Genomic DNA, 57,671 nt, shown 5'->3' on the forward strand with positions numbered 1-57,671 from the left:
TCTTCGTAATTGGCAGGATCACATTTATTCCTACAGAGGTTTCCATCCATTCCACAAGCCAAAAAGTCCGTTGCGGGTATGGTATTATCAGGTGCTCCTGGATCGGTACTGAATAATTGCAAACAGGTGATGAAGGCATCAGGGGTGGATAGTTGCACTTTAAACTCCATATCAATACCTGAGTCACCTTCACAGATAACGCCATTTTGCTCACTCACTTTGGGCTCACTGATTTGGGAGGTGTCAAACACGTTTACAGACACATTCCTGATTTCGTGATTATTATCTCTGAAACCTGTTGCCCCGGCAAATCCAATTTTCAGCCTGTCAGGTGCCGCAAATGGATAAGGAAATGGAGGAAAAGTAACTACCTGTTGACCATTAGTGGTCGTATTCACCAGCATGGTGATTTTCACACTATAACCGGGTCCCGGAATAAGAGGATCTAGCTCAATAAAAACCTTCCTGTAGCCTGGTAGCAAACAATCCGTCACTCTACTTGGAACATCTGATTCTATAGTAAAGTATTGGGAAGGGGGAAAAGGAGGGTTTTGGGTTAGCCAAGGCTGAGAAAACGGGATAGTAACTTCCCTGTTCAAAAGGTCATAGTTTTGCGACTCCGGTGCCCTAATAGACACACTATTGCCTACTCTTCCTTCCCAATTTGCAATGGGCTGCCCTACTGTACCATTACCGAAATTCCCATTTTCGTCAAACCCAATTCCAATGTAACCTCCTGATATTCCTGGCGCAATTACGCTACCATCTACTGGGTTTACATAAGGAGCATAACCTAGTGATCCGCCCAAATAGCCCAAATTAAAAGGCACATCGGCGTCAAACATAAAAAAGCTAATTCCATCAGCCCCATTCCCTCCGTACGTGAAATATTCAAAGGAAGTCCTAATTCCAAATTGAGAAGAAAATGGAATTTCAACAATTGCATATCCGCTATGCCAGAAATCTTTGGGAGTAAGTGTCAATGACTGACCGTTCGGTTGGGCTTCCCATCCATTGGGATCGAAAAATCCAGAAATATTATCCCGAATTTCCCCACCAAAAGAGGTGTTTTCAAATGGCCCCATTCCTGTGAAAGGTTCACAATAAGGAAATCCCACTCTAGGAATTTCAATGACTTGCGCCTGAAGCGTGCTTTTTTGCAGTAAAAAAGAAAATAGAATACATGAGAAAAGTAAAAATCTTCTCATCACAGCATAGGACGGTATGTTTTGGTTGACTAGCAAAAGCCGGTTTTTGTGGTTTTTTTAATTAGCAAAAAGGGTGCGGGATATAAATTTTTCATTTGATGATCCACCCCTATTCGATAGCAGAGAATTTCCAACTGCGATTTGCTGCACGTTTGCCGATTAGGTGAATGAACGGGTTGAATTACCCCGAATTCTGGAATACTTCGAACTTCAGTCATAAGTCTTCCAATCAGGAGATCATTGGGGATTTGGCTAGTGGCGAACTTGTGGGTAATCATGTTCAAGAATAAGATGTCCAACTCTTGGATGCAATTTTATCATTTTAAATTTAAGTCATGTACAAAACACCAATTTCTTACTGGTCCACATCGAATGGATTACTTCGATGAGCTACTCAATAAAATCTTAGTGGAAAGCTTCAACCCAAATCTCTGAAATCTTACCCAATCCCACAGGGAATAAATTCTTTTCAACAAGAGAAGCCTAGCGTTTCGGCTAGCCTTATCATAGGCCTTTCCATCATACTTTGAAAACTTAAAGTACAGTCTCCTCTGGATTGTAAAAAGTTCTTCCTTAGTAATCTTACCTTCTAAAAAAACATCTTCAGCTACCCTAGAAAGGCTAATAGCTAGATTCTTATAGTTCTCTTTGGAGCCTGATATATTCCCACCATGTACCCGGTACTGCACAAGTGGTTTATCAATAAACCAGAATTTGGTCAAAGCAGCTATTCTGGTAAAAAATTCAATATCCTCTGTAGCTCGCCTGATGATTGGGTTAAACCCCTTTGACTCCCTCACCACCCTAGTTCGGATAAGTGGCGTAGGCATCATCACGGTCCAATTACCTATCATTTTCACAAAGCAATCGCCATGTTTGATTTCAGGACTTCCAGGCCTACCCGTGATGGCACCCGTGGAGACACCTTGCTCATCAATACATTCACAATAGCCATGAACTAAACCAAAGTCAGGCTGTGAATCCAAAACAGCTACCTGTTCTGCTAGCTTAGATGGTAGCCAAAGATCATCGTCATCTACAAAAGCGATGTATTCCCCGCGTGCCAATTCGATCCCCCTATTTCTAGGCGTAGCCGGACCACCTGAATTAGGTATCCAGAGGTAGTTACAAAAATCAAACTTTGTGCAGACTTCCTGTGCTTCCCTTCTCTCGCTTCCATCATCGACTACTATCACCTCAAAATCTGTAAACGTTTGCTTCGAAATACTTTCCAGAGTTAACAGTAGATAATCTGCACGATTATAGGTCGGGATAATTACAGAGACTTTTGGATTCATTTGCTTTTCCACCTTTCCAAAACTTTATTCTACCTAAGAAGTGCTTTTAACAGTTGCATACTTGTATTTCAACTTCAAAAACCACTTTTCAAAATAATTAAATGAGAGGTAGGAGATCAAAAAAGTTAAAAACAGAGATAAGAAGAATAATACCCCTACTTTCATCCCATTTGGGATGGATATGGGATTGATATAATAGATGAGTAGCAAAACGATCAATTTATGATAAACATAAATTCCATAGGATAGCTTTCCGATAAAATTGAAAAAGGCATTTTCTAAGTTTAGAAGTGGCTTCCTCAAAGAAATATTAGATAGAATCAATGAAAGTGTGACCAAAGAAACCAACTGATGATCCAGCAAAAGGGAAAACCGAAATTTTTCTACCAACATCAAGACTAAGCAACCCAAAACAAGCCATTGAGCGGGATTAGAAGTAAAAAAATCAATCACCCTACTTTTATAATGGTAGAGCACAGCTCCAATTCCGCCAATTCCCATGCAATCGAAGCGGTTGACTTTTAGTATTGAATAGAAAATGTCATAATCTGTAAACTTGAATGCTAAAAAAGCAATCACCTTGAGAAGGTAAAATATGGAAACAAAGAAAATCAGTTTCTTCAGGATGTTTTTGGTGTTGAAAAAAAACCATGGCCAAAAGACATAAAACTGCTCTTCTACTCCAATAGACCAGAGGTGACTAATAGCCATAGTACCTGCACCTAGCATAAAAGGCACATTGGCGAAAAAAGTCAGGTAGTACAGTATATCAACGTTTACGATATTAATATCCATCAAAAAGTATAGAGAAGCGATGGAAATAAATATGTAGAGATAATAGATCGGCCATATCCGAAGAATCCTCCTGATGTAAAAATCCTTAAGCTTCACCATCCCCGTGCGGTCCTGCTCTATGAGCAAAAGACTTGAGATCAAGAACCCACTCAAGGTGAAAAACATGGTGACACCATAATTAGCCATGTCAAGCGAATGAATCTTCAGTTCTGGATAGAGTTGATTTGCGCCATTAATGATATGCGAAAAAAGAACAGATAGAGCGGCTATTGCTCTTATTCCATTTAATCCCTTATAATATAAGACACTACCTGATTGATTCATTTTTGGAAAAACCTAAAAACACTCCCTGTCTATGCTGTGGCAAAAAATATTGGGATTTAGTAAGATACCTAACTGGTCAATTTCCTGACTTCTTGAGCTGGACTTCCTTTCACTAGCGTATAAGGTGGTACATCCTTTGTCACCAGAGATCCTGCGGCAACCATGGCTTTTTCGCCAATCGTAATTCCGCCCAAAATAATCGCTCCAGCTCCTATTGAGGCTCCTTTTTTTATCAGAGTTTTCTGGAATTCTCCAGGGTATTGTTTCGATCGCGGAAATTTGTCATTGGTAAAAGTGACGTTTGGCCCAATGAATACATCATCCTCGATTCGAATACCATCCCAGAGGTAAACACCGGATTTGACAGTGACATTATCTCCTATCACCACGTCATTTTCGATAAAATTATGGCTATTGATATTACAATTCTCACCGATTTGGGCGTTTTCTAGAATGACCACAAATTGCCATACCGTTGTAGTCTGGCCAATTTTAGTGGAATATACTTCTGCTAGGGGGCTAATCATTTTAGCTTTTGGGAAAAGGTAAGAAACTCATTATAATCCCGGATGTAATCCTTTTCATTGTAGGCATGAGAAGCCAAAACCAGGCAAACTGAACCTGAGGAGAAGTTCACTTCTGAAGCCCAGATTCCAGGAGGTATATATAGCCCACAGTCAGGTCTATTGAGCAGGATTTGTCGCTTGGACTTCCCATCATCTACCAACACCTCAAATGCCCCACTCACGGCAACCAAAAATTGGTGGCATTCATAGTGCGCATGTGCTCCCCGAGATTCTCCACCGGGAATATCATAGAGATAAAACACTCTCTTAATATCAAATGGTACTTCCTCTGAATTGGTCACGGGAGTAATATGACCATCTCTATCCCCAAGTTTAGAAAGATAAATCAAATAACAATCCAGAACAGACTTAGCTCTTTGCATGGCATAGTTCTTTATATTCTTCAAAATCTCTCAGGTAATCCTCAGCATCGAAGCACTGATCTGAGAGATGTAAACAGATGGCGTTGGTTGAGAAGTTTTCTAGGTTTCTCCACGTCAAAGCAGGTAAATACAACCCGTGATAAGATCGGTTCAAAGATACCACCTGCGTAGTACCATCAGGAAGCGTATGGATCACATCAAAGCTTCCGCTAAGAGCCACTACCAACTCATTTTGAGACCTATAGGCGTGACCACCTCTACTACTCCCACCGGGCACATCGTAGGTCCAAAATACTCGTTTGATCTCAAAGGGAAGTTGCTGCGGGTATTGAATAAACGTAAGATTCCCTCTAGGATCAAAGATTTTCGGTAGATTAATTAGTTGATTTTGACTCATAAGCAATTCTAAATTTTCATATTCAACTTGACACAGCAGTTTTTTCTTCAAAATTGACTTTAAACCAAAGTGCGGTAAAAAATACTTGCCTAATAATAGGGTAAAACTTGATAGGTTCTTTCTTAAATCCCGCTACAATTCCACTGATGTCCAAATAACAGTAAGGTTTGAGTTGAAATAATCCAGATTTGGGAAGATTTTCGAGTGCTTCTCTTAGTATGGGTTGATTGAGAATCAGCTGCTCCCAGGGCACAGAAAGACCTACTTTACGATGGCTGGTGATATAATTAGGCAGTTTTTTTCCGATGGAATTCAGCAGAAGATGCTTGCCTTTCCCTTTACTTGTGAAGCAATCATCAGGTAAGCTTCCTGTTCCTATCAATAACTTAGGATCTAGAAAAGGATCTCTACATTCGATAGAAGCCCCCATGGTAGTTCGGTCATTCCTATCATTCAATGTGTACAAATGCGTATGCTGCTCCAAATACAATAATTGCCGATAGCGATTCTTAGGATAGACTTTTTTTGCCTCCTCCAAGATTCCAATACGGTAATCTTCTACAATCCGAGCGGCATTTATCCCCAAATCCTGCAGGTCTTTGGGGTAAATTTCATTTGCATTCATGAGTATCTCTGCCTCCCTATTATTCATGTAGAGGTAGCGCTTCATTTTTCTTAGTCGCTCACTTTTGAGCCATTTGTCAGGAATATAGCGAATCAGAGAGAGTAACCTATACCTCATTTCATTGTCATGCACCTTGTAACGAACATAACCACCGAGCATCTCATCTGCTCCTTCCCCACTTAATAAAACACTGACAGACTCTTTGGCTTTTTTGGAAATCCCCAGAATATGACCATCAGAAAAATGCATGATGGGTTCATCATGATTTCGAATAGATTCCAGGGTAAGATCTACCAATTCTTTATCTTGGAATTCAAACGAGTGGAAAGATGCACCAAGATGTGCAGATAGCATTTTTGCCAGATGTGACTCATCGTGTCTTTTGTCTGAAAAAGCAACATTCCAAGCGCTAAGCTCTTGAAACCCTTGAGTAGATTGACTATACAAGGTGCTGCTGGAGTCCAATCCCCCACTGAGGAGCGTACCCACCTTCACATCTGCAATCATCCGCAAGTTGATGCTCTCATGGAAAGTTTGCTCAAACCACTCCAGAGGATTTGAAATGTGGGGATGCGCCAAAATCTCATTGCCCAGATGAAACCAGCGTCCAATCTCAGTTTGCCTACCTGAATGCGTAACTTTCATCCAATGTCCTGGAAGCAATCTGAATACATTTTTATAAACGGTAGAGACCCCGGCATTGAAGCGGTATAAAAACAATTCATCCAAATTCTCCTCGGCGATAGCCTTCTCCTGGCCTGCCGCAAAGATCGCTTTGATCTCACTTGCAAAATATAATCCTTCACTAGCCGAAAAATGAAAAAGAGGCTTCACTCCAAACCTATCTCGTGCTAGCAGTAACTCATCTGCACGGTGGTCATAAAATGCAAAAGCAAAAAATCCGTTCAAACGATGTAATGCCTCAAGGCCATACTCCATCAATAGATAGAGAAGTACTTCGGTGTCGGATGAAGTTTGAAAAACATAGCCAGATGCCTTCAATTCTCCATGAAAAGATTGAAAATTAAAAATCTCTCCATTAAAGACTAAAGTGTAATTGCCGCAGGGGGAATGAAAGGGCTGATTGGCTGCGTCACTTAAATCCAGAATTGACAATCTTCGATGTCCCAGCGCCAAGGCTCCCTTTATCCAATCCGACCCTGCATCTGGACCTCTATGATGGAGGCTTTCCCTCATTCTGAAGATTGTTTCCTGCGAAGCAGGCTTTTCATCATAATTCCAAAATCCTGCTATTCCGCACATTCTACAGCCATTTTTTCGCTCAACGTCTTCCTATACTGAGAATATATTCGACTCATATTTTTATTAAAATCAACATTATTTTCTATAAATGCCCTGTTTGTAGCTACGGCTTGCGCTACGAGCGCTGGGTTATTAATTGCAAATTCTATAGAATCAGCCAAGGCAACTACATCATCCACAGGAACCAACATGCCATTTTTTCGGCTGGAGAGGAAGGCCTGGTTGGCCGGTAAATCAGAAACTATAGGGAAACAACCCATCGCCATAGCCTCAAATAAAGAACTGGAAACACCCTCTGTAGTCGGAAATGCGACATAAAAGGAAGCCTTACTTAGCAGCTCGGGCAACTGATCATTAGAAATCCTACCGGTGAAAATCACGAGATCTTCTATCTTCAATTCTTTGCTCAAGCTTTGCAAATTGCTCATTTCAGGACCATCACCCACCAGAGTGGCTTTGACGAGATATCCTCTTTCTTTTAGAATTGCAATGCTTCTTATAATCTCCGCATGTTGATAAAGCTGATACAAGGACCTGGTCACAATTATACTTCGATTCAACTGGTCAATCTGAACATTAGCGTCCATCCTGTAGATACTTAGATCTATACCTTTGGGTAAAATCATAATCTTGTGGGGAGCAGCTCCGGAATAAAGCATAGCATAGGTCATGACATTTCCCCAAGCATGGATTATATCAGCGTTTGTATAGACCAATCGCTGGATTTTCCTCTTATAGAAACCCGAAAAGCCATGTTCAGGATAGGCATCAGTGATTCCCTGCTGTGCTACCACTTTAACCTTTGCTTTGACTAGCATTGCAAAAAGACCATAACTGGTAGCCCGCTCTGCCAAAACGATATCATAGGCTGCTTGCCGACGACTTTGGAGAACTTGGAAGAAAAAAATAAATGCAAAATAAAGCCTCTTCAACCTGGAATCTGATTTTTCGATTTCCATGGTATGAAGCTTGACCTTCGCCTCCATTTCAATTCCCTTGATCCAACTTTTCGCATCGGCCCGATACGTTTCTCCCAGAAATAAAATTTTGGTCATATACTAAATGGATAACCAGGTTAAGACTGATCGGGGGTTCCATCGGAGATGCTCCACGGCTTTGGTAGTATCAAAAGTCAATTCACCAGTTAACTTTTCAAGTCTATAACTATTGATCGGGAAAAATTTCACCCTATCTCCTATCCTAGCCAATATTTTCACAAGGCTTAATGGAATTACCTTAACACTTTTCCCATATTTCTTACTCAGAGCTATATCAAGCTCACTTAGCTTCGGATCTACCCTATCAGTAAGATTAAAAATCCCAGCTTCGAAAGTGGGCAAGTGAGGAATAAGATTCGCTATATCCTCTGCCAAAACCATTGATTTTCTGGATTCCCCTTTTCCAATTCTAAAATAATATCCTTTTCTGATTGCCTGCTGCATTGCTCCTAAATTACCTGGTGCATGATCACCCACGATCAGCGGTAATCGAAGAATAAAAACTTTAACTCCGTGTTGTTTGCCCCACTCATCAATTAGCTGCTCTGCCTGCAGCTTACTCACAGCATAGGGGGTCTTTCCTTCAGTAGGTGAATTCTCACTGATCCACCTTCCTGTTTCTTGCCCATATACCGCAACTGAACTGATAAAGACAAGTACGGATGGGAGATTTTTATTTTCTGCCAACCGGTCAAGAAGTCTTTTAGTCCCTTGGACATTTACATCAAAAAATTTATTGATCTCCTCCTGTGTAGTTGGCAGAAAGTGCGCTGATCCTGCTGCATGTACCACCATATCTACTTCAGGAATGGAAGGGAGGTTTTGTTGAAAATCTGCCTGAATATCATTACCTGCTGACCTTCCAATCGTTAGTACGCTTCCCCTAGCCTTTAAGCTTTCCAACAGGTATTTACCTAAAAAACCAGAAGCCCCAGTCAGGAGGTAGTTCATTTGCTAATCTCTTCTATGGCGGTGATCATCTTATTTGCCAGTTTAGTTTTGTCAAATTCCAGCTTCGAAATACGCAGTGCTTTAGTCTGCATCTCAGCCTGTAGTGCAGGGTTTGAGGCTAAGGATTCTATTAGCTCGGCCAACGCCTCAGGATCAGAAGGTGGAAGTGTAAATCCTACTTGGTGAGTTATCAAAAAATCCTTCATCCAGCCTTGAGTATTCTGAATCACCGGAACTCCTGCAGATAAGGATTCGAAAAACTTATTGGGAGAGGAAGTATCCAGGATGGGGGTTCCTTTCAAAGGTACCAGAGACACCAAGGCATTTTGAACTAATGGAACAAGCTGATTTTTAGGCATCAAAGGCCATCTTTCTAAAGTTCCCAGTCCTAATTCTTGGATCGTTTCGTCGATAATTTCTCGCTGTTGACCTTCACCTACAAGTATGATTTTCAGGTTGGATCCTCTTTTTTGCATTACCTTCGCCGCTTCTAGGAGCCAAAGGGAATTGTTGACTTCGCCTATGTTTCCAGTGTAGATTGCGTAGGTTTTGGGTTGCAGTGGGCAGCTAGCAGGTAAGGATCTAAAATTTGAGAATAAAGGGATATTTGCTGCATTGGTGACGGTGATCACGTTACTATCAGGAGATTTGGCTCGGATTTCACTTTCCATCCCTACGGATAATCCTACGATTAAATCTGCAGAACTGTAGCAAAACCGCTCAAACCATCTGGCAATTTTAATAAGATAAGAGTTCTTGATAATTCCCAATTCTATCGCGCCATCAGGCCATAGATCTCTACATTCAAAAACAAATTTTTTGTTTCTGACCCACCGGCACAACAGTCCCGGAACGCCCACCGTGATTGGACCGCTAGAAGCAATCACTACATCTGTAGCATAGGTAAGCGCATACCAGCAAGAAAAAAAAGAATAGGTTAGAAAGGAGAAAATCCGTTTCAGGAAGGATTGCCTATTATCAATACGCACGTTGATAATGATTACTTTCACGCCATCGAATTCTTGAATCTCAATAAACTTGTCACTGGAAATATCAGATTTAGAATAGACACTAGTGACCACAGTTACTTGATGCCCTTTTTTGACCCATTCACTGGCAAATTCGTGCACACGAGTTCCCCAACTTCCATTGGAGGTCGAGAAATACTGATAGAAATATAGGATTCTCATTTTGCTGCTCCCGAGTTGATATGGGAGATAAAATGTTTTAGTTTTCCGGATTTCTCCCGGTCGATTGCATTTACTTTTTGAATTGCCACCTCCAGTCCGGGTTCAAGATACTTATCAAATGCTTCCTGAATCAGGGTAGTCACAGACTTATCAATCTCACGATCCGTGACTATTGAAAAAATAAACTTGCTGGAGCTTAGCTGCTGTACTTGATACTCACTCACATGGCCAAAAGTCCCCATCAGATGCTTGGAAATATAATAGATGGTAAAGCCAGCGGCAATTTTGCCGGAGGGCAAAATCACCTGTTCATTGAGCCTACCTTTCAGATCTAGAAGTTTGTCCTGTACCTGATGCGGATCTTCTTCTATCACCCCCAAATCACCCACTTCGTACCGAATGAACGGCATGGCAGTATTAAATAAATTCGTAAAAATCAATCTACCCGGCTTACCATTTGACACCAGTAATTCGTCATCACTAATAACCTCGGTGATCACTGTCTCATTGGATAGCCTGCTCACTCCTTGCGGATCAGACATAGCCAGAAATGCTACCTCAGCAGCACCATACTCAACGTAAACCGGAACTTGAAATACTGATTCCAAAAATGCTTTGTCCTCTGGGTTGCATTGCTCACTAGTCACTATCGCGCAGGTGACAGTAGGACAGATTTCTGTTAACTTCAAGCCTTTTGACTGAAGGTAATGAGCGAATCTAATCTGTGAATTGGTGTAGCCATACAGGTATCGAAAAGGACTGGCTCGGAACTTATCTATAAACTTCTGCAAGGAGTTTTCTGAAATATCAAAAATCACAAATCGATACCGATTCATGAAGTAATCTTTGATTCGCTCCTTGTAGTAGGCAGATCTGGCAAGTGGAATGCCATAAAACCTAGCTTGATAGTCAGTAGATTTCAAACCTACCCTACTATACCTGTCCAGAATCAAAGCCCAGGTCATGCTATGGCTGAACTTATCTCTAGCAAACTTCAATGGAATACCAGAAGATCCTGAAGTACTACCGAAATGAAGGTCTTTGGACTTGAGTCCATTAGATATCAAATTAGAAGAGTTTACCTGAAGGTCGTTCTTCCGGAGAATCGGAATATCCTCCCATCGATCGGGTAATGTAGCTCCTACAAATTTTCTATAAAATGGGTTGTGCTGATGATGGAATCTCACCAGCTCCCACTTTTTGTTTTCTTGCCAAGCATAATATTCATCCTTGGAAAAGGATTGAATCCTGAGCATCTCCTGTTGAGCTTTTTCTAAAGGATAGCCTTGAAAATTCAATAAACTTTCAATAGAAATCATTTGAATAGGGGTTCTAGCCGCTTGACTTGAGGAGCCTGAGTGCCTTTTTTAGCAGGCTTTTTAGTAGTGGAGGAAAGCTGTAGATTAAGTAAGCTTAAACCTATAAACAAAGGCGTCAGGTAAGTTCTCATAGCCGCGTGAAATGTGGTGTAGAGGGCGATAATAAAGAATGCCAAGAGAATTCCTTTTTCCATAGGGGGCTTTTTAGAAAAGGTCAGCTTAATAAGAAAATACAGTAAAATCAGAAAATAAACCAACCCTAAAACGCCATGTTCGGAGAGCAATCGACTCAGTTCTACGTGCGTGAGGTAGAATTGACTTCCTTCTCTTAAATAGGACGAGGCTCCCGCACCTACGCCGAAAACAAAATTATCATACCATAGCTCCAAATCGTCTGTAAATATGGTTACCCGTCCCGTAGTGAATGAGTCCAGTGTCTTCTCTTTGGTACCAGCTAATGTTCCCTCTGTCTCTCCAAGGTATCTAAGCATCAATAATCCTCCGGACAGGTTATTAGCGACTTGAAAAGTAAACAGCATAAGTATTACTGCCATCACAAAAATCTTGGCCAATCTCGGCAAATTATACCTTCTTTTTACAGCAGAATTACTTACCAGGATGAAGAAAATAACTATCAGAATTCCTAAAATCCCGCCGATCATACCGCCTCTGGAAAAAGTGAGCAAGCCCTGAAATGCGAAAAGGAAGAACAGTAGAAAATCTAAATATCTTTTACCGGTAAGATTCCATCTATTTATGAGGAATATAAAAGACAAAAACATCCCTACTCCTAGTAAGGTAGAGATTTGATTTGAACCACCGCCTCCACTTACAGCTGAGTTTGCTCCAAGGGTAAACTCCAAGTCGGTGTAGGAGGGTGTTTTGAAAATAGTGGAAGCAAGAACCGAAACTAAGGGTAAGATACTGATTCTTAGTAATTTGATAAATTTTGACCTTTCTAACTTCCTCCCATAAAAAAAACAAACCACCAAACCTACATTCAATGGTCCTAATAGATTAAATACAATTGCACCTTTATCGACTTCCCCCGATAGATCAAAAAATACAGATGGCAAAAGCAAGAGGACCAATACAAAGCCCAGCTTATTCCTAACACCAAATTTGATTATCCCGACTAGAAGCATGAAAAACAGCAAATATTTTCCTAGTTCATACGGAATAAAAGGTGATGTCTGGGACATCCTAGCGAGAAGCTCAAAGGATATCAAGTAGCTGATAAGGACCAGAAAAGGAAAGTAGCTCTTCAATCTGAGTACTACAAAAAATGAACTTATCACGACTAGATAAAACCAGATGATAAGTGCATAAGGAGAGATAGATGATGCTGCTCCTAGTAGCACATGGAAAAGAGTCCAGAATAGGAAATTTGAAGAAAGTATAAGCTTTTTGATCATCTTATTTCCGAGATTGAAGAGTTTGAAATTTCGGAAACAATTTTGAGATATTGATCCATAAAATTTTTAACCCCATAGTTCTCTACCACATTCGATTTAAGCAGCTCGCCTAGTTTCTTTGCTTTGCTAGGGTTTTCGATAATTTCCCGCATGGCATGTGCCATTTCTACAGGAGATTTGACAGGAACCAACCAACCAAATTCACCAAACCCCATCACAGCTTCGCATTGTCCAACCCGTGTGGCTACCGTGGGAAGAGCAGCCATTCCATACTCAAGAAGGGCAACTGGAAGGCCCTCTGATTCAGAACTCAATATGCCCATGGTGGCAGATTTGAGGTAAGGAACCACATTATTTACCGGGCCTACTACCTCTACTTCCGCTGCCATGTCATGTTTCAAAATCATAGCCTTGATCTCTTCCAACCAATCCTCATCCACTACCTCACCAATCAAATAGGCTTTAAATTGAAATCCGAATGATTTCAAGTGCTTGAGCGATTCTATCAACGTAAGCTGATCCTTCTGTCTTCTAATATTAGCTACATTCACTAGGGTAATCTTAGCACTATCCTGATGTGCTCTTTCAATCTCCTGTAACTGGGGGAAATTTCGAAGAAAATAAATTCTAGCTGCTTTGGATGGTATTTTCTCAACCCAAAAATCCTTGATTTTGGTATTCACGGTAATCACTGCACTAAGGAAAGGAATGATAAAATTCATTTCTTTTCTGGGGTATTGATCTAACATTTCGCTTTGCCCGAAATGGTCATGCCAAATCAATCGGGTACCTGAAAGAAAGGGTTTTAACAAAATTGCCCAGAAAATAGAAGTTTGATGTACATGTAAAATGTCCGGTTTAACGTTTCTAAGATTTTTAAGCAAATCAAAAAATGTAAGTAAATCAAACGTGCTTTTTTTGCCAAAAGCCTTCAGATTAACAGCTGGAGACACAAAATCCACCAGTCCTCCCAAATTCCGAGTCACAAATAAATGGCTCTCCACACCATAATCTGCTAAAGAATTGGCGATGTTCACTGACATTCGTTCGGTACCTCCCAAATCCAATGAATCTACTAACTGTACTATCTTCAAAACTCTATAGGTTAAAAATTTCCCTGAATATTCACAATGATATGGGCATTAGTCAGGATCATCAGTCTTTGAATCGCTCATTTACTGCCACTACCACAATACTTCCCCCAAAAATACGAGTCATTAGCCATGGACTGATCCAAGAAACCAACCTTTTGAGGGGAGATGAAATTTTCTGGAGGAAAGTTTCATTGTTTGAAGGTGCAGCAAGTGTTTCAGTCGAATAATCAAAATCAAGAATCTGCAGACCAGAATAGGTGATTAGATTAAGTGCAGAATTGATGTTGAAAAAAGTGAGGTGTCCCGGAGATTGAATTTTTCTTCTCTGCATATTCCTGAAATTGACCGCTAAACAATCATCTAGTGGAATATGGAATACAACTACTTTAGCTTTTTCAGCAATTCTCGCAATAAATTCAACGGGGTTTGTGACATGTTCGATCACATCCGTCAAAGTCACAAGATCTGTAGGTTGACCTATTTCAGAAAACTCACCTACCTTAAATTCTATCCCTTGCTCCTGAAGCTGAGATAAGTGTGGAGACACATCAAATCCCTCCACTCGTTCCAAGTTAAAACCCTGATGTTCCAAGGCATTTTTCATTGCTTTGGTGACCCCTCCGGATCCACAGCCGATGTCTGCATAAGAACGAATTGGATAATTTTTCAACCTTACTACTGGAATCAAAATTCGGGATATAGCACGAACTTTATAAATGCAATCTTCCTGATGTCTCGTGATATCAGAAAAGTAAGTGCCATCTCTATACATAAACTAATTTTTTAATCTCCTTCTCAAAAAGCTCCAACGTAAATTTATTCGACCATTTCATCGCTTCTTGAGACTTTTGCTCAAACAATTTTGGGTCTTGCAAATAGGTGTTAATTACCCCTACTACCTCAGTAGGATCCTTCCCTATCAAGTCTCCACGTTCGCCATGATTGAGCATTTCGGCAACACACGATACAGGGGTAGTAATCGGTACACAACCGAAAAACATCGCCTCAGCAACAACCTTTGGCCAGCCTTCACTCTCCGATAGAAATACCAAAAAATCAGCCTGCTTATAGAATTCCTTCAGTTCAGCAGCCGCGACATTTCCCCTGAGCGTTACATTACCTTCCAACTTATGGCGCTGGATATAGTCAAGCAAAATACCGTACTGGTCCCCATCTCCACAAAAATCCAGGTGAGCACTAATATTTTTCGCTAGCAGGTGATGAAGTGATTTCAGCGCTAGTAGCGGATTTTTATCCTTTATCAAACTTCCTACAAATAACAGTTTCAACGGTTCTGTAGGACTGTTTAATTTCTTTTCAATAGGCACTATATCCTTTTTGAAATAGGATGCAGTAAAGAATGCAAGGATATGATCTGCTGAATCTGGCCAATGCCCATAGACAAGAACCCTGGTGTTTTTAAATACAGCTGGGTTATTGAGCATTTTTCGCTGAAGACGGTAAGTAAAAGGCTGACTACTCTGAGGATCCCAATTTCCAGCATATTTAACAGTCTTAGTTGTCTTTGGGAAAAACCGTTGAACCCAACATCCCAGTAAACCCATGTTTCCCGGGCATCTTAAATGAATATGGTCTGAAGCTCGCATAGCCATCCACATCTTAAAAATTATTCCTGGCAAACTCACAAAACTCTTGATGCTTTTTCCCAATCCAGTGAAATCCAATAAAGGAACGGCTATCACCTTCAAGTTGGGGTGCTCATAAGGAATTTCTATGGGCGAAATGTTGGAATTCTTTTCCACGGGTGCCAATAACACCACCAGATCAAAGTTCGCTATCCAAAGATTCATCTCTTTGACATACGGCGCGTATCCGTACACCTTTCCCTCAGTGGATTTGTGATAAACGTGCGATACGATAAGAAAGCTAGAATTCATTAAGAGTAGTAGAAAAAGAGCTGGATTAGCTTACTTTTTTAGTATGAAAAAAATAAGTATTCACGGTATTGGCAAAATAGACATAGCCAAGGCCATTTAAGTAGGTATAAATCTCTGATTCCAAGAAGACTTGAATAGACTGTCCGAAGAACTCTATTATCACCACTTCTGGACGAAAACGAGCCCAATCATTAGACTTAAGAACCTCAAGATCAAATCCCTCGACATCAATTGATAGGAAGTCAATTGGCATGTCTTTCGGCAGATAGGTGCTAAATACATATTCCAAACTCTGAATATCAACGAAAACTTCTCCTATTTTCTCAACGTTCTCCACAGCCTCTGAGCTGAAGGAATTATACACAGGATTGGCGTACATCTTATAGACTAACTGTCCACCTGGCTGGTCTGCTATCCCCAGCTCAAGATTAATATCGTCTGGCCTTACTTGATCGAAAATCTTCTTGGAGCCAGGTCGAGGATCTATATTGATACCTCGCCAACCCCTCTGGTAAAAAAGATAGGTGTTGGAATACTGTTTAGGGTGAAAAGAACCAACATCACAAAAAAAGCCTTCTGGCTTATTTTTGAAATAGCGATTGAGAAGTAAATCTTCTCCCTCTTGTGAATAGGAGCGATTTAGCTTCTCGAAATAAAAATACCTATTTACTAAAATATTGATAAGCTTAGTAGGTAAAAATGAATATAACGTGTCAATGATTTTTAATTTCGAATTAGTGGAGGAAAACATTACGAAGGGTTTAAAATTCTAATGCTTAAATGAGATCACCTATTTCAGTTTTTTTTTGCAACTAGGTATGCATTTAAACTATAGGGCATATTAAGCTTAAGAATAGAGGTAGCTTCGTTCACTGGTGTACAGCACAGGTGAACAAAGATGTTTTGATTAAGGACAAGCTTGTGGCTTGTCATATAATTTATAGAATCTCCCCATAAAACGGTTAATGATAGAAGCATTTCTCCTAAACTTCACCGGGGACATCACTTCATTCCGATACGCTTTAAAAAGTTCATATTCCAAAGCCAAAGCAGGGTCATTCGAATTATTCGTGCGCTTTTTAAAAGACCGTAATTGCTTTGATGTATAGATCATCAGTCTTAAAATTTCCCTTTCCAGTTCTATAAAAGTTAATTCACGACCTTTTTTGTAGATATTCTTATACAAGATAAAATAGGGCTTGGTGCTGCCAAAACCTTGATAGTAAGAGGTAGCCACTGTCCATTTCATTCTTTTTTCTGGCATGAAATGCTTCAATAGTAAGCGGTCATCATAGTAGAACCTATATCCCAAATACTTCGTGAGTAGAGAAAGTTCTGAGTCCTCTCCTACCGCTTTTCCGATATTTTTACCGATCACGAAGGAGTAATCAATCGCTCTCAATTTATCCCAAACTTCCATGTTCAGGATCATTCCTGCACCCCAGACAAAGTCAGTGAATTGATCAAAAAAGCCTGCTTCTTTAGCTTGCTCTCCTACCACATACGCATCCTTCACCAGGTCAAACCAGTCTGGCACATCCGCTTCGAACACTGCCTCTACTTTTCCCCCGATAATTCCTAGATTCTTATGTTCATCAATGAGGTGCTTGGCAACCATCAAATAGTTTGAATCAAGCCAATTATCATCATCACAGGTGAGGGTATGCGAATAGGAAACTTGATTAAATGCCTTTTCAAGAGCATATGGTTTTCCAGGTTTAGCTTCAGTTAGGATCTTTATCTCAATCTGGGAATCCTTGCTTTCGAAGTAATCACGTATATAAGCCGCGGTGCCGTCCGTAGATCTATTATCAACCACCACTAATTCTACTTGAGTGTTCGCGGGTATAGTAAGACGCTGGATATGTTCAAAAGTCCGCTGCAAACGCTCTTTCCCATTGTAGGTACAGATAACAATCGAAAAACCTGGAATTCTAGCTTTCGGGCTCATTACTGGTGTGCAGGGGATTTTTTAAGGCTCTGGTAAAATTTAATATTTTGCTCTACCAAAACTTTTATATCAAAGCGTTTCAATACATCTTCTCGGGCCTTTTGGCCAAACTTCCTGGACTCTTCAGGGTTGGCAAGCATCTGAATCGCCTTCTGGGCAATATCTTCTGGCGAGTAAGGGTCGCACAGTCTCCCGGTAACTCCGTCGGTGACTACCTCAGGCCCTGGCCCTACATTACTAGCAAGAAAAGATTTGCCCATGCTCAAGACCTCTATCCAAGCGAGAGGCATTGCTTCCATATGCGAGGGATAAATGCAAAGTTCTGCCTCCTCTATATATGCTGGAAGCTTTTGATTATCTACAGGGCCCAGAAAAGTGATGTATGGACTTAATTCATCTGGGACAAAATTACTTTTCAGGTAATCGATATAGGACGATCCATCAGGAAAGAACCAATCTCTTCCTGCTACAAGTAAATGAGCATCAGGAAATTCCTTTCGGATAAGTGGCAATGCCTGAATCAATTGTCTAATTCCTTTCTTCTCACAAACAGTACCTGCAAAAAACAACCTTCCCGGAATTATCTTTTCCGGATCGGCTTCATAGAAATTAGCAAGATTAGCTGGATTATAGAGTACCGGCCCCTTCTTCTTAGCAAAATCAAGGTAAGTAAGTGTGTGATTTACTACATAATTACTCACTCCGATCACCACATCCGCTTGGGCAAAAGAACGTTTTTCCTGAAAGCCTTTCCATGGATCTATTCCTCGATTCTCTGACTCTGAAAAAAAATGATGTCCTCCATTCATTCTTATGATATAAGAGATTGAAGGAATTTTCTTAATAAATGCAAGTCCAAGCTCCGTTGCTTCCACTACATCTATGGGTTGCTTACGGTTGATTTTGTTAATCTGTTGATTGATAGATCTAAAAGTCAGGTACCAAGTGATAGGTTTCATTCGCTTAGGCTTCAGTCTGTAAACTTTCACCCCCATATCCTCCTCTTCCTCGTGCTTGTCGCTATAGTTGAGCCCAACGATAGATACCTGAAACTTATTCTTTACCAGATTACGAGCCAGCGTTTGGATGAAAGTACCAACCCCTCCATGGTGAAAACCTATTTTGGGATACTCACTGGTGATAAAACAAATGTGCATGCTATTAATAATTGGTACTGGAATTTTTATCCAATCCCTTGTAGGTAAGAAACTTCCTTAGAAAAAATGGTCTGCGCAAAATTTTCGAAAAAAGTGAATTCGCAATACCTATTGAAAAACTGCTGGAGTATTGCAAGGGATCAAACTGGACAGCAGGAATAGGTCCATTCTGAGGGTCTTGACTTTCCAAAATATCCCTCATCCAAGGTTCTACCTTGTTGCCCATATGGCGTGTGTAACTTTTGGTAGTGGCCAATCTCCAGCATCCCTTCTTAGAAGCCAACTCGTCTAGCTTCCCCTCGGTGTCTCCACCCATTTTGAAAGCAGTGTATTTCACCGGGAAATCATCAAATATTTCTTTGCGATAAGAAACTACAAAGTGCCCTGCACCGAGAACTCCAGATTTATTTCCCATCGTAAGCGTTAGATTTTTCTTCAGATGCACTTCTGAGAAAAGGTCAGGATTCCCTATGCTTTCAGCAAATTCCTTAAATCCAGCGCCTTCTTCTACTTCAGTAAAGCGCAATTTCTTCGAAAAAATAAACTCCTTAATAATATTCCAGGTATGGAATTTATACAATTTGGAGTTGGGCGAGGTACTTAATGCGGCAAGTTTTGGGAAAGCCTGAAACATGGAATACGACTCTTGCTGCCAGCCTGAGAGGAAAAGTACATCAGAGTCTGTGACTGTAATGATCTGAAAGTCATGACCATTTATCCCTTTCAAGATGGAGTTGATTTTTCCAATGTTTGTGGTGTGGATGACTTCATGAATCTTGCCTTCTGCGAGCAATTGGTTGAGGTAATCTTTCACAAAATCACCGCTTCCATTATTTATACAAGTAAAGTAGGTCTTATCGTGGGAGGTTTGAAATAGGGATTCCAGACAAATCTTCAGAACCTCAAAACTCTCACTGTAATACCCTTCCAAACTAGGAATGTAAATAGGCACAATAACCTGATGCCAGTACGTCTCAGGTAGAATCGGAAGGTCCTTATTGGGATTATAGTGAATTCTCATCTGGAGTTGATTTTTGAGGCAAAACCACTTTTTCACAAAGCTCGAGCAGTTTATCAGATGCGGATGGGCTTGGGTCATTGACCCTATTTAACCAGGCCAACCTATCTTTTGCTACAGTTTCTGGCTGTTCGATGACTTGAAGGATCTTCTCTGCCAGTTCCTCTTTTCCTTTCACGAACACCACGGCGTCCAACCCATCCATACTTCTAAAGTGCTGGAATTGATAGATTATCTGAGTGGACCAGTTCGGATCTAATTTAGTATCGTAATGAAGGTAGATGCCAGGTTTATTGAAATAAGCAAAGTCCAATGCCATGGTTGAGCCTATATTGACCACAGTTTCGCAATGAAAGCAGAGGTTTTTCAAAAGCTGAATATCTTCTATAAGCGGGAAAAAACTCATCCATGTTTCGCCCTTATTCCATAGCGGCGGGATGTGTGTAATAGTATCGTAGGTCTCAATATAGGCTGCGTATCGCTCGGGGCCTTCTACGGGAACCTGTCTGAACAAAATCTGAATATCTGTATAGGGTGCAAGAGCTTCTGCCAAGTCTCGTAAATACTCAGGATCATGTGGTGAGGTGACTTCATCATCACCGGAAAACAAGATCCATTTTTTTTGAGCATCTAGCCCATAGGATTCAGCAAACTGATTTCTAGAGATAATTAGCTCTTCATTTTTATAAAAATCAAACTGAGGTGTTCCTGTGACGGCTAATTGTTGCGGTAAAATCTCCGGGTAAAACTCCAAGAATTCCTTCTTCATGTAGTCAGACCAAACCGCATAAAAATCTGTCCTTATCGGCAATCTGGCTTTCGGAATATTATCCCATGAATAAATCGCAGAAATTGTCGGAATTTTTCGAGCTTTTGCTGCTAGGCAAAGTGGGGCTAGAGAAGGTACTCGCTGATGAGTAATGAAAATCAGATCCGGACGCTGCGTTTTAAGGAGTTCGTGATAATATCCTATCGCTTTGCTCTTATTCCAGTATCGGTTTATTTCCGATTCAAAAAATAAAATGCTCTCATAGCTTTTAAGCGATTTGCCTATAAACGCTGTGATCTTTCCAAAAAACACTCCTTTGGCACCTTTCTTACCTACTTTCGAATTTGAAAGTAACGTAGGATTGCTCACTCGGGCTGCACTCAATCTTAATCTTGCAAAACTGGTCGCTTCACGAAGCAGGTATTGTGCTTTTGACTCCGGAAAAGATTGAAATGGAATCTGGTCAAATTCCACATTAAACTTTCCCTTGACCAACTCGATCAGCGAACTGTCCAGATTATGTAAAAGTGTCAACTCAAAACCAGCAGCCTTCAGTTTCGAAATCAAATCAGAGTATAAATAATTCCGAATTCCTACTCCGTCTGGAATCACCAGGAGGATTTTTTTATTTTCCAATCTACTTTTGGTTACAAAAATTAGTTAAAGGGGAAATCAATTTTTCAAAATATGATTATCCGCAATAATGCCAGTCACCTTATATTCCTTGCTTATCTGGTTGGAAGACCGAAGCGGCCTCAATCTTAAGTTTAACATTTGCTACATTGCTTATTCTACCTTACTGGTAGAAAAGCGGATAATCATAATCAAAAACTGCTGAAGGCTAAAGACACTTTCTTCATAGCATTCACGAAGATTTTTTTGCCCTGCTTCTCCTCGAATTCTGCTAAATATTTTGTTCGGGAGTTCATACCCTGAGAAGAAATTTCCTCCGGATGGTCCAAGTAAAACCGCATGGCTGTGGCTAGTTCTCCTGGATCCTTCATTGAATCGAGTATAACTCCATTATAGTCCGGGGAAATTCTGTTTCTAACATCTCCTACATTGGTCGAGATGACCGGCCGGGAAGCAGCCATAGCCTCCAGCAGGGTAATCGGACCTCCCTCGAAAAGCGATGGGATTAGGAGAATGTCTATTTTTCTATACACCTCAACGCGTTCATCGAATCCAAAACCCCCAAGAAATTCCACTTGCTTGCTTATTCCGAGCGAATTCACCAACTCCCTCAAGCGAGGCAACTCAGGGCCATCCCCGAATAGTCTAAGTGTGGGTTCTAAGCCTTCTCCTTTTAAAACTACAAGGGCGGAAAAAATCAAATCTAAATTCTTGCCGTAATCTAGTCGCGTGATCGCTCCAAATACCTGCTGACGGCCATCTGGTATAGGAATGGACAGAAATTCATTTTGGGAGTGGTAGATCCATTGTTTGATTTCCAGAAAAGTTGAATCAGGGAAATTTGCTTGTAGGTATTCTTTTTTCTCAATAGCAGAGATAAAGTGGATTCCGTACTGATTGAGTTTTTGAAAAAAAGGCAGATACTTAGTGTTGAATTTCGAGATTTCGTGGTAAACAAAAACTTTTTGTTTCTTCTCGGTGAGTTCATGAATGTAGCCTAGAAAGTTTCCGGGTCTAACACTCGCAAAGCAAACATCCGATTTCTGTATTTGCTCTGATAAAAAAGAGGATAGTAAGTCAGGGAAATTCAAAAAGACATTCATCAAGCTCTCTTTGAGCTTACCTTTAAACTTGATGAAAATTTTGATAAATCTGAGATGAAAAAAAAGTTGAAGGGTTTGCCCTAAAGATGGGCGGGCAATTTGAAAATTAAGTGAAGGAAAATAGTGGGGATTCGAAGCAAGATTGATGACTAACACTTCGAATTGATCCTGCTCTTGTAATGCTGAAATAAATCCAAGATTCTCTAATTCCATTCCTCCTGGACTATTCAACTCGGGAAGGATAAAAAGTACACGATGCTTTCTAACGGTCAATTCCTAAATGACGACTTTAATCTTTTCACTAAGACTCTGTTCAAAAGCCGATGGACCGAATAAATCATTTGATAAAAAAGTCCGGAATCTTTTTTGAAAAGCAAAAACTGATAAGCAATAAACCTATCCCATTCTCCTTTTTGACCCAAAAAACGGGAGTATAAATACAAGCGATTTCTCTGTCGTGTGTCCACTGAAGTAGCTCTAAGCAGGGAAGTTTGTAGAACTCTATACTGTACACCGGTGTAGTAGATTCCTTTGAAACTATACAGTTGAGATAGCCGAAGGAAAATATCGAGATCCTCCATCATGGAATGTTCGTCATAGCCACCTAGTTCTCTGACTTTTTCCAAATCGACTAAGACGGTGGGTGCGACGATAAAATAATCCTGTAAGAGTATGGGGAATATAGATCCGGAAGGTAGCTGAGATTCAACCTGCCAAGCTCGCTCCTCAAAAAATGTAGGTTCAGGTAGATGAAATCCTTTATCGTCAATTTTAACTGCATCGCAGTAAACCATAGCCAGCTTCTCATCAGAATGTAAGAATACCTCGACTTGATTTTTGATTTTCTCAGGTTCTAGGTTATCATCACAGCTGAGAATTTGGTAGTACTTTCCCTTAGCCAGCTGTAAGCCAACATTGGCATTTTGGGTGATGGATCGGCGATCCTGATGGAAGACAGTCTGGATCGGTAAGCTCTTGTCTTTTACCCAATCCTGTATCCGTGCGGCACTGCTGTCTGAAGAAGCCGAATCAATGATAATCAATTCGATATTAGGATAGGTTTGGTTGAGTACACTATCCAGCGTATCCTTCAAAAACTGCTCGTGGTTGTAAGCAATCGCAATAATACTAACTAATGGTAGCTCTTTCTCTACCATTAGTTAGTAGTGGTTCAGTGCCTCTACCACTTCCTGTACTTCCTGATCAGTCATCACAGGGCTGATTGGAATACTTAGGTTGTGTTGATGCATGTGTTCGGTGATAGGAAGTGAAAGGTGCCTATATTCCTTATAGGCATTTTGGTGATGAAAGGGTACTGGATAATGGATCAAAAATTGAATCCCTTTCGTCTCAAGGTAAGACATCAGCGCTTCCCGATCTTGGGTCTGAATTACATAGAGGTGAAAAACATGATCTTCTAGGCTAGAGTCCCAACTTGGCAAAGTAATCTTAGGGTTGGAAATGGATTTGCTGTACTGCTTGGCTATTTCTACCCGTCTGTTGTTTTCTGAATTCAGGTAGTTCAGCTTCACATTCAGGATAGCTGCCTGCAACTCGTCCAACCTAGAATTCATTCCTTTGTATAGGTTATAATATTTCTTCTCACTACCATAGTTAGCAAGAATGCTGATAGTCTTAGCAAGCTCTTCATCTGAGGTCGTTACAGCTCCAGCGTCGCCTAGAGCGCCTAGATTCTTTCCTGGGTAAAATGAAAAACCAGCAGCATCACCTAAGTTGCCGGCTAACTTACCTTGAGGGTTTTTAGCACCGTGAGCTTGGGCGCAATCCTCTATGAGTAAAAGATTATTTGAAGCAGCTAGATGCGCCAACTCTTCCATAGGATTTAACTTTCCATAGAGATGTACCGCTAAAATAGCCTTGGTTTGTGGCGAGATTGCCTTCTTCACTTGCTCCAAAGAAAGATTGAAGGTAGAAGGATCGGGTTCTACGAAAACGGGCTTGAGTCCACTTTCTGAAATGGCTAGAATTGAGGCGATGTAGGTGTTTGCCTGCACTAGTACTTCATCTCCTGGCTTCAACCTGCCCATTAGCAAATACGCTTTGAATATTAGGATAAGCGCATCCAGTCCATTTGCCACTCCGACGCAATGCTGAGTACCACAATAGGACGCAAATCTTTCTTCAAATAGTTTGACCTGCTGACCTCTGATAAACCAGCCTCTCTCCAGCACGTCTTTCATTGCCTTCTCCAACTCCACCTGATGGACTAGATTGATTTTCTTTAAATCCAAAAATGTCACCATGTTCCTAACCGATCAAAATTCTTGTAATTCTACCATATTTTTAAACCTGACATTTTTCAACATCAGTTCTGAAAACTCTCCACTGTCCTCAATTATTCCCTCATTCATCACCAAAATTTCATCCGCATTTTTCACAGTGCTTAATCGATGTGCAATTAGAATTATATTACAACTTCCTCTGAGAGACTCAATATTATTTTGAATGGCCTTTTCTGTTTCACTATCCAAGGCTGAAGTGGCTTCATCAAAAATCAGAAGGTCCACCTCTTTGAATAATTCTCTCGCGATAGAAATCCGTTGTTTTTGACCTCCACTGATCAGAACACCATTATCTCCTAGATGGGTATTTTCTTTTTTAGGAAAAGATTCCACTAACTCATCCAAATGAGCAAGCTTGATTGCTTTATCGAATTTGGCCTTGTTCTCTGGGGTAGGTTCCGACCAGAAAGAGACATTATTAAAAATGGTGTCATTGAAAATAACGGGCTCCTGTGTAATGTAGCCCACCCGATTTCGAAAAGACCCTAGATCAACTTCATCCCGCTGGGAACTATTGACTAGGAACTCACCGGAACTAGGTTCTATCAAGCCAGCTAGAATGTTTGTCAGCGTAGTTTTACCGCTTCCGCTCTTCCCTACCAAGGCATAAGTGCGGTTATTCTCTATTTTAAAATTGATATTTTTCAAAATAGGGTTTGAAGGATCGTATCCAAAAGTAAGATCTGCCAGCTCGATGGATTGAATTTGATTGACTTTAATATTACCTGGATTCTTTTCAACTCCTGTTCTAAAATCCTCCAATAATTCTACACCTACATGTAGCCCACCCAGATTTGAAGTGAATGCCTGCCAGCTAGTCTGCACCAACATGATGTAATTCAATGCACGATAGAAAAACAACAAACTCAGAAAAATAGCAGCCATATTGCTATTCAACACAGTGATTTGAATAAGGATAACCAGAATGACTATACCGATTACCAATGGCTCTCTCGAGGCTTGAAGTATGGCATTGAAGATGCCTATTTTCTTTTGCTCGTCCTCAATCTGATCTACATAGCTTTTGAGCTTCTGCTTGTACTTTCCAAAAAAATCTGTCGCCTTCAAATACTTAAAATGGTGAACCGCCTGGATTAGTAAGCCTTGGTACACATGGCTCAGGTTACTGTTATTAATAGAAGCGACCGTCGTACGCTTATAGATCATTTTATAGATGAAGTTGGTGAGATAACCTCCAAAACTCACTAATAATGCAAATTGGAAGTTTGCCAAAAGTGCCAGAATCAGATAAACCAGCAATAAAACGATAGACTGAAGCGTAGCAAAATAAGCCACATAGGCAGAGATGATTTTATAAACCTCACCTGAAAGGGTGTTTTGTACTCTACCCGCATCCAGCTTCAGAAAACTACGGTAGCCCATGTTGCCAAGGTCATCTACCATTTGGTATCTGATCTTTTTGACGAAGTACATTTGGACGAGCACTTTGTAATACCCCTCGAAATACTTAATAATCCCCTTCAATAAGAACAGCAGAAAAAGAAAAGTAAGGATTACCGCAGGAGTAAGGTCAAAGCCCGCACCGGTAATCCCATCCACTAAAAACTTTAAAATCCCCAGAGATTCTGAAACCTCACTGCTATCGAGTGCTTCATTTCCGGCTACTTGTACTAATGGAATAAACATGGCTAAGCCAAATCCATCCAAAAAACCGGTAATGAGACTAAGTGCTAATAGTACGTACACTTTTTTTCCTAAAAAGGAATAGAAGAAAAAAAAGTGCTTTAACTGACCCTTGAAATAGTTTAACACTTATTTCGATTTAAGAAACTTACTCCTTTTGGTATCATCCGTGTAATAGCCATACCCGTATCCATAGGAATAACCATATCCTCCGTAGGAAACCTTTGAAGCATCAAGACCATTGAAAATCGCGTAGATATTTTTCAATCCTTTTTGCAATTTCAACCCATTGACAGCGTCAATGAATGATTTCTCAGAGTAATCCTGTCTGAAAATGAATAGCGTAAAGTCAACCAAAGTGAGTAAATCCAAGGTTTCCGAAACCAAACCTACAGGAGGAGTATCAAGAATAATCACTTCGTAATCGCTTTTCAAAGCTGTCACCAGCTGCTCAAAATAAACAGAAAACAGCAACTCCGAAGGATTAGGAGGAATAGGGCCTGCTACGATAATATCAAGATTTTCATGACCACTTTTCTTGATGATTTTCTTGTAATCATCTTCCTGTCCACTTAAAAAAGTAGAAAGTCCTACGTCATTTTTCAACCCAAAATCATTAAAGATTTTAGGCTTCCTCATATCACATCCTATAAGGATAGTTTTCTTGCCGGTGAGCGAATAGACGGAGGCCAAGTTCAATGCGCAAAAAGTTTTACCCTCTCCAGAGATGGTCGAAGTGATCATAAATGTCAACTGATTCTCCTTCGGAACCAAAAACTTGATATTTGAACGCAAAGACCTAAATCCCTCTGCAATACCAGATTTTCCATTAGTAAATACTACCAGATTTTCATCCGATTTATTTAAGAGGATGGTAGAAAGCACTGGGATTTTTAATTTCCTTTCAAGGAATTTAGGATCTTCAATTTTTGAACGGAAAAACTCTCTCACCAAGAAGATCATAATAGGTCCAAATAAACCTATGAAAAGAGCTATTCCATAAATTCTAGAAGGCACAGGGCTTATTTGCCCACCCGAACGAGCATATTCTATGATCTTGTTGGCAGGTACATTTGAGGCTTTAGAAATAGCTGACTCGGCTCTTTTTTCAGTTAAGAAATTATAGATATTCTCAGTCAAACTCTGCTGCCGCTGGATTTTGATCAAGTTTTGCTCGGCTTTTGGCAAATTTCTGAACGAGGACTCAATTACAGTTCTTCTCTTCTCTAGGTCTGCAATGGTCATTTGGTTATTGCGATCAACGTTATCAAGAATTTCCCTGATTGAAGAATTCAAATCGATCAGTCTTTGGTTGGCACTTTTTACTTGTGGAGAAAACTCAGTTTGCGTAGCCATCAACCTTGATCTGTCAACCTGCACGGATAGTAAGTTTTCTATCAACCCATTGAGGTAGGGATCGTCTATACCCAGACCAGATGGAACTACTATTTCATTGTAGTTTTCACGTACCAAATACTCCTTCAAGCGTTGGTAGTATTGTCTCTTCAGCTGAGCTTCCGCCAATTCAGTCTCAATATCCGTCAGTTGGGTGAATACCGTCGAAGACTCATCACTTAGATTAAATATCTGATTGGAGGATCGATAGTCTTGTAGCCTATTTTCGAAAATGGATAGTGAATCCGCTACTCCAGCTACCTGGCTGTCGATAAAGTTGATTGTTCTGCTGGCAATTTCATTTTTTTCTAAAAGCTCCAAATCGAGGTAAGTTTCCATCAATTGATTGAGGTAGGTTTCTCCTTTGGATCTGTTTGCAACGCCCAAGCCTAGGTTCAAAATAGAAGAATTCTTATCCTGAAGGTTCACTTGCAAGCCTCCAGAATACTTTCCAATCAAAAACTCCAAATCTCTAAGTACAAAATTTGAAGTACCCTCAGACGTGCCTGAAGTATTGTTCACTTTGATTTTGTATTGCGGAGTTTCAACCCACTCTCCAAAATTGAAAGTCTTAGCTTCTAACTCCTTCACTGTCTGATAACTTCCATCTGGCAACAGCTGAGAATAGGATTCTTCAGGAAATTGGAGCGTAAAAGTTTTATTATCCGTCCAAACTATTTGGATTGGTCCATTGAGGATCTGAGGAGCTTTCCAATCTACCTCAACGAGAACAGGTGTATTTCTGTAGATTTCCTCGGCTATAAAGGACCCTTGTCGATAATATTCAACTCTAAAATCAAGTTTTTCCAACGTAGCTTTAGCAATGGGTCTTGATTTCAAGATGATCATCTCATTGGTCAAACCTAACCCCTGCTCTTGAGAGATGGTAGGGTTTTCAAAAAGTGATAAGCCTTTTTCGTTTTGTTTGATAAAAAACTTAGACGATACACTATAATAAGGAGGTGTAGTTTTAGTCAAATAATAGGCGACGCCTAGACTAAGTATCACACTTCCGAGGATCCAAGGCCAAATCTTAAGTAGTTTGGGAATTAGTGACTTAAAATCAAATAGATTTTCCCCTTCCTGATGAAAGTCATTATCTTCTAGCTCCGTGTTCATATTAGTTGTTTCTCGTGATGGTAAAAATAAGAGCGATAGCCGTTACTGTCGCTGTGACTAAAGAGATGGTCTCTACAAGTGTATTTCCTGCACCAATCTCTCTAACCTTCATAGGCTCAGCATAGATCATATCGTTAGGCTTTAGGAAAAAAAACTCGGAGCCTAATAATTCTCTATCGAGGAGATTGATCTTGTGCATTTGAGATCCATCAGGATATTGTCTTAGCAAAACTATTTCATCGCGTTTGGCTACACGACTAAGGTCACCTGCGAATGCAATAGCTTCATAGATGGTGACACGATTTTGCAGGATGGTATATTTTCCAGATCTATTGAATTCCCCTAAAGCACTGAATCTGATCCCCCCAAGTCTTACTCTGACAAAATACTCATCTTCCTTGACGTACTTTTGCACCTTAGTCTCGACCAATGCTTTTACTTCATTAGTCGTCAATCCCAGCAGGTTAATGACACCTACTAAGGGAATTTCTACATTACCATAATCATCAAGAGAGTAGCCATTCATAAAGAAAGCATCACCAGCACCCTGTCCTCCGGCCATTGCAGAAGCATTGTTTTCATCCGCGTTGACCACATTGAAAATCGCATTTAATGCTGGATCAGTAGTTTTGATACTAATCTCTAAGATATCATTTGCCTGCAGCAAATAGTCTTCCACTTGGTATCCATACCGATTACTTGACTCTACTAGCGGACCTGTGGATTCCTCTAGTTCTTGCATGTAAATCACTTTCTTATTTGACACGCAGGAGAAAAGCACTATAGCGAGGATCGAAAAAGGAATTAGATTTTTAAAGTTCTTAGTGTTCATCTAGTAGGGTATAAATTAAATCATGGAAGATAAGGTAAATAATTGAGGTACTAATAGCTAGTACCAGGTATCATAGACGTGCATCTACCCTATCTTTCGGTAGATAGCCTTTTACATCAAACACCACTTGACTGCCTGATTTTTTGATCTGTAAGTTCATAAACTCCTTATGAGCTACCGCCAAAATAATAGCAGAATACTGTGCCAAATCTGGCGCATTTGACCCGGAATGAATAGCTATGCCATATTCGTGACTTACTTCGGTAGGATTAGCCCAAGGGTCATACACATCCACATCCATATCATAGGATTTGAGCTCATTGTAAATATCGATGACGCGGGTATTTCGCACATCCGGACAATCCTCCTTGAAAGTAAATCCAAGGATCAACACCTTCGAATCGATCACTTTCAAGTCTTTTCTCATCATCAATTTGATCACCTCTGTGGCTACATGCTTACCCATGCTGTCATTCAAGCGACGACCGGCTAGGATAATTTCCGGATGGTAACCGAGTTCTTGAGCTTTTTGGGCTAGGTAGAAAGGATCTACTCCAATACAATGTCCGCCAACCAATCCAGGCTTAAATTTTAAGAAATTCCATTTTGTCCCTGCCGCTTCGAGAACCTCTGAAGTATCTATTCCCATCAGGTTGAAAATCTTGGACAACTCATTGACAAAAGCAATATTGATGTCGCGCTGGGAGTTTTCGATTACCTTGGCCGCTTCAGCTACTTTAATGGAAGAGGCCTTGTGAGTTCCTGCGGTAATGACCGTGCGATACAACTGATCCACAAATTCAGCTATCTCTGGAGTAGAGCCTGAGGTGACCTTGAGAATATTTGCCACCGTGTGTTCTTTGTCCCCAGGATTGATTCGTTCTGGAGAGTATCCCGCAAAAAAATCTTCATTGAATTTCATTCCAGATACTCTTTCCAGCACTGGAACACATTCATCTTCTGTCACACCAGGGTAAACAGTAGATTCGTAAATAACGACATCTCCCTTTTTGAGGAAATTTCCAATATTCTCAGATGCCTTAAGCATAGGAGTGAGAACCGGACGATTGTGTTTATCGGTAGGAGTTGGGACAGTGACTATGTACACCGTGCAATCTGCAAGAATTTCCGATTGGGTAGTAATCAGAAGCCCGTTCGCTTTATCCTTAGAGAAATCCGAGACTAGAACAGATCTCAACACTTCATCTTCCACTTCGAGCGTTCTATCCTTGCCTTCGTTCAGCTCCCCTACTCGCTTGGTGTCAATATCAAAACCTACGGTGGGGAATTTCTTAGCAAATTCCACTGCCAAAGGAAGCCCTACATATCCTAAGCCTATTATGGCAATTTTAACGTCTTGTAATTCTGTATGCATAGTTAATTTACTTTCTAAAGAAATCTCTTAAAAAACTGACTTCCAAGTTTTTAATTTTAAATAATTGGCAGCTTCGCCCTTTCAGTCCCAAAACTTAGCTCTAGTTTGGAAGGCAGACTTCACGTTACTTTCTGCACACAAACAGTTCAAAAAACAGCCTCAAAGCTCCTGAATCTTCATTTACTCGTTTAATGAGTACTAAAGTTACTCATTTCAACTAAGGGGCAAAACTAATGGAATTTGACTAATTTTAATATCCCTGGTGTTACTTATGTATCTGGTATATCAAATTCAAGGTTCCCGAGAAGGTAAAGAGCTTTTGTCCTTGAGGGAAATCAGCACTAGATTCTGAAGAGTTTTCCCATTGGTAATTTACACCTTGAATTACCTGAGTTTTACTACTGAGTATAAATCTATCCCACTGATGATCCCAAAGTAAACCGACACTAAAATCTACCCAGGGCTTTTTATTAGAGCTAGAACCAAATGCTCTGTTATAAAAATCTTGGTGATTTTCTATCCTTTGAAGTAGTACTCCTATTTTATTGAGGCTGGAAATTTTTGAAACTTCCAAAATCTGGGCATTCCCACCTACACCAATTCCCACGCCCATGGATTGACCTTCATTCGTAAATCCTCGAACTTGATAATGTGTATGCCAGCTCGTATTGCCATCGTTCTGGTCAGCGTATCGGATATACCTATTTACAGATTCTGCCTGCTGTACAATCTCAGCCCTTATTTGGAATAAAGAGCCTGGTGTGCCTGTTTTAAATAGTTTCGTAAAACCCATCAAATATGCCCGAGCATGCTCAGGGTTCAAAATAAATTCTCTCCAATTGTAACTATGATCCTGCTTACCGTACTCCGCATAAGCCTCAAAATTAGCCTTGATGTTATAATACCTTAAGAAAAACGATACCTGCTGATCCTGACCTCTAGAATCATAAACCACTGAATTGTCATTGGTAAATAAGTTCACCTTTTGAAAGGCTTCGAGAATAGGCATTCTCCCTTGAAAATCATCCGTCACATCGTCATTATACTGTTGAAAAGTTCTGTTTAACCCAGCAAAAAAATTAGGTAAAAATACGGGTTGAAAAGTGACCGTTAGTCCCGTTACATATTTCCAGTCTCCTCGAAATGGATTAGCAAATAAACCATTCAAACGTTCATTTTGCGAGGGCAGTAAACCTGAATCCTCAGCCCTTCCCACGATAAGTTCTGCTTCCAGTTTACCAATGAAAATATTAGCTGGACGACTCGTGCGAAGAAAAAGATGCTTCATTCCTCTGGCATTATTGCTGAAAATGAGAGAATTGAACTGCCCTGGCCCCCACCAAATATTCTCTGTGGAAGCACCTAAGGCTAGCGGTCCCGCATTTAAGCTGATATAGGATTGACCCCACCAGGCAAAAGAATTATACTCTTTAGAAAAACGCTCCGGATGATCACCGTAATTCCAATATCTGAATCTTGCTAAAAGGACGTTTTCAGAATAATTCTCGCCAAATCCCTGATAAGGCTTATTTTGACTGGCTACAAACTCTGGCCTGAACTGAAATTTCAGGAAAAATAATTTCCCATAAACACCAGGAGAGAGCAGCGTCTGCAGCCCTGCACTATTCATCATGCTGAAATTGCCCCAGCCAAAAGGTCTGTTAGAATTATAAACTGTAGTACTCAAGACTGGCAAGATTTCCAGATGAGCCTTTTTTTCTGGAATAGGAAAAGTGTCATTAAGCGTATTAAAGCGGTTTTGCTTCAAACTCACGATAGGCCTCAGTCCAAAGGAAAAGTCTTTTATTTGATCCAATCCTTGTAACTGTTGCCTTCTGAGACTTTCCTCCAAGACTGGAAATCCAGCAGGTATGGTCTGTGCCAAAACAGAATTTGCAACTAGAAATAGGATTAAGAAACAACTCTTGGATGTTCGGATCATCAATTTCAAATTGACTTCAACATTTTGACGTACTTCTTATTTATAGCTTTCCAAGAGTAATTTTTTCGTGCTAGTTTATACATGACAGCTGACATTTCCTCCCTGTCAAGTTCCTCAAGCCTGGATAACAACTCCAGCAAATCATTAGAATCATTGAAATAAACTGCCTGATTGAACGTGGTCTCTCTATTATAATTGACGCCAAAAGCTATAATAGGAAGTCCTAAATACATAGCTTCTACAAGCGAGGGATTAGTCCCTCCAGCACTATGCCCGTGTAGGTAGTAATGGCAATTTGATCTCAATACATTCAACTCCTCATTTGCATAAATAGGATTATACAAAATCACATTCTTTTTGGTAGAGTATTTTTCATACAGCCGCATACCGTAGTCACTGGAACTCCAATTTCCCACAATTACATAGGGAATAGGAAGGTCATTCTCTGAGAAAACCTTCAGCTGCATCTCTATATTATTCTCAGGTTCTATGCGGCAGACTGTAAAAATGTAGGGAGAAGTAAGAAATGAATACTTCTTTATATAAGGAAAAGGCTCTACACAACTCACGTGATTTGCTCCATACGCTATCAAATGCGAGTCTGTATTATATTCTTCCTTGACATAATCATAGATATGTTTATTGTCTGAAACAATCCCATCGGAATACTTTACAGCCACTGACTCAGAAAATTTCAAAAATCGCTTGGCAAAAGGTCCCCATTTATCGCGTTTCCATTCAAGTCCATCTATGTGAGTGACTATTTTCGCCTTAGTAAAAGGACGGATCAAAGGGATGGAAATTGCTCCAGAAACACCTAGAACAAGAATATAATCAAATCCTTTAGTCGATTTCCATAGGGAAACAGAATCATAGATTACACTTTGTACACCATTAGCCTTAAGATTCAAGTACTGAAGCTTAGCTCCTTTGTAGGTATCTATTTTCTCTGGATAACTCGAGCTTTGACAGTAAATCGTAATATCATAAAATTTAGGAAGGAGGTCCAATAAATACTCTACTAAAGTCTCAAATCCTCCGTAGTTAGCTGGTACACCCACGATTCCAAGAATTGCTAGTTTCTTCTTAGACATTAGAACTTTTCTTTTGAATTTTTAAAATGGAAAAAGTATTAAAAAATGATTTTTTGAATTTGTAAACCATAGAAAAAGATAAGGTCAAAAAAATAAAGCCAAATTTATTAAAAGGCCTGAGATTAAGGGAGTATCTGAATAGCCTAGCTAGGCTTTCAGTGGTATCGAAACCTCTAGATAGCAGGAATTCTTGGAAAAGAAGTAAAACCCTTCCATGATTATATGATTTTAAAACTTTAGAAATAGGATTAGATTGAGAAGCCCCCAAAACATTGTTTGAATGCTGTCTATAATAACTCAATTGGGTAGGAATAAATTTATAGGAAACATCACTACTCAACACTAATAATGAAAGATACCAATCATGCATTGGAATCCTTTCATCAAATTCAAGATTAAGATGTTTCAAGAAAGAACTAGACATAGCTATGGTGTGGCCAATTACACAATTGGAGAGGAACAAACTTGGAAGCGAAAAATCTCTTTGAACATCCCAGAACTTATTATAAAAAGATGGCTTGAGTGTTTCCAGCTCAGAATTTACAATAACTACATCGTGAAAAACGAACTTCGCCCCATTTTGAAACTCTTGAAAAACAATCTCATTCTTTGTATGAATCCACACGTCATCTTGATCACACAAATAAAGTATATAATCAGAATCAAGGTAGTTGTCTCTAATAATAGCAATGGAATTGAGAAAGGAATGACAAGCTGATTTAGCATAGTCAAAAAATTGAACTGATATATGACCATATTCCTTACTTAATTTCTCAATCTTACTTCTGGATAAATCTGTAGATCCATAGTCATGAATGAAAATCATATCTATCTCTAAGGACTGGTCCATAATACTCAGCACCTGTTGCTCAATGTAGTCCTGTCCATTGTGCGAACATATCAATGCAATTTTCACCATTCTATTTTTTAAAGAAATAGCAACATGTCAAAAACCAAATAGGGAGAAACAGCCAAGGATTAACAAAACCAACGGAAAAGTACATCATCGTGCTCCGAATAGGTTTATTGATACCACTCACGTAAAAAATCGCCATAATAAACAGCGCGAAAAGCAAAAAACCCACAATTCCAAACTGAAGAAACAACATAGGTAATTGCATTTCAATTTGATAAGGTTGATTATAGTCTGTAACAAATTCATCAATCACAAAACCAAAACCTCGCCCGATATATAGATAATCTCCACTAATTAAATCTACAATGCTTAAAAGTTGATTGTATTTGAATACAATACTTAAAGCAAGGTCAGCCCTTAATACATAGGAAAGTAATTCAATACCAACAAACAATCCTCCAAATAGTATCAAAGGAAAGAAATACCAAAAATTTCTTTTAATCAAATCTTTATGATCCTTCCATACTCGCCAGACAAAGAAAATAATAATAAAAACACTTTTACACAAAATAAAAACATAGACAAAAGTTATTAGAAACAAAAATATATTAAGAGATTTTCGTTTAAATAAAGTATAATCGTTGAGAATTAGAAGTGGTGTAGTTTCTATAAAGACACGGTGGATGGAACCATCCGTCCCCCTAATAAAATTAAGCCCCCTAAAAAAACTAAAATCCAGATTGAGAGAAAAAAATATTGTAGCTAGTACTACAGAAACTAAATTAAATATTGTAATCCATTTTAAATCAAAATCAAAATTCAATTTACACTCATGTCCGATCAATACAATAGATAAAACAAATAAAATAAATCCTAAAAAATGACTGAATCCAAATTCATTTTTTAAGGAATCATTTAACCAAAATAAGGTCAGAAAAGACCCAAAAATAAAGAAAAAAAGAAAAATGAAAACCATATCTTTCTTTCTTTCAGAAATTAAAAATGAGATAATCTGTATTGGAATAAGAGCTTTTTGACTGATAAATAAAAACAAAGGCCAAACGGAAAAAATCCAATTCGTCAATCGGACATCCTTAACTTTCATTCCACTTATTTATAATGCTCGTAGATTTAATCTTTCTAAAACCGAATTTTCTTTCAATGTCTCTTTTTAAAAAAATACTAAAATTAATCCTCTCAAATCTAAGAAGGCCCGGAATATTATCCAGAAAACCTAAGTGAAGCAAGAACGTGAGGTAACCTTTTAACTTTAAATAAAACCCCGGCTTAAACAAAACCGAATAATTCCATTTTAGATGGTCAACTACATAAACATAGCTTCTTAATTCGAATAGGTTAATAACTTCATCTCTGGTAAAAGCTCGATCAAATTTAATACAAGTATCCTTAATGATCTGCAGAGCGTAAGCATCTCTAGTGAGATTTATTCCAAATAAGAAAGATTGAAAATGTTTTCTTACTTCTTCACTAATGCTAAAACCAGTAAAATTAACATGATCCAGTTCTTTATCTAGTAATAATAAGGTTTTAGTAAAAATTACCGGATTTGAGATAAATAGGGAATTATTAAAAAAAATGAATTTCATTTTTCCATGTAATATGCCTTCTAAAAAACCCTTTATATAACAATTCAAGTCATACCCTTGTGTACCACTGGAAATACTCGTAATACTTTCAGGGATTTCGTTCAGATTAGTCAAATTACCATTGTAAATAAGCAAAACCTGAAAAGTTGAATGACGAGAAATGTAATCCAAGAAGATCAAAACATCCTCTCTTAATTCGGAATTTCGCTCATATACGGCATAAACAAGAGTAGTCAAACTTATTTAATAATTAAGCTAGTGTAATTTGTTAATAAATCCGGCGTCAAACACGGCTAATGAACATTTGCCAGTTTGCCATACACTCTATCAACCAAATCAAAAAAGGGAGACAAGGGCTGATTAGAATCATAAAACCGCTTAAACCAAACATAGCCGATCAAATGATTATATCTGGTATCCAGGCTTTTGTGTACTTCTATTGAAAAATAGGGGCTACGTCTTAAAGAAAATAAACCGGTAATGTAATCTAAATTAGATTTCCAAAGTACATACATCAGAGAAAGTTGGTCTCTTTTACTTTTGTGAAAGAACTCATTCCACCAGAGTTCCATACACTCGATGACCTGAGGATCATTATGTCTCCTAAAGAGAAGACCATTTTCCGTTAAGCCAAATTCTTCAGGAAAACCTTCATCCCTATACCCTCTCATTTGAGAATTGACAATGTCAACATTTCCTTTCTTGGATTGAATGATAATTTTGGCTTCCTGATAAATACAATTTCTAGCAAAATGTTTTGGCAGGGCAAACTTATATTCACTATCGATTAGTTGTTGAAACAACTCACTTGCCTCCTTCTTAATCAAGATATTGGAATCTATATATAAACTTATTTCATATTCTTTCAGAAACAGATGAGGCAAAAACTTATACATTCTATTGAGCTCAATGGAACTTAACTCATCCTTAGATACAAGCCTTATATCCCAAACGTTGGAAACTATGCACTTCTGATCTGTAAAGCACACAAAATCAACAAAATCAAATTCACCTTTGGGGTCTCGTAATTGATCATAATCACCAAAAAGTGCAGTATAAACCACTAAGCGATTAACTTTCACTTCATCCATTTTTCATACCACATCTGAAAAATCAAAACAGTCCAAACCTTTCCTGAAAGATAGGTATGTCCTTTTAAAAATAACTCTTTGATTTTTATAATCTCAAACTCATTAAATAATCCATGCTCTTTTAATTTATCAGGATGGAAGTAATATTCTAAATACTCCCTAAATCCCTCTACCAACCACTTTTCCAAAGGGATGCTGAAGCCCATTTTTGGACGATCAAGTAGATCCTTAGGGATATATTTGTGTGTGATCTCTTTAAGAAGGTGCTTTTTATTTCCATCCTTAATTTTCAAGTTAGAATCCAAACGAGCCACAAATTCAATAAGTCTATAATCAAGTAATGGTTCTCTACCTTCCAGACTTACCGACATGGTAGAGCGATCGACCTTAGTCAAAATATCATCCAGTTGGTAAGTTTTAAAATCTATTGCCATCATTTTATCTAATTCAGATAATTCATCCGAGAGGTATTCCAAGTCGTCAAAACCAGTGATTGTCTTGTCCAAATCAAAACGTACCAGTTCATTTAATTCTGAAGTAGTAAAAAATTTCTGCAAACTTTCCATAAATCCGGAATGCGACTCAGATTTCATAAAAGACACAGCACGATAGAATCTTTCACTAAACCTTGGAAATAGAGAATTGACCATTACACGGCGCGGAGTAACCTTTTCCAACACAGTAGAAAAATCCTTTCGGTTGGGAATACGATTAAACAAGTTATAATATTTACCCGCCTCCAAATACTTTTCGTAGCCTCCAAATAATTCATCGCCACCATCCGCACTAAGTGAAACAGTTACCTGCTGCCTAGCCAATTTACTTACCAACATGGTAGGTATCATTGAGCTGTCTGCAAAGGGTTCATCAAAATAAAAAGCTATATCTGGAAGAATAGTTAAAGCATCCTGCTGGCTGCAATAATATTCTGTGTGGTCGGTATCCAAATATTCTGCAATATTTTTTGCATGGTGAGCTTCATTAAATGTTCCTTCTAAAAACCCAATGGAAAAGGTTTTGATTTTCTCAGTCCGAGAAGACTGTACTAGAGCAGTAACGGCTGAAGAATCATACCCCCCACTCAAAAATACACCCACAGGAACATCTGAAATCAACCGATACTCACAAGCTGATTTTAACAGGTTTTCAGTCTCTGTTAGAACATCCTGTTCTGAAAGAAAAAGTTTCTCTTTATTATAACAGTTCACGACATCCCAATATTTGGAAGTATGAATTTGAGTATTTTCAAGTGAAAACTCCAAAAAATAACCTGCTTTAAGTTTATGGGTGTTTTTAAAAATAGTGTAAGGCTCTGGAATATATCCATATTGAAAAAACAAGTTTAATCCTTGCTTGTTTATTTCCTTACAAAAAGATGGATGCTCGTGGAAACTTTTAAGTTCACTCGCAAACATGAATAAACCATTATTAAAATACCAATAGATAGGCTTTACACCTGCTCTGTCACGAATCAATGTGATTTTTTTCTCAATCGAATCATAAATAACAATAGCAAACATCCCATTCAGTCGATGAACCATTTCTTTGCCCCATAGACTAAACGCTTTCAAGATAACTTCAGTGTCAGAATTAGAATCAAATAAAAAACCTTCTGTCTCTAGATCCTTACGTATCTCTTTAAAATTATAAACTTCACCGTTAAAAATAATCTGATACTGCTGAAAAACCATAGGTTGATGGCCGTGTCTTGATAAATCCAAAATAGAAAGTCGTCTATGGCCAAGTCCCACCTGAAAACGTGAATCATTCTGATAAAAATAGCCAGAATCATCAGGCCCCCTATGTACTAGGGAGTCCGTCATCCTTTTTAAGACATTCGCATCTGAAGTAAATTTTAAATCAACAAAACCTGCTATTCCACACATAGAATAAATAAAATACCAAATAATTACAAATTATAACCAGGAGAATAGGAAATCAAGAATAGTTTTTAAAAACAGCTTTTTCCCCCATTTTAACTGCCGAAAACAAAAACTTGAGACGCTTATAAATAAAGCTAGGATTCTTTAAAAACCGAAAGAATGACCAATAACATATAATTAAATGAAATGAAATACGATTCAAATGATACTTGAAATTTTGGGTCTTTATTTGGCTATAGAAATAAGTCGTATTTCTAAATGAATAAAATAATTTAAGCAGTGACAAATTAGGACTAAAAATATCCTCACCGTCTTTATAAGACATATCCAAATCTTCTATCTGACTGGAATAAATCAAAAATTGACTCACACCTATTTGAGAAAACCTAAGGGTAAACTCATGGTCATCAGCATAAACAAAAAATTCTTTTTTTGGCAATCCAATTTTCCTAAGATTACTAATATGAGAGAAAAGACCTCCATAAGGTCCATAACTTACTTTGATTACTGGAAATTTAATTTCATGGACGGTCTCAGAAACAAGATTCCTAGACAGCTTATTTCCTAAATAACTTAGGATATCAAATCCACAAAAAGCATTGATTTTTGGACCTTTGATAATTCCTTTAGAAACTGCTAAAAAATCATCTTTCCAATGTTTTCCCCTATAACTGTACAAAACTGGATGTTCAAAACTTTTCGAAAGTAAGGCATACGCATCTTTCAATGCTTTGAGAGAACCTGGGGTTGGAAGATTGTCATCGTCTAAAAACCAAAAGAAAAAATCCTTTTCGAGTTTAAAAGCTACTTCAAGGATCATTGAATAAGCACCTGCAGTTCCGACATTATTTTCATTTGTAAATAGCCTTAAATGGGGATACCTTTTTTCCAATGAATCGATTTCAACTTTAGATTCACTTAAGGAACCATTGTCAACAATCCATATTCCAGAAACTCCTTCATTAATAGAAGCTTGAATGACCTGATCCAAGAACTCAAATCTATTTCCATAAGTAACTATAACTGCTATTACTTCCATAGAATTAAAAAAATAGAAAAAACCAAAATAAATCCTCCAAAAATCATCATCATCTTTTTTGGATCACGAAATATATTTCGTAGCATGGAAAAATATAAGAGAAGGATTCTTCATACAATTCCTTCATATAGGTAGATGAGTTGAAGATGAAGGTTAAAAACTTCTTAAATAAACTTCTAAGTCGAAAATCAGAACGAAAAATCAATTTTACGTCAACAATTTCGAAATTGATATCATTATAATAGGTAGGAACCTTTCTCTTGAAAAAAGAATCATTACTGAAATATGAAAGTGAATATAATCCCCAAAAACTTTTATGTGTGTAATCACTGTAATAGTAAGGATTAGAAAAATGCGGCACAACATTGATCATTTTACCGTCAGGTTTCAAAATTCTGAAAACTTCCTTCAGAAAGAGAGGGAGATTGTCGATATGCTCTAAAAAATGGCTAGAATGAATCTCATCGATGCTACTATCTTGAATAAACGAAAAACCATTGGATAAATCACATACATAATCAACACTTTCTTTTTTCATTATATCTAAGCCTATACAATAATCAAACTGTTTAGTCTCTCCAGGACCTAATTCCAAAACACACTTACCGTATTTATTTTGGTACTTTAACAATATTTCTTGAAACATTTCTATTTGTTTTAAATATCAAATAACTCGTATAATATAAAGACAGTGTAATTAAGGTTTCCGAAATCAGTGTGGCATAAAGAGCGCCTTTGTAATCTAATTTGGGTACAAGCTGTAACAATAGCAATAAATCAACAATCACACCTATCCAAACAATAAGGCTGAACTTCTTAGAATTTCCAGTTGAAATAAGGTATTGAACAGCAGGTACATTTACTCCAATTATAAATAAGGCTATTGCTAAAAGTTGTAAAATCTCAATCACAACAGCTTCCTCCTTACCGGAAATAAGCAAAGAAATAATATCTGCAAAGAAAAAAGTACCAAGAAAAATGCATGTAGAAAGCATTATAGAGATCGAAAAGAGGCTTTTCAATCTATCAGAAATAGCTAAGCCACTAATTGCTTGAGACTTTGAAACACTTGGGAAAAAAGCTTGAGACATGACCACATTCAATCCATTGATTGCTTCGAAAATCTTCTTACCAATTGAATAAAATCCAAGATTTGTAGAATCAAGATAAAATGCCAGTATTAGCATTGAGTTATTTTTGTAGCCCAATATTGCTAAATTAGATGTGAACAAGTTCCATCCGTCTTTAAAATAAAAATAGAGTGAATGCCTATCTGGAATGTAAAATTTAATATCAAATTGTCTTATTACCAGAACTAGAGAAAAAACACCCACTAAAATAAGACCTGATGAATTAAGAAGAGGAACTAACCAAATATCATTCTCCCCTTTTACAAAAAGAAAAATTCCTACTGTAAAAATCAACTTGGCTACAACACTCAAATAGGTTATATACTTCATTTTCTCCATTCCTTGAAAAAGCCAGATTGGAAATAAGATCTGACCAAAAACCATCCCAAATGAAAGAAATAATAAATTCTGTATATCGTTGAATTTCTCTATTGAGAATATCAAACATATCATCAAACAGAAGCAAGCAATCATTAATAATAACTTGATAATTAATACGCTGCCAAATATCTCATTGATTTTCTGCTGATCATACCTATAAATCGAAACTTGCCGTGTTGCAGAAAGATTAAATCCGTAATCTGTTATCAATACAAAATAAGAAGTAACAGCTAACGAAAAAGCAAGAATACCATATTGTTCGACTCCTAATACCTTGACCAAATACGGAAAAGTCACCAACGGCATAATATAATTTATCCCTTGTAAAAGGAGTAAATTAAAAATATTTGAAATAAGACTTTCTTTACCCAAAAACTTAAGAAACTAATTTATTTTATTATGAAATCTGGATAGAAAAATTTATGAAAATAACTCAATAAATTTCTAGTATTTTGACCAACTCTATTTTGAATGTCGCCTGCGCAAAAACTCAGTTCCAATTATATAAGCAATCGAAAAGGAAAAGCCAATCATTAAAAAAATAATCAGGACAGTTGACCCTCTTAAATTCGACTTTTCTAGGGGAATGGTTACGGGCTGAATGATAGAAAAAACAGGAGTATTCTTCGCTACTTGTAATTTAGCCTGTTCCACTTGTTTTGCTAGCTCACTATACACTTCAAAATTAAAATTATAATTTGTTTGTAATCTATCCAATTGATTATTAGCATATTCTGAATTTAAATTTTGATTACGTTCTTTAAAATATGCTAATTTATCCTGAGCATCTTCAAACTCTTTCTTCTTTTCCAAGAATTGTCCCTCTGTGAATCTCAATTGTTCTTTCGCATTTTTTATTTTAAATCTGATTATTTCTTCTTGCAGCAAATCCACTGCAAACTTTACCATTTCTGCAGCCATCAACGGTTCAGGCATAGTAAAGGAAACCATTACAATCCCCTCTTTTTCATTTGGTGCTATCTTTAATTGGGAGGCAATCCTATTGCAATGGGAATATTCTTCTTGACTCACTCTTATTATTCCATCTTCTTCCTGAATAACCAAGTCTTCTGGCTCTCCTTTTAATTTTTTTATAAAAATCCCTGGTAAACCAATTGTATATTTTTTAATCATATCAAAAATCCCAGGCGAATGTACTTGATTGTAATACTCCTGATAGGTCATAGTGCTATCATAACCATTGACTCGGATTTTGGCATCTAATAATGCCTTTTGAAAGTTGATTGAAGAAACAATTTTAGGATACAAAACAGGAGATATCTCTGAGCCTCCATTTATACTACCCAGATTAACTCCAGCTAAACTGGCTAATCCACCTAAAGCACCACCTGAACTGGGCGATTCTTCCGCTTGAGGAATAAAAGTTGATGTGGCAGAAAACTCCTTAGGTGAAATCAAAGCTGTAACAATTCCTAGAAATGCAAAAACAAAGGTTATCTTAAATACATCTTTTCGTCTATTCCAGACGAGAGTCACTAGGGAAATCAAATCGATTTCCACAAAAGAAAATTTTGATGAATTCTCCGACATATTAATTTTATAATTGCTTAGTAAAAACTAAATAAACCAATGATAACTAATTACCACAAGTGATTTTTTTACTCTACACTATTTTAAGTAAAAAACTTGGGACACTTTCTAAAGGCTTGTTGGGCTAGATACCACTCTCCATAAAGTTTGGCAAATTGAATCCAACGGTTCAAAGGTCATATTAAAAAAACAAGCATTCTTATTAGCCTCTTCGAATATTGATCCGCCCAAGGGAACTCTCTGCCTTAGCGATAATTTTCGAAAAATTTACTTTTGTCTAAACTGAGGCTATAAAATATGGCTGAAATACCTGCTTCTTTCAATTTTTTAATAGGTATCATAAAGCAAATAATGCTCTAATATGATCATGAAATAGACTTTGCTGGAACGCCTACTAGAGTGGATTTTTCAATTACTGATTTAGTCACTACAGCCCCAGCTCCTACTACTACCTCGTCCCCCAACTCAACACCAGGTAAAACAACTGCTCCAGCACCAATTCTACAGCTTTTTCCTATTTTCGAACCACCTAGAAGCATAGCTCCAGGCCCAATTTCGCTAAACTCTCCTACTTCGCATTCATGATGCACATGAGCACGTGTGTTGATTAAAACCCCTCGTCCAATTTTTGTTTCAGGCCCCACAAAACTATAAGGCATCGCATCAAACAAAGGACTTGAATTACTGTTATCTATAAAGTAATTACTTCTGATGCCATGAAAACAACCACCAAGTGAGTTTAATAGGTGAAACAACTTCTCCCTTTGTGCTGGATTTCCGACTCCTAGAACAAATCTAGGGTTTGTCTTAAAGTGATTTTGTACATGAGCTAGCTCAAATAAAACCGGAGAATTAATACCTTTTCGCTTAACAGATTCAGGATTTTCATCAAAGAAAAAAAAATCAGAGGAATTGATTCCCTCTTGAATCAATATGTAATGAACCTCCATTCCATGTCCTCCAGCTCCGGCAATGATCATGTTTATCTATTTCTCATAACATAGGTGTGCCCTTGAGCTTCACCCAAGGGCACTGTAAATTACTTAGAACCAATCCCGTAGGATTCAAAACCTAGGGTTTTTAAGTATTTTTTATCGTAGATATTTCTTCCATCAAAGATCACTTTGTTTTTCAGTAGCTTACCCATTACCTCCCAGCTAGGGATTCTGAATTCTGACCATTCCGTCACAAGTAGCAAGGCGTCGGCATCCACTAGTGCTTCATAGGCATCTTTACAATAAGTTACTTTATCAAAAATATAGTGTTCTCTAGCTTCATCCATTGCTACGGGATCATATGCTTTTACAGTTGCACCAGCAGCTCTCAATTCATCGATGATCACACCTGCCGGTGCTTCACGCATGTCGTCTGTATTTGGTTTGAAGCTGAGGCCCCACATAGCGAATGTCATACCGCTAAGGTCTTCCCCGAAGTGCTCCTTTACTTTCTTGGAAAGCACATATTTTTGATCGTCATTCACCTCTTCTACAGCCTGTAGTACTCTCAGGTTATAGTTGTATTGCTTTGCTGTTTTGATGATTGCTTTTACGTCTTTTGGAAAGCAAGAACCTCCATAGCCAACTCCTGGATAGATAAACTTATTTCCTATTCTTGGATCAGAACCAATTCCTTTTCTTACCATGTTTGCATCAGCTCCCACGAGTTCGCACAAGTTGGCAATGTCATTCATAAATGAAATCTTGGTAGCCAACATTGCATTTGCTGCATATTTGGTCATCTCAGCGGAAGGTATATCCATGTAGATGATGCGTTCTCCACTCAATTGAAACGGCTTATATAGGCGTCTCATAATTTCCTCAGCCCGGGTATCATCCACGCCAATCACAATTCTATCAGGTCTCAAGAAGTCTTCTACTGCAGCGCCTTCCTTCAAAAATTCAGGATTGGATGCTACCGCAAAAGGAAGATCAGCCCCTCGTTTACTCAAGGCCTGTGTGATCGCTGCACGAACCTTCTCTCCTGTGGTGACCGGAACGGTGCTCTTGGTAGCGACTACGATATAATCAGTCATCTTTGCGCCGATCTCATCCGCCACTCCCAAAACATATTTCAGGTCAGCAGAGCCATCTTCACCTGGAGGTGTTCCCACGGCAATAAAAGCTACCGAAGCTCCTTGGATCGCCTCACCCAGATCTGTACTGAATTTCAGCCTTCCACTTTTGTAATTTCTTACTACAACCTCTTCGAGCCCTGGCTCATAAATCGGCATTATGCCATTTTTGAGGTTATCAATTTTCTTTTGGTCAATATCGACACAAGTGACTTCGATCCCTACATCTGCAAAACATGCTCCTGAGACCAAGCCCACGTAGCCGGTACCTACTACTGCAATTTTCATATAATAAGTTGTTGAATAAAAACTATTAAAGCTATTTGCTATTATTTACTAAGGTTTGAACCAAGATAGCTACTGTGGCCAAACTAGATGCAATGCCAATCCAACCTGCTGGTCCCATGCTGATTCTCTGAGGCTTCTTAGGAACTACGATCTCTGCTCCTGGTTCCAGCTGTGGGTAGATCTTCAATCCCAGAAAATTTCGAGTTCTTTGAGCATCTCCATTGGCATAGACCACATAGGTTTTCCCACGCCGAGCGTTTTCGGTGAATCCCCCTGCTTTTGAAATATAATCTTTCAGAACACTAGTTTTGCTAAATCGTGTAGTTGTAGGGAGCAAAACTTCTCCTACCATTCGTACCGTCTGTAGTTCCTTGGGAACCTGAATCACATCACCTTCCATGAGAATCAAATCTTCTTCAGAACCTGGGTGCTGCAAAATGTAACCCAAGTCAATTCCTACAAAATCCTGCTCTTTCATTCTCATGGTAGTAAGTGAGGAATCTTGACGCAGGGTGTCAAAGGCGGGAGAAATTTCAAAAAATCTGCGCTTTTGCTCTGCTTGCTCTTTTTGGAGCTTTTCCAGTTCATTCTGCGCCAGCTTTTTATCGATCCTTTCATAGAGCAATTGTTCAGCTTCGTTGCCCTCACGATTAGTTTCCGGATCCAAATTGGATAGTATCTCCTTGAGCGATTGCTCGCGAAGTTCCTTTTCCGTTGGCCCTTTGTAATAGACTGTTCGTCTGATCAAACTAGCACCTTTCGGGTAAGCAAACTTCGTAATGCCACCTGCACGCTTGATCACATCGGATATACGCTCGTTGGCTGATGCTATCGCAAAATCACCTGGATAGGTAACTTCGCCATGAATACTCACCAGCTGCTCTCGTTCGAATCCTGGACTTCTTCTAATGAAAACGTGGTCAAAAGGTTGTAAAGGGCTATTTTTCTCTTCAGCTGTCAATTCCAAATCTGGATTGATCGTCAGCGTCTGTATCTCGGCCATCTTGCCAGAAGAGCCATCTCTTACTCTTCTTGCTATTTCTATAGAAGAATTAGTAGCGGACTCCAGCAGGCCTCCTGATCTCAGGATAAGATCTCCCACTGTCATCTCTGCTGCATAGGGATAGGTGCCAGGGTAATTTATCTCACCGGAGATTTTTACGTAATATTCCTCTTGGATATCATATCTACTAGGCACAAACAGAAGATCTTCATTTTTCAAAGGAACATCTGCTACAGTGCCAGTCAAAATACCATTCAGATCCAGAGGTTCTGCCGCTAAGGTCAAATCAGCGCTTGTCCTGTACAGGGTGGCTCTGGTAGCAAATGCTTCTGGCTTAAGACCTTGCGCTTTGTCCACTAAACCTTTCACTGTCAAGCCGCCTTCATCCAAAGAATATTCCCCAGGTCTAATAACAGATCCAGTAACCTGCACTCTATTGGAAAATCTATCTAATGCTTCGCCGATCAATATCTCATCTCCATCTTTTAGAGAAAATGAGCCAAACTCTTCAGAAGGAACATCCACTACCTTTCGCTGATTATTTTCTATTCTGCGTACTGTCACCCGATCCTGGTAGGCCATACTAGTAAATCCACCCGTATAGAGGTATAAATCATTCAAGTATTCTCCCGCTTTGACTTCAAAAAGTCCTTCTCTACGGACTGGACCACTTATTTCTACACGTGTTTCCACGGGAGGCACGATGACCACGTCGTTGTCTTGGAGTGTGATATTTGAACTTTGTTCTCCTTTAGCTAAAAACTCATAAATATCTACAGTGGCTACTAATCTGCTGTCTCTATACACTTGAATTTTCCTGAAGGCCCCATTCTCATTTGGCCCACCAGCGGCATATAGGCCATTAAAAACAGTGGCAAAAGAAGGGAGTGTATAGGTGCCAGGCTTGGTAAGTTCTCCTACCATGGAGACCTTGATGGATCGAATATTTCCTAGTCTCAGTTGTATAAACGTATTCGGATTTGCTCCATTGAGGCCGGAATAGATTCTGCCTAAGGAGGTTTTGATTCTGGCTGATGCCGCAGCTATAGTGGATCCACCTACTTGAATAGGGCCAACATTGGGAACTAATATCCTTCCTTCCGGGCTGACGCTAAGATCATAAGATTGCTGAGAAGCACCGTAAACGTCAAGTAACAATTGGTCACCTGAACCAATCACGTAAGACTGAGGGGTAGGTATATTTAGACTAGGACTAAAATTCAAATCGCGGTTATGAAATAGCTTATAGCCAAATATTTTCTTCTGCTTTTCTGTCAATTCGTAGTAAGGATCGGAGCGTCGGATTGAATCGAACATGTCAGTCTCCTTATATCCATTGATAGATCTATTGCCATCGGCTCCCTGTACTTCGCTTTGAGATGAGACAGTCATTTGAAGCTCGCTGATACGCCTACTAAGCTTGGCTGCTTCCGCTGCTGGCATCCCTCTTTCTCTAGCCAGAGCAGTCAGTTGATTAGTGGTCAGCCCATTTGCCTCAGCCCGTTTGATCAACTGTTCGATTTGAGCATCAGACAAATTATCCACTCTGAGGTTTTGAATATCAGAGAGACTTTGACTTTGCGCAGCAAAAGCCACCACCATAAAAATCACCAGCAAAAGGTAATTCCTTGTATGAATAAACCAAGTATATTTTTTCAATTCAGTACTAATCAAGTTCTAATCTATTTTTACTTTTTAATTATCCTCTTTGTCACCTGTAAAGGGGTCAAATGCAGTGCAGCATCTGGGTTTATTTAACCATTAAAGTCGCTTCGGTCTTCTGCTTTTAAAGACATAGAAATTTGGCATACTGGAAAGATTGGGGAAAATCGTATGCACTTTTCTAATAAGTGCTAATTTCTGATTTTTAATGGAATCTCAAGCCATTTTACACAGCTTCGCCCTTTCAGTCACATTAGCGCCTATTATTACTATTCCAAAACCACCAAAACAAGCCTCCTATGCCTGCTCTTCCCTATCGTACAAGACCAAACCCGTGGAACCCAACCGCTCACCTAGCAAGGTCAATACCACTTTTCGATCTATCATTTCTTCAATCCTAGTAGATAAATTCAAAATGTAGTCCTCATTCAAGCTGTCGCCCGTAACCACTACGTCTATCTTACCCGAATCGATACCTTTAGATAAATCTCCTACTAAAATAACTTGACTCACCTCTCCCATTCGCTCTAGAATTTGCTCTAGCAGCTTGTCTAATCCTAAATACTTTCGGATGATCTCTTGAATATTTGAGAAAAAGGGATGAGCTATATTTGCCTTGTAGGCAATCTTATTTTTGTCGGTCTCCTTTACCAAAAAACCTGCTTGAGTTAAATTATTCAACTCCTTACGAATGGCATTCGTAGATTCACCAAATTCCTCAGCCAATCCTCTCAGATGACTCTGTGTTTTGGAGTTTACAAAAAACTTAACAAGTAACCTCAGCCTTGTTTTGGAGGTTATTAATGATTCAAGCATAAAAATTCACCTGAATAGTGAGTAACAAAGGTACTCATTGCAGCGAATAGAGAAAAATATTAAAGGGGTTTTTGATGAAGTTTAGTTACCAAAATCTAGATTCCTTTATCTAGATCCTCGACCATAGATATTGGAAGGCTGTCTTTTCAGTAGTTTCCGAAATAAACTCCCACTCAATCCACTTAAAGCACCGAGTAAAAATCCTAGGATAGCCGTGGCGGCAAACAAGCCGAGAGATGAACTCAAGCCCATCAAACTGCTCATGTTTTCAGGAAGTTGGCTGCCTGATACAGTACTGATGTAAATGCTAGTTCCCAACCAAGCTAAGGCCATCCCTAAACCTCCAGCGAAAAAGGCTCCTGCTCCATTATTCCCCACCAAGGCGGCGAAAGCAGCTATGAGAATCATTACACCCCAATAAGGAAGAAAAGAATTGAATACAAGGACAAGTATGGCAGTAATAAATGTAAATAGTATGAATTTCATAAGGGTTAGTTTAGGATAGTTTGGAACAATACGCCTTCTGTCTGATCTGATTTTCTCAAGTCAAAATTCAGATACTCGCCATTTGCCCATCTATTGATGAAATTGCTGTAATATTTGCTTCCTGGATTGCCAGATTGACCGCCTGGATAGATACCAAATGCGTTAACTTCCTCACCCAATTCCACCACCATTCTCCAACTTGCACCCGCTCTATTGCTTGTAGCATTGAGTATCCCCGAGCCACCGCCGGTGTAAACATTCTCCACAGAAAATGATTTAAACTGAGGCACCAAATGCTGCACTTTGGTCTGTTTATAATTTGCCCAAGAGAAATCACCTTGTTCCGCTTCCCAGATTTTCATATCGGCAAGCATCTCTTTGAACCCTTGCTGCACATGAGTGGCAGCAGTTTCTATTTCCGCCGTACCTCTCAGATCAAAAACAGGATCATTTGGTGCATCCTTCATTAATTGTACTGTTCTATAATAGTTCGGTAGCACTATCGGCGCGACATTCTTAGATAGATCTGACCACACCTGCCCATAGGTATTTTTCCACCAGATGAAAAATAGTGTAGGTGCTTTTTGATTAGGATCTGCGTAGAAATCCCACTCTTTCAAGAGACCAATATATTTTTTTGCGTCTTCATCTGAATCAGCATTTGCGCCCACTAGCTCAAGCATCAAGGGAAGCGCTTCGGCCGCATGCAGGTAATAATCATCGAACTGCAACGCCTGCATATCCTCCACGGTAATCTGGTTCATCTCGCTAAGACGAGAGTTTAAACGTCGATTTCGGTAAAACTCATAGCTATTATCGAAGACATAATAAGGATAGGTGGAATCGGTAGGATGCTGATTTGCGGAACTCACAAAACCCCGGCTAGGGTTTAATGTACTCGCATTATGTTCATTTGGAATATAGCCTTGCCATTCCATTCTAGGATCTGCTCCATCCATGAAAAACTTCCCTTGCCCTTTCCACTTCAATGGAAATTTACCCTGAATTCTCATCGCTATATCTCCGCTTTTGGAAGCAAAGACAAAGTTTTGCGCAGGTGCGGTATAACTATTCAATGCAGCATTGTAATCGTCATGGTTTTTGGCGGTATTCAGCATCAAGAAGGTTTTTTGCTCATTTGAGCCTTCATGCACATTCCATTTGAGCGCAAAATTGACATCTTGGCGATTGGCGTTAAAAGTACGATCATAGACCACCGGTCCATAGTTCGTGTACACTACTGTATCAAGGTAAACAGGCTCACCTTTTACTTTAATCTCTTCTATTCTAAAAGAGGTCTGCTCCCATTTATCTCCATATCGATAAGCTTTTCTACTGTCATCCTGATACGTAATTTTATACCAGTCCCTAGTATCTCTTGTAGCATTGGTGACACCCCATGCGATATTTTCATTGAAACCTGAAATTACACCTAAAGCTCCTGGTAGGGTGGCACCCTTCACTGAATGAGATGGGGTAGTCAGCTGCATAGAATACCAGAGCGAAGGAAGATTCAAACTCAGATGGGGATCATTTGCCAAGATTGGATTTCCACTCTTGGTTTTAGAGCCAGACACAGCCCAGTTATTAGAGCCTGTACCGTCAGCAGGCTGAGGCAGTGATTCTATCACCAGCAGATCATCTGGATATGAAATACTATCTGGACGATTCACGGTAGCGGGAGTAAAACCCCAGTCATGTCCCGGTTCTATGACAGGATCAACACCTTGAGGGTATTCTGGATACAATTTGTCCAACATTACCTCACCTAAGATTTTTCTAAGATTCGAATATTCCAAATCCCGATCTCCCACCAACATGTCTGTCATGTATTTCAATAGCAAAATAGATTTAAAAGCTGTCCAATGCTCTGGCCGGTAATTCAAAATCTTGTATTCCACCGGTAGCCTAGCATCTGAGAGCTGATCTATGTATTGATTCACACCGTCGGCGTAGGCTTCCAACAACGCATAAGACTCAGGATCATTTTGCTTGATAAACTCGGCTCCTTTTTCCGCTCCAAATGCCAATCCTTTCCTGCGAGTCATCCTGTCTAGTTCCAAAGCCATAGGTCCAACGATCTCAGAAAGTCTGCCGCCAGCAGCCATGGTTTGAAATTCCATTTGCCAAAGTCTGTGCTTGGCGGTGATATAACCCTGAGCTCGGTACAAATCCGCATCGTTTTCGGCAAAGACATGAGGAATTAGATTCTCATCGTAAATCACCTTCACCTCGCTGCTCAAATTACTGAGATTGAGTTCATCCTCTGCCAATTCATCCTCAGAGAGGGAGTTTTGCCAAAAACCATGGTATGGGTCCAGCAAGGGTGCCAAAGGAGGAATAGTGCCAAATGGTGTAGATACAGCTACTGCGAGCGCGATGGTCAATGCAAATGCAACTAAAAAGCCTATATACTTCATTGAATCAAGTTTAGGTAAGGTGGCGAATTTAGCTCAATCTGCTAATTAATAAGCATCTCCATTGATCCAATTTGGCATCTATCAAAAAAAAGCTCTCAAAATTAAATTCTGAGAGCTTTTTGAACGAAATAGTGTTGTTAGTTCATGCTGATTGGTAGCTTGAGTTTTTCCCAACGAATGACGATCCCGGGATTTTCTATATCCATTGTTAAAGATTCTACACTTGTGGCCTCCCATTGTGGAGATACTTCCACTCTCAACACATCATTTTTCTCGTCATACTGAAAATGCCCATGCTCCAAGTCCCAATCGGAATTGAATATCACTGTCCAGGCTCCTGACTCTTTCGGTATGGTAAATAAAGAATATTTACCTGCTGCGAGTTTTTCACCTTCCACCACCATATCCTCGGACAATTCCACATTGGAAGCTTCATTTGCGCCAGTTCTCCATACTACATTGTAGGGTACCAAATCGCCCCACAATTCACGGTCTTTCACGGCTGGAGAGCCATATTGAACTTTCACATTCTTACCGGCTATTTGACCTTCCTTCACCATCAAGGGACTTGGACGGGATTCGGTAGCTTCAGCTTCTTCCATAGCCTCAGTGGCTACTTCAGATTCTGCTGTTTTGGGAGAACTGCAAGAAGCAAAAACTAGTGCTATCATTGCTGTCGATAAAATTGCTTGGTTAATTTTCATAGTGGGTAATTTTCTCTCGAAATAACTAATATTTAGTAAATGAGCAAAATTCAAGCCTCTCTTTCATCATTTGTATCCCAATCATTTGGTTAAATATCAAATATTCTACCTTTACGTAAGAGCTACTTGAAATCTATAAAGTCACTAATCGATTGGTTCGAAGATTGCAAAGAAGTGAATTCACTCAAACTCCGCGTTAGGATCATGATTTACAACACTATATTAATCCGCATCAACTTTTATTCATGAGGTTTATTACTTGGTTTATTTTTGCGGTTACCCTAGTGCTGTATGGCAGTGTCTATATCTCTCCTGAGTATTTTAGATACGTAGGCCTTTTGCCTTTTTTCATCCCGGTAATCTTGCTGTTAAATCTTTTTTTGCTGGTGATTTTGGTTTTGTCTTGGAGAAAATTGGCTTTTTTGCCCCTTTTGGTATTGTTGATTGGATACAAGTTTTTCCTGGCCACCTTCCAGATTCATCCAAAAAATGAAGTAGAAGAGGGACTAAAGGTACTTTCCTACAATGCCCACATGTTCTATTACAAACCAAAAAGTGAAACTACGCCAGAATCAAACGTCCTCTCCTGGCTTCAAGAGCAGCCAGCAGATGTGAAGGTTTTTCAGGAGTTTTATCAGGACAATACCACCCCTTCCAGAGATGCCTTGAAAATCTTAGGGAAAAACTCAAACTATAAAGTCTCTTATCACATCATAGACGGCAGTATGAAAAAGAGATCCAATGGTTTGGCGATTTTCTCTAAACACCCCATTATCAACGACGGAAAAGTTTTTGATGCACAGGGAACAAACGGTGCAATCTTCGCCGATATTCTAGTGAAAAGTGACACCATTCGAATCTACAACGCTCACCTAGAGTCCATGCGAATAGATTCTGATGGGCTGGAAAACCTGGAAGGTGTCAAAGAAAATTATAGACAGACGCTAGGTAAACTTCAACGAGGTAGTTTAGCGCGAACCAAGCAACTCAAAGTGCTTTTGGAGCACATGAAAAATAGTCCTCATCCCCTGATACTGCTTGGTGACTTGAATGAGATCCCCTATTCTTACACCTATTTTAAGCTAGGAGAAACCTATGATAATGCCTTTGAAAAGGCAGGTAGAGGTTTTGGCTTTACCTACAATCGCATCCTGTTTTTTCTGAGGATAGACCATATTTTCTCGAGTAAATCTCTTCAGGCCGTAGAATTCAAAACACATCGCGAAGTAGATTATTCAGACCATTATCCCATATCGGCTACGTTTAGGTGGGAAGGCTTTGGTCAGTAAGGCGTATTCACTGTTTCTTAAACTTTTTCTCCCACATTCTTTTTAAGGGTAAAAGCAGAAGAGGTAAAAGCATTAAATCAGCCAATAATGCAAAAATCATAGATGCCGAAATCAATAAACCTGTGAAATGGGTAACTCCAAATTGACTGAAAATCAACAAGCTGAAACCTGCCGTCAATACCACTGTGGTCAAAACGATTGCTTTTCCCGTTTCCAGAAATGTACGCTTAATGGCATAAATCAGGTTTTTCCCCCGCTCAAGTTCTTGCTTCAGCCGACTCATAAAATGAATGCTGTCGTCCACTGCTATCCCAAAGGCCACGGTAAATAAAATCGCAGTAGTCAGCTTAAACTCTATGTCCAACACATACATAAGCCCCAGCATCCAGATTAGCGGGATAAAATTAGGCACGAGCAAGAGAAAAGAAATACGCCAAGATCTGAATAAAAAGCCTACGATGACGCCTACGAGAAGAAAAGCAACCCCAAGGCCTTTTGCCATCTGAAAGGTGACAGATTTGTGCCCAGCGTCGATCAAATAGGCCGTACCAGTCCAGCGGACTTCAAGCAGGTTTGGGTCTATCTCCCTCTGGACAAATTCGTCAAATTTCTCTCTACGCGCTGACATTTCCAGCGAACCAAGATCCGCAGCTCTAGCACTAATCCTTCCAGACCTTCTATCGGAAGTGAGCACTTTCGCATCGGATTGTTCTAGAAATGGCTCCAGCCATCTATCCATTCGAAGCATTTGCCCTTTGGATGGCATAGTAAAAGCCTTTGGGTCTCCTTGATTCTGTGCTTGATTGACAGATTTCACTAGTGTAAGTGGGGAGATCACCTGCCCCTCACCGAATAACTCCTGAAGTTTATTTTCGACTTTATCAATCTCCAATAACACCTCATATTCCAGCAAGCTAGGTGCATTTTTGCCTGCGGAGAGGTAAAGCTCCATAGGATTTGACCCACCATACATCTCATTGAAATATTCGAAATCTTGCTGTATAGGATGATTCAATGGCAAATTATCCAGTAGGTATCCATTGATTTTCAGAGAAGTCCCCACCGCAATACAGAGCAGCGTAATTCCGAGAAATGAAACTCTAATCAATCTTTTGTGACGGAGTTGCCACATAAAAACGGCATGCAAAAATCCAAGTCGCTCAGCTCTTTCAGATGAATAGGGATACGAAATAGGAAATAGATATAACAAGCCAGGCGCTACGATGATCACCGAGAAAAACATGATTAAAACACCCAATCCAGTACTCCACCCGAAATCCTGCAGTGCTGGAATACTAGTAAAATACAAAGACACAAAACCAAGTGAGGTAGTGAGTATGGTCAACCAAACGGGGACTAGTAATTGCCTGAAAACGGCTTGAATTGCTTCATCTTTAGCCTTTCCTTCCTTGAGTTTTTTTATCAAATGAGTGAAAAAATGAATCAATGCACTCAATCCCACTATCATAAATATAGTAGGCTGCATCACTGACATGACATCCAGCGGTTTTCCTAAGAGAAGCAATACCCCGAAGGCCCATGCGACCCCTAGCACTAAAACAAACAAAGGAATAAAAACACCCCATAAAGACCTAAAAATCAAAACCAACAATAGCAACATCAGGCCTATAGAACCTGCGAAAAAAAGCCCAAACTCATCTTGCATAAGCTTGACAAAATCTCCCTGTGTCTGAATTTTACCCGCTACTGCTTTGGGCTGAATCCCTTGTTTATTAAAAACACTTTTGATGGAAGCATAAAGTTGATCTCCGTCGTTTTTGGAAATTCCCTGTTCATTTTTGACATAAATCAGGATTGAAGTCCCATCCTTCGAAATCAATCCTGAACGATACTGATCCAGCTTTTCAATGGCATTGGCGCCCAAATTTCCCTTAGACCAATCCAGCACTCTCCTATTTCTCAAGCCAAACACCCCAATTATAGGTTGCTCTAATTCTAAAATCGAAATCACCGTATCGACCTTGGGCAGGCGCTGAATTGATTTTTGTACTTGCAGGGATTTATCCAAAAAATCAGGATCAGCTAGCTCACCATCTGGATTCTCAATAGCCACAAGTAAGTAATCATTGTCGTTTTCGAATTTATCCCTGAAGCTTTGATAAAAGTCCAAATTCTCATCATCCTGCGGGAAAAAGGTCTCGAAATCATAATTAAACTGCGGTACAGGACGAAAAATAACCAATAAAACACTTATCACTAAAGCAACGAATAGAAAAAGGGAAGCAGTTGGTTTACTGAACATTTGTTGCATTGTGCGTTTTGTAGCGGGAATCAATTTTTCAAGTATAACAAGAATGATCCTGCTTTGTGTTAAATGAATTCCATTTATTCTTCGAAGTCATTAACTTGCCGAAACTTGAAAATCAACCAAAAAAGATGAAGCAATACCACGATTTGATGCGCAAAATCCTAGATGAAGGAGCCGTAAAAGGAGATAGAACAGGAACAGGAACTAGAAGTATTTTCGGTCATCAGATGCGGTTTGATTTATCAGAAGGTTTTCCGGTAGTCACTACCAAAAAACTCCACCTTCGCTCCATCATCATCGAGTTGCTATGGTTTTTGAAAGGTGATTCAAATATCAAATACCTCAATGACAATAAAGTCTCTATCTGGAACGAATGGGCCGATGAAAATGGCGATCTGGGTCCAGTATATGGCTATCAATGGAGGCATTGGCCAGATGGTAAAGGAGGTGAAATCGACCAAATCAAAAATCTAATCCACCAAATCAAAACCAAACCTGACAGTCGCCGGCATATCGTCAGCGCTTGGAATGTAGCTGATGTGGACAATATGGCTTTGCCACCATGTCACACCATCTTCCAATTCTATGTAGCCGATGGAAAACTGAGCTGTCAATTGTACCAGAGAAGTGCGGATGTTTTCTTAGGCGTGCCATTCAATATCGCCTCTTACGCCCTGTTTACGATGATGGTGGCTCAAGTCTGTGGGTTGGAAGCCGGTGATTTCATCCATACGTTTGGTGATGCGCATTTATATTCCAACCATTTGGAGCAAGCTGAATTGCAGCTAAGCCGTGAGATCAGAGACTTACCTACAATGAAAATCAACCCCGACGTGAAAGATATTTTCGAGTTCCAATATGAGGACTTCGAGTTGGTGAATTACGATCCACACCCACATATTAAGGCTGCAGTGGCGGTTTAGCCCCCACGAAATTCCCACGTGAAATTGCAATTTTGAAACAAAAAAAACAATTTAGTTTTACATCACGTATTTTCACTATTCATCTCATTTATTCATCTAAACTCTTTTATCCGCATGAAACTAAACTATCTAGGAGCGCTACT

Annotated in this window: 48 protein-coding genes (2 of these 48 cut by a window edge); 3 read left to right on the plus strand and 45 right to left on the minus strand. The window is 39.3% G+C overall.

Features of this window, described 5'->3' with window-relative positions; translation table 11 throughout:
- The 44 genes from ABJH64_RS00295 to ABJH64_RS00510 all read right to left on the minus strand — a co-directional run.
- A protein-coding gene (locus ABJH64_RS00295; RefSeq protein ID WP_348275921.1) for a PKD domain-containing protein crosses the window boundary here: on the minus strand, window positions 1-1,208 show its beginning. It extends 4,906 nt beyond the left edge of the window; the window shows 1,208 of its 6,114 coding nt (coding positions 1-1,208); its start codon is at window positions 1,206-1,208; its stop codon lies off the left edge, out of view.
- Window positions 1,209-1,585: 377 nt separating this feature from the next.
- Complete coding sequence (locus ABJH64_RS00300) at window positions 1,586-2,518, minus strand: glycosyltransferase family A protein (RefSeq protein ID WP_348299172.1); 933 nt, start codon at window positions 2,516-2,518, stop codon at window positions 1,586-1,588.
- Between the two features lie 21 nt (window positions 2,519-2,539).
- Window positions 2,540-3,625, minus strand: a complete 1,086-nt coding sequence (locus ABJH64_RS00305; protein WP_348275919.1) for an acyltransferase — start codon at window positions 3,623-3,625, stop codon at window positions 2,540-2,542.
- Window positions 3,626-3,693: 68 nt separating this feature from the next.
- The gene (locus ABJH64_RS00310; protein WP_348275918.1) at window positions 3,694-4,152 is read right to left on the minus strand and encodes an acyltransferase; all 459 of its coding nucleotides are present in this window, start codon (window positions 4,150-4,152) and stop codon (window positions 3,694-3,696) included.
- Window positions 4,149-4,574, minus strand: a complete 426-nt coding sequence (locus ABJH64_RS00315) for an FdtA/QdtA family cupin domain-containing protein (protein WP_348275917.1) — start codon at window positions 4,572-4,574, stop codon at window positions 4,149-4,151. The genes ABJH64_RS00310 and ABJH64_RS00315 overlap by 4 nt, the downstream gene beginning before the upstream one ends.
- Window positions 4,561-4,971, minus strand: a complete 411-nt coding sequence (locus ABJH64_RS00320) for an FdtA/QdtA family cupin domain-containing protein (protein ID WP_348275916.1) — start codon at window positions 4,969-4,971, stop codon at window positions 4,561-4,563. The genes ABJH64_RS00315 and ABJH64_RS00320 overlap by 14 nt, the downstream gene beginning before the upstream one ends.
- A 22-nt stretch (window positions 4,972-4,993) precedes the next feature.
- Window positions 4,994-6,859 (minus strand): asparagine synthase (glutamine-hydrolyzing), encoded by a 1,866-nt coding sequence (asnB, locus tag ABJH64_RS00325; protein WP_348275915.1) that lies wholly within the window; start codon window positions 6,857-6,859, stop codon window positions 4,994-4,996.
- Window positions 6,847-7,914 (minus strand): glycosyltransferase, encoded by a 1,068-nt coding sequence (locus ABJH64_RS00330; RefSeq protein WP_348275914.1) that lies wholly within the window; start codon window positions 7,912-7,914, stop codon window positions 6,847-6,849. The genes asnB (ABJH64_RS00325) and ABJH64_RS00330 overlap by 13 nt, the downstream gene beginning before the upstream one ends.
- A 3-nt stretch (window positions 7,915-7,917) precedes the next feature.
- Window positions 7,918-8,808 carry an NAD-dependent epimerase/dehydratase family protein gene (locus ABJH64_RS00335; RefSeq protein WP_348275913.1) on the minus strand — a complete coding sequence of 297 codons (891 nt, stop codon included), beginning with the start codon at window positions 8,806-8,808 and terminating at the stop codon, window positions 7,918-7,920.
- Window positions 8,805-9,998: a glycosyltransferase family 4 protein gene (locus ABJH64_RS00340; protein ID WP_348275912.1), complete on the minus strand. Its 1,194-nt coding sequence runs from the start codon at window positions 9,996-9,998 to the stop codon at window positions 8,805-8,807. The genes ABJH64_RS00335 and ABJH64_RS00340 overlap by 4 nt, the downstream gene beginning before the upstream one ends.
- Window positions 9,995-11,317, minus strand: a complete 1,323-nt coding sequence (locus tag ABJH64_RS00345; RefSeq protein WP_348275911.1) for a phenylacetate--CoA ligase family protein — start codon at window positions 11,315-11,317, stop codon at window positions 9,995-9,997. The genes ABJH64_RS00340 and ABJH64_RS00345 overlap by 4 nt, the downstream gene beginning before the upstream one ends.
- Window positions 11,314-12,732 carry an O-antigen ligase family protein gene (locus ABJH64_RS00350; protein ID WP_348275910.1) on the minus strand — a complete coding sequence of 473 codons (1,419 nt, stop codon included), beginning with the start codon at window positions 12,730-12,732 and terminating at the stop codon, window positions 11,314-11,316. Before ABJH64_RS00350 ends, ABJH64_RS00345 begins: the two co-directional genes overlap by 4 nt.
- On the minus strand, window positions 12,729-13,826 hold the full coding sequence (locus tag ABJH64_RS00355; protein WP_348275909.1) for a glycosyltransferase family 4 protein: 1,098 nt from the start codon (window positions 13,824-13,826) through the stop codon (window positions 12,729-12,731). The genes ABJH64_RS00350 and ABJH64_RS00355 overlap by 4 nt, the downstream gene beginning before the upstream one ends.
- A gap of 61 nt (window positions 13,827-13,887) precedes the next feature.
- A complete protein-coding gene (locus ABJH64_RS00360; protein ID WP_348275908.1) occupies window positions 13,888-14,598 on the minus strand; it encodes a methyltransferase domain-containing protein in 711 nt (236 codons plus the stop codon).
- The gene (locus ABJH64_RS00365) at window positions 14,591-15,724 is read right to left on the minus strand and encodes a glycosyltransferase family 4 protein (RefSeq protein WP_348275907.1); all 1,134 of its coding nucleotides are present in this window, start codon (window positions 15,722-15,724) and stop codon (window positions 14,591-14,593) included. The genes ABJH64_RS00360 and ABJH64_RS00365 overlap by 8 nt, the downstream gene beginning before the upstream one ends.
- A gap of 25 nt (window positions 15,725-15,749) precedes the next feature.
- Entirely contained in the window at window positions 15,750-16,475 is a 726-nt protein-coding gene (locus ABJH64_RS00370) for an FkbM family methyltransferase (RefSeq protein ID WP_348275906.1), read from the minus strand.
- A gap of 156 nt (window positions 16,476-16,631) precedes the next feature.
- Window positions 16,632-17,675, minus strand: a complete 1,044-nt coding sequence (locus ABJH64_RS00375) for a glycosyltransferase family 2 protein (protein WP_348275905.1) — start codon at window positions 17,673-17,675, stop codon at window positions 16,632-16,634.
- Window positions 17,675-18,832, minus strand: a complete 1,158-nt coding sequence (locus ABJH64_RS00380; RefSeq protein ID WP_348275904.1) for a glycosyltransferase family 4 protein — start codon at window positions 18,830-18,832, stop codon at window positions 17,675-17,677. Before ABJH64_RS00380 ends, ABJH64_RS00375 begins: the two co-directional genes overlap by 1 nt.
- A gap of 4 nt (window positions 18,833-18,836) precedes the next feature.
- Window positions 18,837-19,853: a glycosyltransferase family A protein gene (locus tag ABJH64_RS00385; protein ID WP_348275903.1), complete on the minus strand. Its 1,017-nt coding sequence runs from the start codon at window positions 19,851-19,853 to the stop codon at window positions 18,837-18,839.
- Window positions 19,837-21,255: a hypothetical protein gene (locus ABJH64_RS00390; RefSeq protein WP_348299689.1), complete on the minus strand. Its 1,419-nt coding sequence runs from the start codon at window positions 21,253-21,255 to the stop codon at window positions 19,837-19,839. The genes ABJH64_RS00385 and ABJH64_RS00390 overlap by 17 nt, the downstream gene beginning before the upstream one ends.
- A gap of 188 nt (window positions 21,256-21,443) precedes the next feature.
- Window positions 21,444-22,628 (minus strand): glycosyltransferase family 4 protein, encoded by a 1,185-nt coding sequence (locus tag ABJH64_RS00395; RefSeq protein ID WP_348275901.1) that lies wholly within the window; start codon window positions 22,626-22,628, stop codon window positions 21,444-21,446.
- Window positions 22,625-23,512, minus strand: coding sequence for a glycosyltransferase (locus ABJH64_RS00400; protein WP_348275900.1), 888 nt, complete (start codon window positions 23,510-23,512; stop codon window positions 22,625-22,627). The genes ABJH64_RS00395 and ABJH64_RS00400 overlap by 4 nt, the downstream gene beginning before the upstream one ends.
- A 3-nt stretch (window positions 23,513-23,515) precedes the next feature.
- The gene (locus ABJH64_RS00405; protein ID WP_348299693.1) at window positions 23,516-24,616 is read right to left on the minus strand and encodes a DegT/DnrJ/EryC1/StrS family aminotransferase; all 1,101 of its coding nucleotides are present in this window, start codon (window positions 24,614-24,616) and stop codon (window positions 23,516-23,518) included.
- Window positions 24,617-24,631: 15 nt separating this feature from the next.
- Window positions 24,632-26,365, minus strand: coding sequence for an ABC transporter ATP-binding protein/permease (locus ABJH64_RS00410; protein WP_348275898.1), 1,734 nt, complete (start codon window positions 26,363-26,365; stop codon window positions 24,632-24,634).
- 66 nt (window positions 26,366-26,431) lie between these two features.
- The gene (locus tag ABJH64_RS00415; RefSeq protein WP_348275897.1) at window positions 26,432-28,816 is read right to left on the minus strand and encodes a polysaccharide biosynthesis tyrosine autokinase; all 2,385 of its coding nucleotides are present in this window, start codon (window positions 28,814-28,816) and stop codon (window positions 26,432-26,434) included.
- 1 nt (window position 28,817) lies between these two features.
- The gene (locus ABJH64_RS00420; RefSeq protein WP_348275896.1) at window positions 28,818-29,648 is read right to left on the minus strand and encodes a polysaccharide biosynthesis/export family protein; all 831 of its coding nucleotides are present in this window, start codon (window positions 29,646-29,648) and stop codon (window positions 28,818-28,820) included.
- A gap of 70 nt (window positions 29,649-29,718) precedes the next feature.
- Window positions 29,719-31,023 (minus strand): nucleotide sugar dehydrogenase, encoded by a 1,305-nt coding sequence (locus tag ABJH64_RS00425; RefSeq protein WP_348275895.1) that lies wholly within the window; start codon window positions 31,021-31,023, stop codon window positions 29,719-29,721.
- 265 nt (window positions 31,024-31,288) lie between these two features.
- A complete protein-coding gene (locus ABJH64_RS00430) occupies window positions 31,289-32,965 on the minus strand; it encodes a capsule assembly Wzi family protein (protein WP_348275894.1) in 1,677 nt (558 codons plus the stop codon).
- Window positions 32,966-32,970: 5 nt separating this feature from the next.
- Window positions 32,971-34,059, minus strand: coding sequence for a DUF1972 domain-containing protein (locus ABJH64_RS00435; RefSeq protein ID WP_348275893.1), 1,089 nt, complete (start codon window positions 34,057-34,059; stop codon window positions 32,971-32,973).
- Complete coding sequence (locus tag ABJH64_RS00440) at window positions 34,052-34,978, minus strand: glycosyltransferase (protein WP_348275892.1); 927 nt, start codon at window positions 34,976-34,978, stop codon at window positions 34,052-34,054. The genes ABJH64_RS00435 and ABJH64_RS00440 overlap by 8 nt, the downstream gene beginning before the upstream one ends.
- A 1-nt stretch (window position 34,979) precedes the next feature.
- The gene (locus tag ABJH64_RS00445; RefSeq protein ID WP_348275891.1) at window positions 34,980-36,020 is read right to left on the minus strand and encodes a hypothetical protein; all 1,041 of its coding nucleotides are present in this window, start codon (window positions 36,018-36,020) and stop codon (window positions 34,980-34,982) included.
- Window positions 36,010-36,759: a hypothetical protein gene (locus tag ABJH64_RS00450; protein ID WP_348275890.1), complete on the minus strand. Its 750-nt coding sequence runs from the start codon at window positions 36,757-36,759 to the stop codon at window positions 36,010-36,012. The genes ABJH64_RS00445 and ABJH64_RS00450 overlap by 11 nt, the downstream gene beginning before the upstream one ends.
- A gap of 56 nt (window positions 36,760-36,815) precedes the next feature.
- Complete coding sequence (locus ABJH64_RS00455) at window positions 36,816-37,613, minus strand: glycosyltransferase domain-containing protein (RefSeq protein WP_348275889.1); 798 nt, start codon at window positions 37,611-37,613, stop codon at window positions 36,816-36,818.
- Entirely contained in the window at window positions 37,601-39,499 is a 1,899-nt protein-coding gene (asnB, locus tag ABJH64_RS00460; protein ID WP_348275888.1) for an asparagine synthase (glutamine-hydrolyzing), read from the minus strand. Before asnB (ABJH64_RS00460) ends, ABJH64_RS00455 begins: the two co-directional genes overlap by 13 nt.
- A gap of 52 nt (window positions 39,500-39,551) precedes the next feature.
- Window positions 39,552-40,535, minus strand: a complete 984-nt coding sequence (locus ABJH64_RS00465) for a glycosyltransferase (protein WP_348275887.1) — start codon at window positions 40,533-40,535, stop codon at window positions 39,552-39,554.
- A gap of 611 nt (window positions 40,536-41,146) precedes the next feature.
- A complete protein-coding gene (locus ABJH64_RS00470) occupies window positions 41,147-42,418 on the minus strand; it encodes a flippase (RefSeq protein ID WP_348275885.1) in 1,272 nt (423 codons plus the stop codon).
- Window positions 42,419-42,508: 90 nt separating this feature from the next.
- Window positions 42,509-43,567, minus strand: coding sequence for an exopolysaccharide biosynthesis protein (locus ABJH64_RS00475; RefSeq protein WP_348275884.1), 1,059 nt, complete (start codon window positions 43,565-43,567; stop codon window positions 42,509-42,511).
- Between the two features lie 395 nt (window positions 43,568-43,962).
- Complete coding sequence (locus tag ABJH64_RS00480) at window positions 43,963-44,577, minus strand: DapH/DapD/GlmU-related protein (protein WP_348275883.1); 615 nt, start codon at window positions 44,575-44,577, stop codon at window positions 43,963-43,965.
- Window positions 44,578-44,636: 59 nt separating this feature from the next.
- Entirely contained in the window at window positions 44,637-45,956 is a 1,320-nt protein-coding gene (locus tag ABJH64_RS00485) for a UDP-glucose/GDP-mannose dehydrogenase family protein (protein ID WP_348275882.1), read from the minus strand.
- Between the two features lie 31 nt (window positions 45,957-45,987).
- On the minus strand, window positions 45,988-48,633 hold the full coding sequence (locus ABJH64_RS00490; protein ID WP_348299429.1) for an SLBB domain-containing protein: 2,646 nt from the start codon (window positions 48,631-48,633) through the stop codon (window positions 45,988-45,990).
- 285 nt (window positions 48,634-48,918) lie between these two features.
- Complete coding sequence (locus ABJH64_RS00495; protein WP_348275880.1) at window positions 48,919-49,437, minus strand: ArsR family transcriptional regulator; 519 nt, start codon at window positions 49,435-49,437, stop codon at window positions 48,919-48,921.
- A gap of 105 nt (window positions 49,438-49,542) precedes the next feature.
- Complete coding sequence (locus tag ABJH64_RS00500; protein WP_348275879.1) at window positions 49,543-49,923, minus strand: hypothetical protein; 381 nt, start codon at window positions 49,921-49,923, stop codon at window positions 49,543-49,545.
- 5 nt (window positions 49,924-49,928) lie between these two features.
- The gene (locus ABJH64_RS00505; protein ID WP_348275878.1) at window positions 49,929-52,343 is read right to left on the minus strand and encodes a penicillin acylase family protein; all 2,415 of its coding nucleotides are present in this window, start codon (window positions 52,341-52,343) and stop codon (window positions 49,929-49,931) included.
- A 137-nt stretch (window positions 52,344-52,480) separates the two neighbouring features.
- Window positions 52,481-53,047 carry a DUF2911 domain-containing protein gene (locus ABJH64_RS00510; RefSeq protein WP_348275877.1) on the minus strand — a complete coding sequence of 189 codons (567 nt, stop codon included), beginning with the start codon at window positions 53,045-53,047 and terminating at the stop codon, window positions 52,481-52,483.
- A gap of 245 nt (window positions 53,048-53,292) precedes the next feature.
- Between ABJH64_RS00510 and ABJH64_RS00515 the strand changes: the two genes are divergently transcribed.
- Window positions 53,293-54,336, plus strand: coding sequence for an endonuclease/exonuclease/phosphatase family protein (locus ABJH64_RS00515; protein ID WP_348275876.1), 1,044 nt, complete (start codon window positions 53,293-53,295; stop codon window positions 54,334-54,336).
- 7 nt (window positions 54,337-54,343) lie between these two features.
- Here ABJH64_RS00515 and ABJH64_RS00520 read toward each other — a convergent pair whose 3' ends face one another.
- Window positions 54,344-56,599, minus strand: coding sequence for an MMPL family transporter (locus tag ABJH64_RS00520; RefSeq protein WP_348275875.1), 2,256 nt, complete (start codon window positions 56,597-56,599; stop codon window positions 54,344-54,346).
- Between the two features lie 134 nt (window positions 56,600-56,733).
- Between ABJH64_RS00520 and ABJH64_RS00525 the strand changes: the two genes are divergently transcribed.
- Together ABJH64_RS00525 and ABJH64_RS00530 are read left to right on the plus strand one after the other, a co-directional pair.
- Complete coding sequence (locus ABJH64_RS00525) at window positions 56,734-57,528, plus strand: thymidylate synthase (protein WP_348275874.1); 795 nt, start codon at window positions 56,734-56,736, stop codon at window positions 57,526-57,528.
- Window positions 57,529-57,642: 114 nt separating this feature from the next.
- Window positions 57,643-57,671, plus strand: the start of a protein-coding gene (locus tag ABJH64_RS00530; protein ID WP_348275873.1) for a PKD domain-containing protein. The gene runs 670 nt beyond the window's last position; only the first 29 of its 699 coding nucleotides appear in the window; the start codon lies at window positions 57,643-57,645; the stop codon falls past the right edge of the window.

It is taken from the genome of Algoriphagus sp. (assembly GCF_039969895.1).
In the GTDB taxonomy this organism is placed as follows: domain Bacteria; phylum Bacteroidota; class Bacteroidia; order Cytophagales; family Cyclobacteriaceae; genus Algoriphagus.

Excerpts from the sequence above, each read along its gene's own strand:
- ABJH64_RS00365 (WP_348275907.1), bottom strand. The coding sequence starts at position 15,724 with ATGAATTCTAGCTTTCTTATCGTATCGCACGTTTATCACAAATCCACT.
- ABJH64_RS00360 (WP_348275908.1), bottom strand. The coding sequence starts at position 14,598 with ATGTATAGAGATGGCACTTACTTTTCTGATATCACGAGACATCAGGAA.
- ABJH64_RS00515 (WP_348275876.1), top strand. The coding sequence starts at position 53,293 with ATGAGGTTTATTACTTGGTTTATTTTTGCGGTTACCCTAGTGCTGTAT.
- ABJH64_RS00335 (WP_348275913.1), bottom strand. The coding sequence starts at position 8,808 with ATGAACTACCTCCTGACTGGGGCTTCTGGTTTTTTAGGTAAATACCTG.
- ABJH64_RS00425 (WP_348275895.1), bottom strand. The coding sequence starts at position 31,023 with ATGCATACAGAATTACAAGACGTTAAAATTGCCATAATAGGCTTAGGA.
- ABJH64_RS00345 (WP_348275911.1), bottom strand. The coding sequence starts at position 11,317 with ATGATTTCTATTGAAAGTTTATTGAATTTTCAAGGCTATCCTTTAGAA.
- ABJH64_RS00375 (WP_348275905.1), bottom strand. The coding sequence starts at position 17,675 with ATGAGCCCGAAAGCTAGAATTCCAGGTTTTTCGATTGTTATCTGTACC.
- ABJH64_RS00485 (WP_348275882.1), bottom strand. The coding sequence starts at position 45,956 with ATGAAAATTGCAGTAGTAGGTACCGGCTACGTGGGCTTGGTCTCAGGA.
- ABJH64_RS00435 (WP_348275893.1), bottom strand. The coding sequence starts at position 34,059 with ATGTCTAAGAAGAAACTAGCAATTCTTGGAATCGTGGGTGTACCAGCT.
- ABJH64_RS00480 (WP_348275883.1), bottom strand. The coding sequence starts at position 44,577 with ATGATCATTGCCGGAGCTGGAGGACATGGAATGGAGGTTCATTACATA.
- ABJH64_RS00495 (WP_348275880.1), bottom strand. The coding sequence starts at position 49,437 with ATGCTTGAATCATTAATAACCTCCAAAACAAGGCTGAGGTTACTTGTT.
- ABJH64_RS00315 (WP_348275917.1), bottom strand. The coding sequence starts at position 4,574 with ATGCAAAGAGCTAAGTCTGTTCTGGATTGTTATTTGATTTATCTTTCT.
- ABJH64_RS00310 (WP_348275918.1), bottom strand. The coding sequence starts at position 4,152 with ATGATTAGCCCCCTAGCAGAAGTATATTCCACTAAAATTGGCCAGACT.
- asnB (WP_348275888.1), bottom strand. The coding sequence starts at position 39,499 with ATGTGTGGAATAGCAGGTTTTGTTGATTTAAAATTTACTTCAGATGCG.
- ABJH64_RS00440 (WP_348275892.1), bottom strand. The coding sequence starts at position 34,978 with ATGGTGAAAATTGCATTGATATGTTCGCACAATGGACAGGACTACATT.
- ABJH64_RS00430 (WP_348275894.1), bottom strand. The coding sequence starts at position 32,965 with ATGATCCGAACATCCAAGAGTTGTTTCTTAATCCTATTTCTAGTTGCA.
- ABJH64_RS00385 (WP_348275903.1), bottom strand. The coding sequence starts at position 19,853 with ATGAGAATTCACTATAATCCCAATAAGGACCTTCCGATTCTACCTGAG.
- ABJH64_RS00455 (WP_348275889.1), bottom strand. The coding sequence starts at position 37,613 with ATGGATGAAGTGAAAGTTAATCGCTTAGTGGTTTATACTGCACTTTTT.
- ABJH64_RS00525 (WP_348275874.1), top strand. The coding sequence starts at position 56,734 with ATGAAGCAATACCACGATTTGATGCGCAAAATCCTAGATGAAGGAGCC.
- ABJH64_RS00370 (WP_348275906.1), bottom strand. The coding sequence starts at position 16,475 with ATGTTTTCCTCCACTAATTCGAAATTAAAAATCATTGACACGTTATAT.
- ABJH64_RS00350 (WP_348275910.1), bottom strand. The coding sequence starts at position 12,732 with ATGATCAAAAAGCTTATACTTTCTTCAAATTTCCTATTCTGGACTCTT.
- ABJH64_RS00305 (WP_348275919.1), bottom strand. The coding sequence starts at position 3,625 with ATGAATCAATCAGGTAGTGTCTTATATTATAAGGGATTAAATGGAATA.
- ABJH64_RS00320 (WP_348275916.1), bottom strand. The coding sequence starts at position 4,971 with ATGAGTCAAAATCAACTAATTAATCTACCGAAAATCTTTGATCCTAGA.
- ABJH64_RS00400 (WP_348275900.1), bottom strand. The coding sequence starts at position 23,512 with ATGGTAGAGAAAGAGCTACCATTAGTTAGTATTATTGCGATTGCTTAC.
- ABJH64_RS00330 (WP_348275914.1), bottom strand. The coding sequence starts at position 7,914 with ATGACCAAAATTTTATTTCTGGGAGAAACGTATCGGGCCGATGCGAAA.
- ABJH64_RS00415 (WP_348275897.1), bottom strand. The coding sequence starts at position 28,816 with ATGAACACGGAGCTAGAAGATAATGACTTTCATCAGGAAGGGGAAAAT.
- ABJH64_RS00380 (WP_348275904.1), bottom strand. The coding sequence starts at position 18,832 with ATGCACATTTGTTTTATCACCAGTGAGTATCCCAAAATAGGTTTTCAC.
- ABJH64_RS00420 (WP_348275896.1), bottom strand. The coding sequence starts at position 29,648 with ATGAACACTAAGAACTTTAAAAATCTAATTCCTTTTTCGATCCTCGCT.
- ABJH64_RS00500 (WP_348275879.1), bottom strand. The coding sequence starts at position 49,923 with ATGAAATTCATACTATTTACATTTATTACTGCCATACTTGTCCTTGTA.
- ABJH64_RS00465 (WP_348275887.1), bottom strand. The coding sequence starts at position 40,535 with ATGGAAGTAATAGCAGTTATAGTTACTTATGGAAATAGATTTGAGTTC.
- ABJH64_RS00505 (WP_348275878.1), bottom strand. The coding sequence starts at position 52,343 with ATGAAGTATATAGGCTTTTTAGTTGCATTTGCATTGACCATCGCGCTC.
- ABJH64_RS00445 (WP_348275891.1), bottom strand. The coding sequence starts at position 36,020 with ATGAAAGTTAAGGATGTCCGATTGACGAATTGGATTTTTTCCGTTTGG.
- ABJH64_RS00520 (WP_348275875.1), bottom strand. The coding sequence starts at position 56,599 with ATGTTCAGTAAACCAACTGCTTCCCTTTTTCTATTCGTTGCTTTAGTG.
- ABJH64_RS00510 (WP_348275877.1), bottom strand. The coding sequence starts at position 53,047 with ATGAAAATTAACCAAGCAATTTTATCGACAGCAATGATAGCACTAGTT.
- ABJH64_RS00340 (WP_348275912.1), bottom strand. The coding sequence starts at position 9,998 with ATGAGAATCCTATATTTCTATCAGTATTTCTCGACCTCCAATGGAAGT.
- asnB (WP_348275915.1), bottom strand. The coding sequence starts at position 6,859 with ATGTGCGGAATAGCAGGATTTTGGAATTATGATGAAAAGCCTGCTTCG.